Annotated in this window: 39 protein-coding genes; 7 read left to right on the forward strand and 32 right to left on the reverse strand. The window is 41.1% G+C overall.

The genetic code is table 11. The features are described from left to right. Positions 1-358: 358 nt before the first annotated feature. Positions 359-1846 carry a bifunctional 2-methylcitrate dehydratase/aconitate hydratase gene (locus ABYB02_RS01740; protein ID WP_372760443.1) on the forward strand — a complete coding sequence of 496 codons (1488 nt, stop codon included), beginning with the start codon at positions 359-361 and terminating at the stop codon, positions 1844-1846. A gap of 258 nt (positions 1847-2104) precedes the next feature. On the opposite strand, the gene ABYB02_RS01745 is transcribed toward ABYB02_RS01740, so the two are convergent. From ABYB02_RS01745 to ABYB02_RS01760, 4 genes are all read right to left on the reverse strand, one after another. Further along, complete coding sequence (locus ABYB02_RS01745) at positions 2105-3082, reverse strand: aldose epimerase family protein (RefSeq protein ID WP_372760445.1); 978 nt, start codon at positions 3080-3082, stop codon at positions 2105-2107. Positions 3083-3213: 131 nt separating this feature from the next. After that, on the reverse strand, positions 3214-4776 hold the full coding sequence (locus tag ABYB02_RS01750) for a sodium/sugar symporter (RefSeq protein ID WP_372760447.1): 1563 nt from the start codon (positions 4774-4776) through the stop codon (positions 3214-3216). Between the two features lie 36 nt (positions 4777-4812). Beyond that, positions 4813-5961, reverse strand: a complete 1149-nt coding sequence (gene galK / locus ABYB02_RS01755) for a galactokinase (RefSeq protein WP_372760449.1) — start codon at positions 5959-5961, stop codon at positions 4813-4815. Further along, on the reverse strand, positions 5961-7004 hold the full coding sequence (locus tag ABYB02_RS01760; protein WP_372760451.1) for a UDP-glucose--hexose-1-phosphate uridylyltransferase: 1044 nt from the start codon (positions 7002-7004) through the stop codon (positions 5961-5963). Before ABYB02_RS01760 ends, galK begins: the two co-directional genes overlap by 1 nt. 146 nt (positions 7005-7150) lie before the next feature. On the opposite strand from ABYB02_RS01760, the gene ABYB02_RS01765 reads away from it, so the two are divergent. Further along, positions 7151-8170 (forward strand): LacI family DNA-binding transcriptional regulator, encoded by a 1020-nt coding sequence (locus ABYB02_RS01765; protein WP_372760453.1) that lies wholly within the window; start codon positions 7151-7153, stop codon positions 8168-8170. A 104-nt stretch (positions 8171-8274) separates the two neighbouring features. Here ABYB02_RS01765 and prpF read toward each other — a convergent pair whose 3' ends face one another. The 5 genes from prpF to ABYB02_RS01790 all read right to left on the reverse strand — a co-directional run bounded on the left by prpF (position 8275) and on the right by ABYB02_RS01790 (position 14995). Next, a complete protein-coding gene (gene prpF / locus ABYB02_RS01770; RefSeq protein ID WP_372760455.1) occupies positions 8275-9441 on the reverse strand; it encodes a 2-methylaconitate cis-trans isomerase PrpF in 1167 nt (388 codons plus the stop codon). A gap of 13 nt (positions 9442-9454) precedes the next feature. After that, complete coding sequence (gene acnD, locus ABYB02_RS01775; RefSeq protein ID WP_372760457.1) at positions 9455-12064, reverse strand: Fe/S-dependent 2-methylisocitrate dehydratase AcnD; 2610 nt, start codon at positions 12062-12064, stop codon at positions 9455-9457. 133 nt (positions 12065-12197) lie between these two features. Beyond that, positions 12198-13322 (reverse strand): 2-methylcitrate synthase, encoded by a 1125-nt coding sequence (prpC, locus tag ABYB02_RS01780; RefSeq protein WP_372760459.1) that lies wholly within the window; start codon positions 13320-13322, stop codon positions 12198-12200. Positions 13323-13347: 25 nt separating this feature from the next. Then, positions 13348-14220 carry a methylisocitrate lyase gene (gene prpB, locus ABYB02_RS01785; protein WP_372760461.1) on the reverse strand — a complete coding sequence of 291 codons (873 nt, stop codon included), beginning with the start codon at positions 14218-14220 and terminating at the stop codon, positions 13348-13350. Positions 14221-14296: 76 nt separating this feature from the next. Further along, positions 14297-14995, reverse strand: coding sequence for a GntR family transcriptional regulator (locus ABYB02_RS01790; protein WP_372760463.1), 699 nt, complete (start codon positions 14993-14995; stop codon positions 14297-14299). 263 nt (positions 14996-15258) lie between these two features. Between ABYB02_RS01790 and rsmF the strand changes: the two genes are divergently transcribed. Beyond that, on the forward strand, positions 15259-16698 hold the full coding sequence (gene rsmF, locus ABYB02_RS01795) for a 16S rRNA (cytosine(1407)-C(5))-methyltransferase RsmF (protein ID WP_372760465.1): 1440 nt from the start codon (positions 15259-15261) through the stop codon (positions 16696-16698). Positions 16699-16872: 174 nt separating this feature from the next. Here the strand turns inward: rsmF and ABYB02_RS01800 are convergent, their stop codons facing one another. From ABYB02_RS01800 to ABYB02_RS01865, 14 genes are all read right to left on the reverse strand, one after another. Continuing rightward, positions 16873-17595: a VpsP family polysaccharide biosynthesis protein gene (locus tag ABYB02_RS01800; RefSeq protein ID WP_372760467.1), complete on the reverse strand. Its 723-nt coding sequence runs from the start codon at positions 17593-17595 to the stop codon at positions 16873-16875. Further along, positions 17588-18316, reverse strand: a complete 729-nt coding sequence (locus ABYB02_RS01805; protein WP_372760469.1) for a tyrosine-protein phosphatase — start codon at positions 18314-18316, stop codon at positions 17588-17590. The genes ABYB02_RS01800 and ABYB02_RS01805 overlap by 8 nt, the downstream gene beginning before the upstream one ends. A 3-nt stretch (positions 18317-18319) precedes the next feature. Next, entirely contained in the window at positions 18320-20542 is a 2223-nt protein-coding gene (locus ABYB02_RS01810; protein ID WP_372760471.1) for a GumC family protein, read from the reverse strand. A 19-nt stretch (positions 20543-20561) separates the two neighbouring features. Further along, positions 20562-21080, reverse strand: coding sequence for a polysaccharide biosynthesis/export family protein (locus ABYB02_RS01815; protein WP_372760473.1), 519 nt, complete (start codon positions 21078-21080; stop codon positions 20562-20564). After that, positions 21080-22294: an outer membrane beta-barrel protein gene (locus ABYB02_RS01820; RefSeq protein WP_372760475.1), complete on the reverse strand. Its 1215-nt coding sequence runs from the start codon at positions 22292-22294 to the stop codon at positions 21080-21082. The genes ABYB02_RS01815 and ABYB02_RS01820 overlap by 1 nt, the downstream gene beginning before the upstream one ends. Then, on the reverse strand, positions 22278-23669 hold the full coding sequence (locus ABYB02_RS01825; RefSeq protein WP_372760477.1) for an undecaprenyl-phosphate glucose phosphotransferase: 1392 nt from the start codon (positions 23667-23669) through the stop codon (positions 22278-22280). The genes ABYB02_RS01820 and ABYB02_RS01825 overlap by 17 nt, the downstream gene beginning before the upstream one ends. 756 nt (positions 23670-24425) lie before the next feature. Next, on the reverse strand, positions 24426-25382 hold the full coding sequence (locus tag ABYB02_RS01830; RefSeq protein WP_372760479.1) for a phosphoribosyltransferase family protein: 957 nt from the start codon (positions 25380-25382) through the stop codon (positions 24426-24428). A gap of 252 nt (positions 25383-25634) precedes the next feature. After that, positions 25635-26354 carry a WecB/TagA/CpsF family glycosyltransferase gene (locus ABYB02_RS01835; RefSeq protein ID WP_372760481.1) on the reverse strand — a complete coding sequence of 240 codons (720 nt, stop codon included), beginning with the start codon at positions 26352-26354 and terminating at the stop codon, positions 25635-25637. Positions 26355-26363: 9 nt separating this feature from the next. Continuing rightward, positions 26364-27161: a glycosyltransferase family 2 protein gene (locus tag ABYB02_RS01840; RefSeq protein ID WP_372760483.1), complete on the reverse strand. Its 798-nt coding sequence runs from the start codon at positions 27159-27161 to the stop codon at positions 26364-26366. 33 nt (positions 27162-27194) lie between these two features. After that, positions 27195-28421: an EpsG family protein gene (locus ABYB02_RS01845; protein ID WP_372760485.1), complete on the reverse strand. Its 1227-nt coding sequence runs from the start codon at positions 28419-28421 to the stop codon at positions 27195-27197. A gap of 10 nt (positions 28422-28431) precedes the next feature. Beyond that, positions 28432-29343: a glycosyltransferase family 2 protein gene (locus ABYB02_RS01850; RefSeq protein WP_372760487.1), complete on the reverse strand. Its 912-nt coding sequence runs from the start codon at positions 29341-29343 to the stop codon at positions 28432-28434. A gap of 32 nt (positions 29344-29375) precedes the next feature. Then, complete coding sequence (locus ABYB02_RS01855; RefSeq protein WP_372760489.1) at positions 29376-30653, reverse strand: flippase; 1278 nt, start codon at positions 30651-30653, stop codon at positions 29376-29378. Positions 30654-30727: 74 nt separating this feature from the next. Beyond that, positions 30728-31756, reverse strand: a complete 1029-nt coding sequence (locus ABYB02_RS01860; RefSeq protein WP_372760491.1) for an acyltransferase — start codon at positions 31754-31756, stop codon at positions 30728-30730. A gap of 245 nt (positions 31757-32001) precedes the next feature. After that, the gene (locus ABYB02_RS01865) at positions 32002-32880 is read right to left on the reverse strand and encodes an ATP-grasp fold amidoligase family protein (protein ID WP_372760493.1); all 879 of its coding nucleotides are present in this window, start codon (positions 32878-32880) and stop codon (positions 32002-32004) included. 345 nt (positions 32881-33225) lie between these two features. On the opposite strand from ABYB02_RS01865, the gene ABYB02_RS01870 reads away from it, so the two are divergent. The 4 genes from ABYB02_RS01870 to ABYB02_RS01885 are packed head-to-tail and all read left to right on the forward strand — an operon-like array spanning position 33226 to position 37853. Beyond that, positions 33226-33924, forward strand: coding sequence for a transglutaminase-like cysteine peptidase (locus ABYB02_RS01870; RefSeq protein WP_372760495.1), 699 nt, complete (start codon positions 33226-33228; stop codon positions 33922-33924). 55 nt (positions 33925-33979) lie between these two features. Continuing rightward, the gene (locus ABYB02_RS01875; protein ID WP_372760497.1) at positions 33980-35923 is read left to right on the forward strand and encodes an EAL domain-containing protein; all 1944 of its coding nucleotides are present in this window, start codon (positions 33980-33982) and stop codon (positions 35921-35923) included. 13 nt (positions 35924-35936) lie between these two features. After that, positions 35937-36476, forward strand: a complete 540-nt coding sequence (locus ABYB02_RS01880; RefSeq protein WP_372760499.1) for a hypothetical protein — start codon at positions 35937-35939, stop codon at positions 36474-36476. Positions 36477-36530: 54 nt separating this feature from the next. After that, positions 36531-37853, forward strand: a complete 1323-nt coding sequence (locus ABYB02_RS01885; RefSeq protein WP_372760501.1) for an O-antigen ligase family protein — start codon at positions 36531-36533, stop codon at positions 37851-37853. Between the two features lie 429 nt (positions 37854-38282). Here the strand turns inward: ABYB02_RS01885 and ABYB02_RS01890 are convergent, their stop codons facing one another. The 9 genes from ABYB02_RS01890 to acpP all read right to left on the reverse strand — a co-directional run bounded on the left by ABYB02_RS01890 (position 38283) and on the right by acpP (position 46501). Next, entirely contained in the window at positions 38283-40142 is a 1860-nt protein-coding gene (locus tag ABYB02_RS01890; RefSeq protein ID WP_372760503.1) for a metallophosphatase, read from the reverse strand. Between the two features lie 4 nt (positions 40143-40146). Next, complete coding sequence (locus tag ABYB02_RS01895) at positions 40147-40926, reverse strand: TatD family hydrolase (protein ID WP_372760505.1); 780 nt, start codon at positions 40924-40926, stop codon at positions 40147-40149. A gap of 144 nt (positions 40927-41070) precedes the next feature. Further along, on the reverse strand, positions 41071-41397 hold the full coding sequence (locus ABYB02_RS01900) for a PilZ domain-containing protein (RefSeq protein WP_372760507.1): 327 nt from the start codon (positions 41395-41397) through the stop codon (positions 41071-41073). Positions 41398-41412: 15 nt separating this feature from the next. Then, complete coding sequence (locus ABYB02_RS01905) at positions 41413-42327, reverse strand: DNA polymerase III subunit (RefSeq protein WP_372760509.1); 915 nt, start codon at positions 42325-42327, stop codon at positions 41413-41415. A 1-nt stretch (position 42328) separates the two neighbouring features. Next, positions 42329-42955: a dTMP kinase gene (gene tmk, locus ABYB02_RS01910; protein ID WP_372760511.1), complete on the reverse strand. Its 627-nt coding sequence runs from the start codon at positions 42953-42955 to the stop codon at positions 42329-42331. Positions 42956-42960: 5 nt separating this feature from the next. After that, on the reverse strand, positions 42961-43947 hold the full coding sequence (gene mltG, locus ABYB02_RS01915) for an endolytic transglycosylase MltG (protein WP_372760513.1): 987 nt from the start codon (positions 43945-43947) through the stop codon (positions 42961-42963). Further along, a complete protein-coding gene (gene pabC, locus ABYB02_RS01920) occupies positions 43941-44765 on the reverse strand; it encodes an aminodeoxychorismate lyase (RefSeq protein WP_372760515.1) in 825 nt (274 codons plus the stop codon). The genes mltG and pabC overlap by 7 nt, the downstream gene beginning before the upstream one ends. A 58-nt stretch (positions 44766-44823) precedes the next feature. After that, positions 44824-46062 carry a beta-ketoacyl-ACP synthase II gene (fabF, locus tag ABYB02_RS01925; RefSeq protein ID WP_372760517.1) on the reverse strand — a complete coding sequence of 413 codons (1239 nt, stop codon included), beginning with the start codon at positions 46060-46062 and terminating at the stop codon, positions 44824-44826. A gap of 202 nt (positions 46063-46264) precedes the next feature. Next, a complete protein-coding gene (acpP, locus tag ABYB02_RS01930; RefSeq protein WP_006792304.1) occupies positions 46265-46501 on the reverse strand; it encodes an acyl carrier protein in 237 nt (78 codons plus the stop codon). Positions 46502-46524: the final 23 nt, after the last annotated feature.

Below are 46524 nucleotides of genomic sequence, written 5' to 3' on the forward strand. Positions count from 1 at the left end.
ATGCGTAAATAATCAGCATAACTTTTAACTGTTAAAAGTTATGCTGTTCTCACACTCACTCGTTACAAACCGCTAAAGCCCCCACAGCCTGATGCTAACGACTACCTACTTAGCTATAGCTACTGAGCTATAAAACCATCCAATTCTTGGCGCAATCGCTAATTTAACCCCATTCATTAATTACTTTTTTACTCCATGGTCGCTTAGCATCTTAATCACTCAATTGCAGCAGAATTGTTTACAAAACAAACAGCTTATTACTATTCGCAGCAACTGCCTCATGCTATGGTGAGCATAGATCCGCTGACGTTAGCTGTGTTTTTAATATTTCACCTCTAAAAACAAATAAGGATACACAATGAGTAATAATGTTGATGTTAATAATCGCCCTGATTATGATCAAGTCATACAAGATATCGCTGATTATGTATTAAATTTTAATGAATTCAGCGAGGAAGCACTCAACACCGCACGCAACTGTTTAATCGACACCTTAGGTTGTGGCCTGCTAGCACTGCGCTTTGCTGAGTGCACTAAGTTGCTCGGCCCTATCGTACCCGGCACTGTGGTACCTAATGGTGCGCGGGTACCGGGAACCGCGTTGGTGCTCGACCCGGTAAAAGCCGCTTGGGATATTGGCTGTACTATTCGCTGGCTTGATTATAATGACACCTGGTTAGCTGCTGAATGGGGGCACCCTTCTGATAATTTAGGCGCTATTTTAGCGGTTGCAGATCACCTTTCTCAGCTTAGAGAAGCTAACGCAGAGCAGCCGTTAACCATGCGAGAAGTGTTAGAAGCGATGATCATGGCGCATGAAATTCAAGGGGTGATTGCACTAGAAAACGCTTTTAACCGAGTCGGCTTATGTCATGTATTATTAGTGCGCGTTGCGTCAACTGCGGTGGTTACCAAAATGATGGGCGGCAACAAACAACAGATCATGGCTGCAATCTCTCAAGCTTGGGTCGATGGCTCGGCGCTGCGCACCTATCGACACGCACCCAATGCAGGCTCGCGTAAATCATGGGCCGCAGGCGATGCAACCTCGCGTGCTGTTTACTTAGCTCACCTATCTATGCGCGGGGAAATGGGTATTCCTAGCGTATTAACAGCACCGCAATGGGGGTTTTATGCGGTGTCTTTTGCTAAAACTAACCAACACCAAGTTGTTAAACCCGAAGCTGAACGGCGCTTTTCTTTTTCACAAAGCTATGGCTGTTATGTGATGGAAAATATTTTGTTTAAAATTTCATTTCCTGCCGAGTTTCATGCTCAAACAGCAGCGGAAGCTGCGGTTATTTTACATCCACAAGTAAAACAGCGCTTAGCCGAAATTGATAAAATTGTGGTACGTACCCACGAGTCAGCTATTCGCATTATTTCCAAAACAGGGCCGCTGGCAAATGCGGCCGATCGCGACCATTGCTTGCAATATATGATAGCTGTGCCACTGATATTTGGTGAATTAACCGCAGAGCATTACGAAGACGAGTTTCATGCGGCCCACCCGATTATTGATCAGCTGCGTGACAAAATGGAAATCAGAGAAGAGCCCCGCTTTACTAAAGAGTATTTACAGCCAGACAAACGCGCTATAGCCAATGCCATCCAAGTTTTTTATAGCGATGGCAGTCGTAGTGAAGAGGTCATTGTAGAATATCCGCTAGGTCATCGCCGTCGCCGTAAAGAAGGTATCCCGTTATTAGAGCAAAAATTTACAGCCAATCTCGCATCGCGGTTTGATGATCAACGCTGCCAAACTATTTTCCAGCTATGTAAAAATCAACCGGCGCTTGAGGCCACCGCGGTTAATCGCTTTATGGAATTATTTGTTATCAACTAAGCGGCTGAGGTGTTTATAGTCGCTAGGATTACTGATGCCTGTAAAAAGCACCACCGACTACTCACCCCTCACTAATAACGCTGTACTAAGAAATCGCACAGCGTTATTAGGACCTGTTGACGGTTGCCCTTTGGTGATCAAAATTCGTTCACCCTAGGGGCAATTTAATCGCGGCGCGAGCTTTGTAAGCTAAGTAAAAACCGAGCAAAGCTTTCGTATCCTGCATCCAAGTAAGCAACAAAGAGTTCATTGCCCTAGTTAGATATTTTCAAAGTGATAGCTAATCACTTTATTATATTGCTCACCGGGCATAACAATCGAGTTGGCAAAATGCGGAATATTTACCGCATCAGTGTAGTTTTGCGCTTCTAAACACACACCTTGATAGGCGGTAAATGGGCCGTCTAAAAATGCACCTGTATACAATTGCAGCGCTGCTTGGTCGGTGCTCACTGACATTTTCACTTTATTTTGCAACGAGCTCAATACCGCAGCGGGGCCACTTTGCTGCTGCTCAAGCACATAACAATGGTCATACCCAAGGGGCGCTTTGAGTTGTGGGTGCTGCGCTGCATATTGGCGTTGACCAAGCTGATTTGGCGCAGTAAAACAAAGATCGCTGTTGGCCACCGCCACAATTTCGCCACTGGGTATGCCTTGAGCATTCCGTGCTAAATAATTTGCCGCATTTATTTGTAACTCAAGGGCTAAGCAGTTTTGCTCACCTAAATTAAAGTAGCAATGGTTGGTCATGTTGAGCGGAGTTGCTTTGTCTGTGCGAGCGCTATAGTTTATGGTTAAACGATTATCAGACGATAAATGATAACGCACTTGCATCACCACATTACCAGGAAAGCCCTGATCGCCATCGGCAGAATGCAGCGTTAACGTGACACTCGTTTTCGTGCTTTGGGCAAAATCTATCTGCCAAAAACGCTGGGCAAAATTATCAACGCCACCATGCAAACAGTTTTTCCCATCGTTGGCACTCAACCTATAGCGCTCACCGTTAAGCTCAAAACTGGCATCGCTGATACGATTAGCCACACGGCCACAGCTCGCTCCTAAATAAAAGGTATCGGCTAAGTAACTGTCGTTATGCTCATAGCCGACCGTCATTTCGGTAGGTATATCGTTAACAGGAAACAAAATAGATTTTACTCGCGCACCAAAGTTTAATATTTCGACGCGCATGCCCTGCTCATTGCTTAATAAATAACTGTGTAGTTGCTTCATTGCTTTTTCTTTTTGTGCTTAAAACGCGAAAAAAAATCAAAGCAACTTAAGCTGCTTTGATTTAAACGCATTTACTTAACAAACACAGGGTTTAGCAGCGCTAAAACCTGTGTTGTTTTTATTGGCTGGGATCACCACCAGGTGGTGTAAAGTGCGACTAAAATAATCACAATGCCTAATGCGGCAATATTAAAGTTGCCCGACGTGTTAAAGTTAATGTCGTTAAGGCTCACACTGCTGTCTTGATCGGTATCAGGTTTCACTAACGATACAATCACACACAATGCTAAACAAAGTAAGAACACTAAACCCACTCGGTCCATAAACGGTAAGGTCACCCAGTAAAGCTTTAACAGGATAGAGAATGCCGCCGAGCCAATCGCCGCCGCTAATGCGCCTGCTGAACTGGCTTTAGACCAAAACATACCCATCACAAAAATTACTACAATGCCTGGAGTGAAGAAGCCTGTGAATTCTTGAATATATTGGAACGCTTGATCGAACTTGCCTAATAATGGCTCAGCAACAATAAGTGCAATCACTAATGAGATCAGCGCCGCAAAGCGGCCAATAAATACATAATGGCCCTGCGATTTACCCGGTTTCAGCTTACTATAAATATCCATGGTAAAAATAGTCGAAATACTGTTGGTCATCGACGCCAGCGAAGACACAATCGCCGCCACTAATGCTGCAAAAATAAGGCCTTTAATACCGGTTGGCATCAGTGCCATCATTGAAGGGTAAGCTTGATCGGGAGTCGTTAATTGCGGGTATAACACCACCGCAGCAATCCCCGGTAATACCACAATGACTGGCATTAATAATTTTAAATAAGCCGCAAACGCAATGCCTTTTTGTGCTTCATTAATATTTTTCGCCGCTAATGCACGTTGGATAATATACTGGTTAAAGCCCCAATAGCTAAAGTTCATGATCCACATACCACCAATCAACACCGATAAACCCGGTAAACTCATGTAGTGTTCGCTATCCGAGCTTAAAATCATATCGAAGTGATTGGGTAATTGCTCGGTTAAAATACCAAAACCGGCTAATACACCGTCGCCATCAGCCACAGCATCAAGTGCTAAATAGCTTAAGAACAGGCCACCAAATACCAGTAGTACTACTTGTAAAATATCGGTGTAGGCAACCGCTTTTAAACCGCCGTATAAAGAGTATGCCACTGAAAATAAGGCTAAAAATATCATGCCATACATCCAATCAACCCCAGCTACCGTTTCTATTGCTAGGCCACCTAACCATAACACCGCGGTTAAGTTTACAAATATATACACTGCGAGCCAAAATAGCGCTAGCGTCGTTTTAACTTTACTATCAAAACGTTGCTCTAAATATTGGGGCATGGTAAATATTTCGTTCTTTAAAAATATTGGCAACATATACTTACCCACTATGATCAGGGTAATGGCTGCCATCCACTCATACGACGCTATTGCCAGTCCAATTGCATATCCCGAACCAGACATACCAATAATTTGCTCGGCAGAAATATTAGAGGCAATTAATGATGCACCAATCGCCCACCACGGCAGCGCTTTACTGGCAAGAAAGTAATCTTCGGTGTTTCTGCTTGCCCCCTTCTCATTGCGCGAAATCCACAAAGCGAGTATTAACAACCCCAGCACGTAGCAGGTAAATATCGCAATATCAAGTAGTTCTAATTTCATACACTTCAACCTTGTTCTATTATTAGTATGTTTTCTTTAACTGGTAATAAACGCACCATTCGCAGCAAGGCAAATATATACGTCGGCTTCAAGCCCCGTTTTTGCTTGATACTGGGCATTAATTGTAGCGCGTATTTGCGGCACTAATTGCTCTGGCGCTAGCGCCACCACACAACCGCCAAAGCCGCCCCCCGTCATACGCACACCACCTTGCTCACCTAATACTTGGCCAATGATTTCTACTAAAAAGTCAATTTCAGTAGTGGTGATTTCAAAATCATTTTTCATCGACAGATGCGACTGTGCCATTAATTGACTCATAGTTTGCATGTCGTTGTTATTAAGTGCTATTAACGCCTGCTCGGTACGGGTATTTTCGGTCACAATGTGCATGGCACGCTGATAAATAACCGGTGCGAGATTCGCTTGTTCTGCTGTTAGCTCAGCAAGGGTAACATCGCGTAAAGCGGGTTTATTAAAATGCTTTGCTGCGGCTTCACATTGCTCACGACGAGCATTGTACTCGCTGTCGACTAATCCTCGTTTAACATTGGAGTTAACAATAACCAATGCCATGCCAGCAGGAATTGCTGCATATTCATAGGTTAAGCTGCGACAATCGAGTAGCATAGCATGTTCAGCTTTACCCAGTGCAGAAATAAGTTGATCCATGATGCCACAATTACAACCTACAAAGTTATTTTCTGCTTGTTGGCCCATTAACGCCGCTTTAACCCCGTCTAAGGGAATATTATTTAATTGCGCAAAGGTTTTTAAAATAGCTATTTCAAAACTGGCAGATGAGCTTAAGCCGGTACCTTGTGGCACATTACCCGATACCACTAGATCGGCACCGGTAATATGTGGGTAGCTTTGCAACAGAGCTTGTAGCGTACCGCGAATATAGTTTACCCACATTTGCTGTTGGCTAAATTCAATATTATCTAGGCTAAAACTATTTTGTTCGTTATTACAATCAACCGCTAATACATTCACGGTACGATCATCTCGTGCTTTCGCGGCGATGTCGGTGCCAAAGTTAATCGCTGCCGGCAGCACAAACCCATCGTTATAATCGGTATGCTCACCGATTAAATTAACGCGCCCTGGGGCATGAAATAGCTGCTCTGGCGGGCAATTAAAATGCTGTTCAAATTGGCTGATAAGCATATTAGCTCTAGGCATTATTGTGCTTCCTTATAATGTACATTGGCTACATCACGTAATCTTTGTGCGGCTTGCTCTGGGGTTAAATCGCGTTGTGATTCGGCCATCATTTCATAGCCCACCATAAATTTACGTACCGTTGCTGAGCGTAGTAGCGGCGGAAAAAAGCTGGCGTGTAATTGCCATTCACTGTGCGCTTGGCCGTCATAAGGCGCACCATGCCAGCCCATTGAATAAGGGAACGAGCAATTAAATAAATTATCGTATTTAGTGGTAATTTGCTTGAGCGCGTCGGCTAACGACACACTTTGCTCTGGCGTTAAGTCAACCATACGGGTAATGGCAAAGCGCGGTAATAACAGTGTTTCAAACGGCCAACCGGCCCAATAAGGCACAACCACCAGCCAGTGCTCGTTTTTAACCACGACACGCTCGCCTGATTGCGCTTCACGCGTGGCATAATCCAGCAATAAGTTACTATTATATTGGTTGGCGTAGTTAGATAACGCGTGCTGTTTTTTAGTTACTAAAGTGGGTAATTGTTGTTGTGACCAAATTTGGCCATGCGGGTGCGGGTTTGAGCAGCCCATCATCGCGCCTTTATTTTCAAAAACTTGCACCCAGTTATAAGTTTCGCCTAACTCAAGGCATTGGCTTTGCCAGGTATTTACCACCGCCGTGATCTCGTCAATACTTAGCTGTGGCAAGGTTTTACTATGATCTGGTGAGAAGCAAATTACTCGGCTTTCGCCTTGCTCGGTAGCCATTTTAAACAGTGGATCATCGGTCTGAAATTCTGGAGTATCAACCTTTAACGCAGCAAAGTCATTACTAAACACATAGGTGCCCGTGTAATTGTCATTTACTTCGCCATTAATGCGCGTATTACCAGCACACAAAAAACAATTGGCATCATGACTTTCTCGCACTTCTTCGTCGAGGGTCTCTACTTGTCCTTGCCAAGGTCTTTTCGCGCGGTGCGGAGACACCAACACCCACTCATCAATTAGCGGATTATAGCGACGATGTGGATGCTCAGTTGGGTCAAAAATTGTATCCATAAATATCTCAATTGTGGCTTATAATAAAAACCGAAAAGGGTAAACGCTTACCCCGTTATTTGCAACATAAAAAATCAACATATACAGTACAAATTAAATAGTGTAAATTTTAATATAAACAGGATGTAGAAAACGATTCCCCATCAATGACAACAATAAAAGATGTAGCTCGGATTGCCGGTGTGTCTATTGCCTCGGTGTCACGCGTTATTAATAATGGCCCAAAAGTCAGTCAGGCCACGATAAAAAAAGTTAATCAAGTAATGCAAGAGATTGGCTACACGCCAAACGCCAATGCACGCGCCCTCGTCACTCGTAAAAGTATTACCATAGGGGTAGTGATCCCCGAACTTAGCGATCCCTTTTTTGCTTCACTTGCCAGCGGCGTGGATAAAGTAGCCCGTGATAACGCGATGCAATTACTCCTCAGCACCGCCGGTCAAAGTGCAGCATCTGAGCGTGCAGCGATTAATTTATTACTTGAGCGTCGCTGTCAAACTATTGTTATGCATAGCAAAAAGCTGCCAGACAGCGAATTAATCAGTTTATCCAAACAGGTGCCCGGGTTAGTGCTTATTAATAGGTACATAGCGGCAATAAAACACAAATGTATTTGGCTTGATAACACCGCTGGCGGCAAGATAGCAGCCCGTTATTTTCTCACACTGCAGCATCACAATATTGCCTGCATCAGCAGTAAATATCAAATTGAAGATCCTACGCTACGGCTCAACGGTTTTGCTACCACGCTTGCTGAGGCTGGTGCCCCTATTGACCCTCAATTAATTACCTACGCCTTGCCTGATCAACAAGGCGGAGAAGCCGCAGCACAACGTTTAATTGCCTCAGGGCTGCCTTTTAGTGCCATTTTTGTCTATAACGATGCCATGGCAATTGGGGCAATTTCGACACTAGAGGATAATGGCTATAGCGTCCCCGGCGATGTGTCGGTGATTGGTTTTGATGACGTGCTTATTGCGCGTTATTCGCGTCCTAGATTAACCACGTTACACTACCCGATTGAAGAGATGGCACAGCAAGCCGCGCAATTAGCGATAAATTGTGTCAACGATGAGGCAATTACGGCACCACACAGCGATAGCCATTCATATTTACCACGCTTAGTAAAACGCGAATCAACCCGTAGCAATAGCCGCCACGTTTAACTATTGAATAGCTAAGTGACCGCCGCTTAAAAACGAAAAAAGTTGATGTTTTATAAAAAAACATCAACTTATAAGTGTGTTAGTGATTAACTACGTAACCCTTATTACTGCGGTACGCGTACCACACCTTCCATCAGCACGCGAGCGCTGCGGCTCATGCTAGCTTTAGTCACTTGCCACTCACCTTGAACTTTTGTTGCCTCTGCGCCTACTTTTAATGTGCCAGAGGGGTGACCAAAGTTTACTTCACTTATCGCCCCGCCCCCGGCGGCTAAATTAACCAAAGTGCCTTGAACCGCTGCAGCGGTGCCAATTGCCACGGCTGCGGTGCCCATCATGGCATGGTGTAATTTGCCCATAGACATAGCACGTACCAGTAAATCAATGTCGTTGGCATTAATTTGCTTACCACTTGAGGCGATGTAGTCTTGTGGTGCAGCAACAAACGCGACTTTAGGGGTATGTTGGCGTGCCTGCGCTTCATCAATCGTGTTGATCAGGCCCATTTTTACCGCCCCATAGGCACGAATAGTTTCTAGTTTTTCCAGCGCCGCTGCATCTGAGTTTATATCATCTTGCAGCTCAGTACCGTTGTAACCAATATCCGCGGCATTAACAAAAATAGTGGGAATGCCGGCATTGATCATGGTCGCTGCAAACGTGCCGACACCCGGCACCTCTAACGCATCAACCACGTTGCCAGTAGGAAATAACGCTCCATCGCCGTCAGCCGGGTCGATAAACTCAAGCTTTACTTCTGCCGCTGGAAAGGTGACGCCATCGAGCTCAAAGTCACCGGTTTCTTGTACTTCACCGTCGGTGATGGGCACATGCACCAAAATGCTTTTTTTAATGTTAGCCTGCCATACCCGTACAACAGCAATGCCATTGTTCGGTATACGGCTGTTATCAACCAAGCCATTACTGATGGCAAATGCGCCCACAGCCGCAGTTAAGTTACCGCAGTTGCCGCTAAAGTCGACAAACGCTTTGTCGATTGCCACTTGACCAAATAAATAGTCAACATCGTGATCGGCTTGGGTACTTTTAGCTAAAATAACCGTTTTACTGGTGCTGGAAGTTGCCCCGCCCATACCATCGGTTTGTTTACCGTAGGGATCTGGACTACCAATCACGCGCAGCAGTAAATTATCGCGCGCCTCACCTGCCACTTGGGCAGGCTTTGGCAAATCGGTAAGGTTAAAAAACACCCCTTTACTGGTACCGCCACGCATATAGGTAGCGGGTACTTTAATTTGCGGTTTAAACATGTATATCCCTTACTTATGCTGTTTGCGTAGCTTCTAAAAAGTCTTGTGCAAAGCGCTGTAATACACCGCCTGCGGCATAAATAGACAGCTCTTCTTGCGTATCGATACGACACTTAGTAGGCACCACTAACACTTCGCCATCTTTACGGGTAATGGTTAAGTTTACCGTTGCCCCTGGCGTGAGTTCGCCGTCCACATCGTAACTTTCGCTGCCATCAAGTTTAAGTGTTTTACGCGTAGTGCCCGCTGTAAACTCAAGGGGTAATACGCCCATACCAATCAGATTGGTACGGTGAATACGCTCAAAGCCCTCGGCAACAATCACTTCAACGCCTGCCAGTCTGACCCCTTTTGCCGCCCAGTCACGTGATGAGCCTTGGCCATAATCAGCGCCGGCAACAATAATAAGTGGCTGTTTACGCTGCATGTAGGTTTCAATTGCTTCCCACATACGGGTTTGCTGACCTTCAGGCTCGATCCGCGCGTAGGAACCTTGTTTAACCTCGCCGTTTTCATCTAACACCATTTCGTTTAATAGTTTAGGGTTAGCAAACGTGGCACGTTGCGCCGTTAAATGGTCGCCACGGTGCGTAGCGTAAGAGTTAAAGTCTTCTTCAGGCACGTTCATTTTAGCTAAGTATTCACCGGCGGCGCTACTGGCCATAATCGCGTTAGAAGGCGATAAATGATCTGTGGTAATGTTGTCGCCAAGTACTGCTAAGGCACGCATGCCTTTCATAGTACGTTCGCCCGCGAGTGCGCCTTCCCAATACGGTGGGCGACGAATGTAAGTGCTTTCTGGACGCCAGTCGTAAAGTGGATCGTTATCTTCACCGTAGTCTACGGTTAAGTTAAACATCGGCTCGTATACTTTTCTAAACTGCTCCGGCTTAACACTTTCTTTCACTACAGCATCAATTTCTTCATCGCTTGGCCATAAGTCTTTAAGGGTCACATCGTTACCGTGTTGATCTTGTCCAAGTACGTCTTTTTCGATGTCAAAACGAATGGTACCGGCAATCGCGTAGGCAACCACTAAAGGGGGCGACGCTAAGAACGCTTGTTTTGCATAAGGATGAATACGGCCATCAAAGTTACGGTTACCCGAAAGCACTGCCGTGGCGTACAGGTCGCGGTCAATAACTTCTTGTTGAATTACCGGGTCGAGCGCCCCACTCATACCATTACAGGTAGTACAGGCAAAGCCCACAATGCCAAAGCCAAGTTGCTCAAGCTCTGGTAATAATTTGGCTTCTTCAAGGTAAGATTGTACGGCTTTTGAACCCGGTGCGAGCGACGTTTTAACCCAAGGTTTACGCATTAACCCTTTTGCATTGGCGTTACGTGCCAATAGCCCTGCCGCAATCACGTTGCGCGGGTTACTGGTGTTGGTACAGCTGGTAATAGCTGCAATAATACATGCACCATCTGGCATTAAGCCGGCTTCGTTTTCAACCACACCCGAAATACCTTGTTTGGCTAAATCGCTGGTTGACACACGGCGGTGTGGGTTTGATGGACCGGCGATGTTACGGCCCACACTTGAAAGATCAAACTTCAGTACTCGGTCGTATTGCGCTGTTTTTAAACTATCGCTCCATAACCCGGTGGTTTTCGCGTAATTTTCTACCAGTGTAATTTGCTCTTCTTCACGACCCGTTAAACGTAAGTAGTCAATGGTCATTTGGTCGATGTAAAACATGGCCGCAGTTGCGCCAAATTCTGGCGTCATATTGGAAATAGTGGCACGGTCACCTAATGTGAGTGCATCAGCCCCTTCGCCATAAAACTCAAGGTAGCTTGATACCACACGCTGCTGGCGTAAAAATTCGGTAATAGCCAATACAATATCGGTTGCCGTAATGCCCGGTTGACGTTTACCACTAAGTTCAACACCGACAATATCTGGCAAGCGCATGTACGAAGCACGCCCTAGCATCACGCTCTCGGCTTCAAGGCCGCCTACCCCCACCGCAATAACACCGAGTGCATCCACATGCGGAGTGTGGCTATCAGTACCAACTAAGGTATCTGGAAACGCAATGCCATCACGGTTTTGAATAACCGGTGACATCTTTTCTAAGTTAATTTGATGCATGATGCCGTTGCCAGGTGGGATCACATCTATATTTTTAAATGCCGTTTTCGTCCAGTTTATAAAGTGGAAGCGGTCATCGTTACGTCTGTCTTCAATGGCACGGTTTTTTTCAAACGCGTCCGGATCAAAGCCCGCGTGCTCTACCGATAATGAGTGGTCAACAATCAACTGGGTGGGTACTACTGGGTTTACTTTGGCAGGATCGCCGCCTTTCGCCGCAATCGCATCACGCAGACCGGCTAAGTCAACTAACGCGGTTTGGCCTAAAATATCGTGACACACCACACGTGCAGGGTACCAAGGAAAATCCAGGTCTTGTTTGCGTTCAATCAGTTGATTAAGTGCGTCATTTAGCATGCTAGGCTCGCAGCGACGTACTAGGTTTTCAGCCAGCACCCGTGACGTATACGGTAAAGTGGCATACGCGCCCGGTTTAATGGCATCAACTGCCGCTTGCGCATCAAAGTAGTCAACATTTGAATTGGGGAGCGGTTTTCGAAATTTAGTATTATTTATAATGGTCATAAAATATTCGCTAATTGGGTGACAGTGGTGGTGCAACTCACTACTTTAAGGAAGGAATGAAAACGTAAGAAGCCTTAAATGAGTGTGCAACAAATAAAAAAGGTGAGCACGTTATGTGCCCACCAAATAAGTCTTAACGGGATTCGATTGGTGTGTAGCTACGCGCTTCTGGTCCAGTGTAATCTGCACTTGGACGAATAATACGGTTATTGGCACGTTGCTCTTTAACGTGTGCAGTCCAACCTGTTACGCGGCTCATCACAAAGATAGGCGTAAATAATTTAGTCGGAATGTCCATAAAGTGATATGCCGACGCGTGGAAGAAATCAGCGTTACAGAAGAGTTTTTTCTCGCGCCACATCACTTCTTCACAACGAACAGACACTGGATATAGCACTTCATCGCCCACTTCGGCTGCTAGTTTTTCAGACCACTTTTTAATAATGACGTTACGTGGATCGGATTCGCGATAGATAGCATGGCCAAAGCCCATGATTTTATCTTTACGCTCTAGCATGCCCATAATTTCTTGCTCTGCTTGATCGGCGCTAGTGAAGTTTTCAATCATATCCATCGCGGCTTCGTTAGCACCACCGTGTAATGGGCCACGTAAGGTACCAATGGCACCGGTAACACATGAATGGATATCAGAAAGCGTTGATGCACAAACACGGCCAGTAAAGGTTGAAGCATTAAATTCATGCTCTGCGTACAAAATTAGTGACACATTCATAACTTGAGCAAACAATTCGCTAGGGGCTTTGTCGTGAAGCATAGTTAAAAAATGTGCGCCCACAGAATCATCGTCTGTTTGCGTTTCAATGCGTACACCATCATGTGAATAACGATACCAATAACAAATAATGCTTGGGAAAACGGCAACCATACGGTCGATGGCATCATTGGCTTGGCTAAAATCGTGTTCCATTTCGAGATTACCCAACATAGAGCAACCGGTACGCATTACGTCCATTGGGTGTGCGTCTTTAGGAATGTTTTCTAGTACAGTTTTTAGCGCTTGGGGTAAACCACGTAAGCTTTTCAAACGGGCTTTGTATTCTGCCAGTTCACCTGCGGTAGGTAATTCACCACGCGATAGCAAAAACGACACTTCTTCAAACTGTGCTTTTTCAGCCAGTTCACTAATATCATAACCACAATAGGTTAAACCTGAGCCCGACTGCCCGACTGTACATAATGCTGTTTCGCCTGCAACTTGTCCACGTAGGCCGGCACCTGCTAATGCTTTATTACTCATAAGTTTGCTCCTTTAATTATTGTTATTATTTATTTGCTGAAAAAAGGTTGTCTAGGGTGTTTTCGTACGTGTGGTAGTCTAAAAAGTCATACAGCTCGGCACGGGTTTGCATGTTTTCGATTTGGCTTTGTTGCGACCCTTCGTTCAAAATTGCAGAGTACACGTTATACGCCGCTTTGTTCATCGCTCTAAATGCACTCAGTGGGTATAGCACCATTTCAACACCCACTTCACTTAATTGCTCTTTGGTATAAATAGGCGTTTGACCAAACTCAGTGATGTTAGCCAAAATTGGTACGTTAATCGCTTTGCTAAATGCTTGATAATCAGCAAGGTCGTGTACAGCTTCGGCGAAAATAGCATCCGCACCAGCTTCAACACACGCTGCAGCACGGTCAATGGCCGCATTTAAGCCTTCTTTTTGAAACGCATCGGTACGTGCCATAATGTAAAAGTCGCTGTCCGTTTTGGCATCAACCGCTGCTTTAATACGGTCAACCATTTCGCTTTGGCTAACAATTTCTTTATTAGGACGGTGACCACAACGCTTTTGCGCTACTTGGTCTTCAATATGGAAACCTGCCGCACCCGCTTTGGTCATTTCTTTTACTGTGCGGGCAATGTTAAACGCTCCGCCCCAGCCGGTGTCTGCATCGACTAATAATGGTAAATCGCTGGCACCGGTAATACGGCGAATATCTTCCAGTACGTTATCAAGGCTGGTCATGCCTAAATCTGGCATACCGTATGATGCATTAGCCACACCGGCACCCGATAAATAAATTGCCTGATGGCCCATTTTTTCAGCCATCATTGCTGTATACGCGTTAATTGTGCCGACAACTTGTAACGGGCGGTTGTTGGCAATCGCTTGTTTAAACTTTGATCCTGCTGACATTAGTTTCTCCTAACTTTGAACGGTAGCTGCTCTGGGGCAGTTTTGTTATTTATAAATACTAAATATGACAGATTAACTAGCTGGCTTTATGTTGCGCGGCAAGTAAATCAAATTTAGTTTGAATATTGGCTTGTGAAGCGCTGATATGGCGCTTCATCAACATTTCGGCTAATTCTCCATCGTGGTTTTCAATGGCATTAATAATCGCTAAGTGCTCGTCGAATGCTTTTGACACGCGAGGGCCTACCATGCCCATTTGCACACGGTACATGCGTATAAGTTGATACAAGTCGTGGCAAAGTAAGTGAATTAAATGAGCGTTTTTGCTGCCTTTAATAATGCGATAGTGAAAATCTAGATCACCCGCCTCTTGATAATACGACTCTCCTTCTTTGACCCGCTGAGTTTTTAAATGTTGATTCAGTAATTGTTTTAAGCCTTGCACTTCTGCAGGCTCCATATTGTCGGCAGCAAGGCGACATGCTAAGCCTTCAAGCGCACTGCGCACTTGATACACTTCTATTAAGCGCTCTGCTGTTAACGATACAACTCGACAACCTATGTTCGCTTTACGCTCAACTAAGTAACAACTTTCTAAACGATTAAGCGCTTCACGCAGCGTTGCACGGCTTACGCCATAACGTTTTGCCAGCTCTGGCTCTGATATTTTACTGCCCTGCGCTATGCTACCTTCTACAATTTCTTTACGCATATTTACAAACACTTGGTCTGATGCGGTGGTAACAGGCGTTTCGTTTAACAGGCTTTGCGTCATAGGTTACTTTAAGATTGTCGACAATTTATAAAGCTACTATGGACTTCCTATTCTGATGTGTCAACCCTAAAACAGTATAAACAGGCTAATAAACACACCAATTGTCGACACCATTAGGCTAAAGTAGTATAACAACCCCTTTTACAAGTGAATTACCCCACCAAGTGTCGACACCAACAAAAGCGAATTATTTCCCCGTTTAGCACTGAAACAGCGGGTAAGAAATGCTATTATCTGGCTTTAATTTAACGACTGGCCAGACTGTGGACGCAAACACTTTTATCCCCGAGCATTTCATTGACGATGTAAAAACCTATCTCCCCGCGCAACTCAATATCGCTGATTTTATTAATGCGTGCCGACGCCCACTGAGAAAGTCTATTCGAGTGAATACCTTAAAAATGTCAGTGGCACAGTTTAAACAGCATGCTGAGCACAAAGGCTGGCAGCTTACCCCTATCCCATGGTGTGATGAAGGTTTTTGGTTAGAGCGCCCAGCCGCAGAAGAGCAGGCCCTCGCATTGGGAAATACCGACCTTCACCTAAGCGGTGCCATGTATGTGCAAGAAGCGAGTTCAATGTTACCGCCAGTGGCACTTAAGCCAAGTGTTAAGCACAGCGATACGGTGCTTGATATGGCATCGGCGCCGGGCTCTAAAACCTCGCAACTGGCAGCTATAATGAATAATCAGGGGGTGTTGGTAGCCAATGAGTTATCTTCGTCTCGTTTAAAGGTGCTCAGTGCCACCTTAAAACGTATGGGCGTAGGTAATTGTGCGTTATCGCATTTTGATGGCGTCATTTTTGGAAACTATATGTTTGAGTGCTTTGATAGCATTTTGCTCGACGCCCCTTGCTCGGGTGAAGGCACCGTGCGCAAAGATGCCGATGCATTAAAAAACTGGTCAATCGAATCAAACATAGCCATTGCTCAGGTACAAAAGGCGCTCATTAAAAGTGCATTTTACGCCTTAAAACCAGGCGGGACTTTGGTGTATTCAACCTGTACCTTAACTCCACTTGAAAACCAACACGTGTGCGACGCATTAATTAATGAATTTGGCGACTATATAACAGCAGAGCCATTAGATAAGTTATTTGCTGGGGCAGAAAAAGCCACCACCCGCGAAGGCTATTTACATGTGTGGCCACAAACATTCGACAGCGAAGGGTTTTTTATTGCTAAATTTAAAAAGCACGCCAGTTGCGACAACCCCAATCTACAGATAAAAAAAGGCGCGTTTCCATTTCAGCCGTTTGACAGCAAAAAAGCCAGTGCCTTTATGCAGATGCTAAAAAAACACTTTAACTTAACCGCCCTTCCCGGAAAGTTAATGCAACGCGATAAAGAGCTGTGGCTCTTTCCTGAAGCGTTTGACGGTATTCAAAATAAAATAAAATACGCCCGTTTAGGTATACAACTTGGCGTTATTCATAATAATGGCGTGCGTTTAGCCCACGAATTTGCCACTGTTTTTGGCCAACAGTGCAGTACCAATGTGTTTGCGTTAACGAATGAACAAGCGAATGACTACTTTCAGGGAAAAGATATCCGCTTAGATGAGGTAAGCAAAGCCAGTGGTGAAGTTATTCTTACGTTATGTGGCTGCCCTATTGGTTTAGGTAAGTGGCAAAAAAACAAAATTAAAAATTCACTGCCGCGCGATTTAGTGCAAAACACCGCGTTAATAAACTGGTTATAAAAGCAGTATTCACTGTGTAATTTTTTGCAATAAAAAATGGGCGATTTTAAGAGTTTTGCCTATACTTAAAACACTTTCTTCTTCTCCCTAAGAATTTAGAAAGAGTCTTCAGTTAGCGCATGGCTCAACTCCGAGCCACTCTAAAGCCCAGCGTTTTATAACGCTGGGCGTTTTTTAGCGTGGTGTTTTACAGTGTTTTTTAAAATGATAACTTGCTCTTACCGGTGCAAACCCCTCACTAAATTGTAATGTTAAACACAGTATCTCTAACCTGTTGATTTTCTTAGCAAGCGCAAAAACAGCATTGAATCTATAGCCATGTTTGACTGCTAGCTGCAACGCATTAACATATAACGCTTTATAGTTAGCTGGGAGTTGCGGCCAATGCATTAACGCTATGTGTATAATACCTAAGTGTACATCGAGCTGATGCGGGCCTACTTTTTTTGCCTGTTGAATATACCCATAAACTTGTTCACTCGGCCCTTGTTGGTAACTCACAAGCTGGGCAAGTGTTATCCAAGTGGGTGCCCACGTTTGCCTAAGTGCTACTGATGTTAACAGCGCCTGCTCTGCTTGCTGGTAAAGTAACTGTTTTTTATCGCTACCCTGTGCTGTTATTCCATCAACATTACTGGCAATTAATATTTTTACGTTGGCGTAGATATGCCAATAATGTGGGTGTGTTGGTTCAAGCTTGGTGGCTAACGTTATGGCTGCTTCGGCTCGTGTTAATTGTGCCGCATCAACCGGTGAAGATAATTGTTGCAGGGTATTACGGGCGTTAAAGTACCATGCATTAGCACGTATACTGTGAATGCTTTGATAAGCCAAAATGACCGCCACGATAGCTAACACCATGATCTGTGCAAGCCGAGCCACAGATAAGTTAATCACAAAATAATGACCTAGTTAAGCGCCAAGGGTTAGTGATAAATAACTGTTGCGCTTTTTCTTCCCCAACTAAGTGTGTGACTAACTGCTTTGCTTTACTGAGTATGGGCGGCCTGCGCTTTACTGAATGGGCATCAGTGGCGACATAACTGACTAAGTCAGCTTTTAACATATTTTCGCTGATAACTTTTGCTTTATCCCCCCAACCACCTTCTATGCTTGATGCGGTTAATTGAAATTCACAACCTAATTGCTTTAAGCGCTCGATATAATATGGATTCGCTTGAATATCACGATTACGCTCAGGGTGAGGAATAATCACTTTAATATTTTGCTTCGCCAGCCATTTAATAAATTTATCGTACCCCGATGGCACATGTGAATGGGGTAACTCAAGCAGTAAGTAATGGGCGCCATTGCTGCTGCCGATAAAAGGTAACTCATTTGCGATTACAAGTGCCATCAACTCTATATCGAGGCGCACTTCAGCGGCGACGGCTAGCTTTATAGCTATATCGGTATCTTTGATATGAACTTTTAAAGCAGCTAAATCGCGGTGCAACTGCCAAGCTGAATTATTAAAGCGCCGCAAATGAATATGCGGTGTCGTTACCATGTGGGTGATACCATCGCTTTGTGCCAGCTTTAGTAGAGCGACAGACTCAGCCAAGTCTTTAGCTCCATCATCTATACCCGGTAAAATATGCGAGTGAATATCAATCATACATTAACCCTTTTCTTCAGGGGGTAATTTTTCTACTGGCTGTGAGTAGTCATAATAATCGTAATAGCCATAGCTGTGCTCATCGGCAGATTTACTCATATTTACTTGATTTAGCACCACTCCCGCCACATGTGCTTTCACTTCAAATAAACGTTCTAATCCAGCTTTAATAGGTTTTACCCGTGTCATATCTGCTTTAACTATATAAACAACTGAGTCAACGCTTTGGGCTATCACTAACGCATCACTCACAGCCTGAGTGGGGGGGGTATCAATCACAATATGCTCGTATTTGGTTTTTAACACTTTGAGTAACTCTTCAAAGCGGTTATTTGACAACAACTCCAGTGGATTAGCTGGAATTTGGCCACTGGGCATAATAGCCACCCCAGAGCGTTCGTCTAGATGCACACACTCAGAAAACTGCTCTGTGCCGGTAATTAAATTACTCAGCCCGGGGTGGAATACCGGAATATCAAAACGTTTTGCTAAACTTGGCTTGCGTAGATCACCGTCAATAAGTAATACCTTGCCCATTTGAGCCAATGACATAGCTAAATTAGCGGAGGTGGTGGTTTTCCCCTCGCCAGGCACACTCGAAGTAACCGCGATAATTTGATGCTCTCGTGCTAATTGAGTAAGTAACAAACTCGTTCTGAAGGTACGCACCGATTCAGCAAAACGCCGGTATTCATCATCTAAATACGCATGTATATGAAAATTATTTTTTCTTGACGTTTTAACATGGGGTAATAACCCTAACATTCGTTGCGCTAATTTGCTTTCAACATCATTTTTCGTTTTCACGGTGTCATTTAAAATATCAAATATTAAACTCATGCTCACAGCAAAGGCTAAACTACTAATAAATGTAATGATAACGATAAGTTTTTTATTAGGTTTAGTCGGTTTCTTCGGTGCATAAGCACGATCAGTAAAGCGTGCCGCCGCCGATGTAAAATCACTGGTAACTTCGGTTTCTTTAGAGCGTGATAAAAAGGTGTTAAAAATATTACGATTCGTCTCAACTTCACGTTTTAGCTGGTTATATTTAGTTTCCTTGCGAGTAATATGTTGATATTCGTCTCGGGTCTTTTTTAAATCGCTTTCTAACGTCTTAATTGTACGCGTGATCCTATTTAGCTCTTTCTCTATGCCAGTGACCAGCCCTTTTATTTGTTTATTTAAATTCGCCTTCACTGTAACCAGCTCAGCCTTGGCTGAAATCATTTTAGGATGTTTGTAACCGTATACCTCTGCGAGTTCGCTGACTTTGCGCTCAACCAGTATTACTTCGCGCTTCACATCTTGAATCACTTTATGCGAGGTTATCTCTGGCATACTACCTAAAAACTCTATATTATTATTGCCATATTCCTTAATCACCCTATTAATACTCATTAAATTATTTCTTGCAGCTCGAGTTTCCACTAATTGCTGAGACATTTGCTCTAGTTCTTGGGTCACTAACCCTGCAATCCCTTCAATATCAAAAAGCTGCTGCTCTTCTCTGTATGCTTGCAAACGTACTTCAGAGTCATCTAATTGAATCCTTAACTGTGAGAGTCGCGTATTTAACCAACTTGTTGCTTGCTGGGTAATGCCCATTTTTGCACGCATTTGGTTTTCTATATAAACCTCTCCTATAGTATTGGCCACTAATGCTGCAAGCTTTGGATCACTGGACTCAAAACTAATTTTTACTAATTGTGTTTTTCGAATAGGGCTCACAACCAAGGCTTTGTTAAATATAGCGAGCATATCCTGCATTTTTTCTTCTTGTTGCTCTTGGTGGGAAAGTAATTTAGTTTCTGTTTGATTTAAGAAAGGTAGGTACTCTTTAATGAGTATATTCAACTCGTTAAAAATTGAAGGTTTAGGAGTAAAGTCTATATGTGATTGCAAATCCAATTTTGCAATCACTTCGCGCGCAATACTGTCTGATTTCATTACTTCGAATTGCGTTAAGTAATATTCCTTCTGATCAGAGTCTAAGCCGTAAATTTCTTCAAAACTCACAGCCTTCGCTTGCTTCGCTTCAATTAATAACGTGGCGCTTGCTTTATACTGAGGTGTTAATGTTAAGGTTATCATCATCGCTAATAGCGTAATAACAATCGCAAAACTTAAAATTTTCCATTTTGCTTGTTTAATGACATGCAAATTGACACCTAGTTCAATAGCATCATTATTATTAGTAATTAACTTTCCTGAATTTTCGTTCATGCATCACTGCCTTTAACAGCTAAAACAAGCGTTGTTCGATTTTAATAGTATCACCCGCTGCTATTTGACTATTTAAACTACCTCTAATTCGCTGCTCTTTGGCTTGCTCTTTAAAAATATATATTTTATCTACTGATGCGCGCTCGGTTAACCCACCAGCAAGTGCTATCGCTTGATTAACTGTCATTGCCGGTTGATAAGGATAAGCACCAGGATTATTCACCTCCCCATGTATATAAAAAGGACGATATTGTACAACTTGTGCATAGACACTAGGGGTCAGCAAGTAATCTGGCTGTAAGCCATTGCTTATAATTTCTTCAACTTGTGATATATTTAAACCCACAAGTTTGACCTTGCCTAAAAATGGGTAATTAATTTCTCCACTATTACCCAATAGCGCAGTGACATCTAAGTCGGGTTGACCAAATACTTTAATCTCTATTTTATCGCCAGCCCCTAAAATATAGTTATTTGCATTTTGTGCAAAGCTATTTACTGTTAATAAAAGCAGCACAAGAAAAATGGTCAATTTCATCAATTAGCCTTTAAAGCAAAGGTAAAATTAACCCCTATAATCAAACGATCATATTCAATTCGACTTTGATTAGAGTTTTTATCAATAAAATCAACATAACTAGAGACCATGCCAAAGCTAGTTACTAAATAACTTAAAGCCACGCGAGCCGTCTTTGTTTTATCCTGCCTATTAGTATTATCGGTATAGTGTTCGTCGGCATAATTAAGGCTTGCCAAAGAGCTTAAATCGTTGCGCCAATTGTGCTCCCAACTAATGTTATAAATACTCTCTTTAATATAATCGCCAGCAACTAAAGGATCTCTGGCTGATCGACTCGTTAAAACTTTAATGGATGAATAAGTTAATGGCTGCCAAAGTACTGCCGCTTCCCAACTAACCCCATTAAAATCTTCGCGTAATTGGGAAATAAAATCTTTGTCTTGATAACCAATTTTAAAAGTACCAGACGTGACAGCCGTGGCATCCCACTCTATTCCTAATAAAATTTTTCTGTCGTCTGAATCGCGCGAAACACCGTTTGCTTGCAAAGTATCATAACGATACTGTTCTTCTTTAAGCTCTAAAAAAGTACGCGTGGCGGCATGAGTATTATAAAAACCGGTAATACCCAACAGGGTTTTATCATAGTCACGGTATTGTGATACGGCTCTAAAGTTTTGATACTTTTTACTGTAAAAGCCTGCTGCAAAAGCTAATTGTGCTTTCGAATGCCGCGAGCCATATTTATATTTAGCTGATATATCTTGCTGATTATATTCCACAAGTTCATCAACTATATTGCCTAATCCTTCGGTTAAACCACTACCACGGGGCTCGTATAACCAATCCATATCTGCAGACAAATCAATACTATGCTGGCGAGTAAACTCCTTATGAAGCGCGGCCCCAACATTAACTTGTGTATAATTATCAGTGGTATCTTTATTATGAAATGACGTTTGCGTGCCAAAATTGAGTTTGTAATTATCTGGGCCATCATCAATCACGGCTAAAATATTTGGCGCTATGCTCCATATTAGCCGCGACTGTTCATTGTCTGGCGTTTTAAACATATTATTGTTTGTGCTTAAGCCGGTTTGTAAAGTTGGTGTAATTTCCGCACCATCTTTACTCATAAAACTGCCCGGTTTTAGCATAGCGGATGCGTATGAGCTAACGCCTAAACTTGCTGTAAACAGGCATGATGTAATCAAATTAATAGGCGTTTTCATGCTTAAATCCTTTAAAGATTGTTAGGAATATTATTTTTATATCAAACATTAATGACCAGTTCTTAATATAGTGTAGGTCATATTCCACACGTTTCGCCATTTTTATTACAGTGTCGGTTTCACCTCGCCAGCCATTCACCTGCGCCCAGCCTGTAATGCCTGGCTTTGCTTTATGGCGGAACATATAAAACTGAACTTTTTTTCTATACTCTTCATTATGTGCAACGGCATGCGGTCTTGGCCCTACAATCGACATGTAACCTTCGAGCACATTTAAAAACTGTGGTAGTTCATCAAAACTTGTGCGGCGTAAGAAGCGACCAACCCTTGTGACCCTTGCATCATTTTTAGTCGCTTGGCTAACATCATTATTTTTAGTATCTGTCATTGAGCGAAATTTCCACACTTTTATTTTGCGTCCGTCTAGCCCGTAGCGATCTTGTTTAAAGATCACCGGCCCAGGTGATGTTAACTTAACAGCAATCGCGATTAGTAAAAGTAAAGGAGAAATCAATAACAATATAATTAATGAAAAAAGGATATCTTCACACCGCTTAATAAGCTCGTGTGAACCAAGACAAGGCGATTCAACCATGCTCAAGGTATCAATCTCACCAATATGTTCAATTCGACCCTGTATCAATGCAGACAGTAAAAAATCGGGGATTATATGCACATCGACTGTAGTATCGCCTAGCTGTAATAATAAATCGGCAATACGCTTATCGGCTTTCAACGGTAAGGCGATGTAAAGTGCTACAATTTTACCTTCCCGAGCTAGATCAATCGCTGTTTCGATATTTCCTGCAACACTCTGTGTCGCAAATACACGTTCAGGTTTACGATCGTCATAAAAGCCTACAAAGTTAAACCCTAGTTCCTCATTTTTAGCTATTTCATTATATAAATATGCCGCGCTTTCTGTTGCCCCTATAATTGCCACATTTTTTAAGCACAGCCCTAATTTACAACGATTTTTTTTAAATAAATAAACTAACAACCGCCAGAAATATAGCAATATTAAACACAGTGAAAACCATAAAGTAAAAGCAGTGTTTGACAAAGGCGCAGAGACACTGAGCAAAACTATAATCAAGTAACTACAAACAAAAGCGACACACATAGCCGCCCACACATGTAGCACCATTCTTTTAAACTTCCCTGCCCGCCAGACTTTATAAATGGCAAAGCTATCAGCGCAATATAAATAAACTAACGATATTCCGAATAACACTGCAAAATTAATTGCAGAGTAGGCAAGATCATAAAAAAAGGCTGTGAAGTGAAACGCGACAAATAAAGTCGCTATATCGAAAAGTCGGTAAAAGCACGCATCCGATGTACCAGATAATTTAAAAGTCTTCATAGCGTTCATATAATTAACCCCTATGCCAGACCATATGAATGAAGAAAATTATTACTATATTTTGCTATTAATATTAAGTTAACAATGCAAACCGCACAATTAACATACACTTGTGTTTACTATTAAAGATCACAGCGGGGGTAGTTTTGGAACGAAAAATAAGCACTAGTAAACAACTTTAAAGTAGCTAAACATTGACTTATTAACATTTAATAAGCCACACGATTAACTACTACCAAGTCACATTAAGTTCGGCTGGGGTTAAAACGAGATGAGCAGTACTAGCTACTGTTTTGGAACTATCTACTTATTAATGAATAAAATTTTACTACAGCCTAGCGGAACTGACATGAACTATCTTCCTTGCTAGTTTGCGCAGCGCAACTTCTTGGCTGAACACCAGTAAGCTAATAATGCTCGTGTTCATACTGACAAGCTCACCTCTATACAGTGCCGCGTGTGGCTGAATAAATTTAATACAGAATAAATTTTTCTTTTTAAAATCTAAACAAAAACAAACGCACTAACAGAAATTATAAACTTATAAAATACCAAAATATAAAGTGCCCCCCCTATTTATAAAAAATAGCAGCTAAGTAAGCATCGAAATAACCATGAAGCATGCCATTGAATGCTTTACAAGCTAAACATAAATTAATAAACAGAGATGAAGGCATTGACTGCAAGGACATACAGCGCTAAGGAACGATTATTTACACTCGCTGTGACAACGTAAAGACGTAACCCATTACTGTAGTAAAGCGATTAAAACAGCTTTCTCAGTTGGGTTTTAATAGTGTGCGGAATAATGGCAGCTAAACGCTCTTTAAAGCTTGTTTGTACACTGTGTTTGAAGTCATATAACTTATTGTTAATTAGCAGGTTATCAGAAACACAAAAGACTGGCTTGTGAGTTATATTGTTAATCTCGATACTTTGCTGATACTCACTTTCAATAAACAATTCCGCTTTACATTTATTAAAGAACGCGGCTTTATACTGAGCATACACAGCATAATTGTGAACAGTTTCTTTATCATTACGCTCACACATAATTAAATGTTGATACTCAATATTCTGCTCTTTAAGCCATAACTCTGTTTCTTTACGATACCTTTCCAAGCGGCTGGTCACGAGAGCAAAAACTTTTCTAGACGGAATAAACAATGCTGGGGCATTCAAAATAAACTCTCTATATTGTTCAGCATCGTTGGTTTGCCCAACTGTTGGCTGAACACATAACACCCCATCAATACACATACACGTTGCACTTAAAATTGGATGGTGAAAAATGTTCCATTCAAATACACGAGGCGATGGCACGTATTCTAAGAAGAAGTCGATATCAGTGCGGTTTTTTATAGATGAGTAAATAGCACAGGTCGTTATTTTACTATGTAAATGTGTAGGGATGAGCTGCATATCCGATTTAATAGAGCTCCCCGTTGCAATACTATCATCCACTAACAATATTTTTTTGGCGTGTTGTGGATACTTTAAATGCTCATTTTTACTTTTACGAGTTCGTCCAGTCTTTAGCTCTGAATTATTAATTAATGATATTAAGTCTGTACAATGAATATTCAAATACAAGGCCATAATACTCGCAGGAGTTAAGCCACTTCTGGGTAAACCAACTATTAAATCAAAGTCTAACCTTTGAACCTTAAATAAGTGTTTTTTTATATCTTGGCTTAAATGGCAATAGCTTTTATAGTTCACTTTAATCACCTTTCCTTTATTAGCTTTCCTCGAACAGACTTGCTGCGCTATTACCTAAATAAGAGTTATAAAGGGTAGTACAAATTAGCGTAAAATATAGCTGATGCTTAATATAGTGCCGATAATAGGTTTTATATAAAGAACCATTTAAGTGTCGCCCACTTGCCCTTCTGCTGCATAGAATACCATGTGATTGTGGCCCACACATGGTTACTATCCCCACCATGAAACAAGCTAGCATCATCCTACCTGTTACTTGGTATTAGTATAATATACACGCCAAAAAAACACTGGGATGCCTAATATATAGCGCGAAAATAGTCTTCTCGGTTCCCAAACCAATCGATAAAACCACTCTAAGCCTAACTTTCTTACTATTTGCGGCGCACGTCTAACCCTACCGGCCTGAAAGTCTAATATGGCACCACCACATATAATCAGCAGTTTATTTTTAGTTTGCTGTTTCAGTTGCGCCGCAACTTGTTCCTGTTTTGGCATGCCCATTACCAGCACCACGACATTTAAAGCTTTTGATTGGTAACGATGGTTATGTATAAGGTAGTCATCTATGGCTCTAAAACCATCTAAACTGTAAAAAACTTGACTATTAAACAGCCTCTTTGCTCCAGCATCTAACCAAGGTTGCTCAGTGCCATAAGCAAACCAAGTAATGTGTTTTTGGCTTTGTTGTAAGTGGCTAATTAGCCGTGGGATGAAGTCTGTGCCATTTAGGTTTAGTTGAGGAAGTAAATTATTATGCAAGCAGGCAAGTTCAATTCCTTTACCGTCTCTAAACAAATAATCCAGATCAAAAAAGTCTGCTCTTATTGCATTACTTGTATGCATCAAGTTATATGCATGCTGATTTAAAAAGCCAACAGAAATGGTTTTATCGGTATTAATAATATCGTCAAGGACATTAATTAATGACAGCTCATCAACTAATGTCAATGACTCTATAATAGGATCCACCCTACACTCCTACTTAACTTGTTTAAAATCAGCGAGCCTAATTTTCCCTTGTCCAAAAAATACTAGCCCAATCATAAGTTTACGTAAAAAATGATAGTATAATGCCAAACTCTTCCACTTATGGTTGCCTAGTACTGCAAAAGATCCCTGAAAATACTTACACCTAAACTCTGGTAACGGATCCCGATGACCAATTGTCGCCTCCGCGATAAAGAATACCTTCTTGCTGATAAGGGACGCTTTTATTGCAAAATCTAAATCTTCCCCGCCATTATTTTTACTGCCAATGCCGAAACTTTCATCAAACAAACCCACTTTGTTAAATATTTCCGCGTTATAAAAAGTGGTATTTGATGAGGCAAAACGAATTAAGTTAGCACAGCTGTGCTTATTTTGATTGATAGCTTGCTGTGAGGGCTGTGAGGAAAATTGTGTATAAAGTAGCTCAAACTTATGTTCATTATACAAAGTTAAAAAGCGGGTCCAAAACCCGTGTGGATACCAGCAGTCATCGTCAGGGCATGACACAAAGTCAAATGTGGCTAACCCGTAGCAATTTTCTGCATGCGCTATGAGTTTATTTCGTGCTTGAGATAAGGAGATAAGCTTATTTTGTCGCAAAATTATTAACTCATAATTTTTAACACGAGCCGGTAAATCATCCTCATTACATTCCTTTGCATTTTGCAGTAACAGACAGTGGGTAAATTGAGTATGCGTCACAGTATTGATTGATAATATCAGCCTATGTAAATTTTTAATATTTTCATCATTGCAAATGCATGTTGTTAATAATAAAACTTTCATTGTAGCTCCTCATAATGACTCCACATCATAAAATTAAATCTTGATAAAAAAGTAATTGTGAAATAAACCGTTAAAGTCAAAATCAGAAATATAAATCCGGAACCATAAAAACAGCGTAAATAGTACGAATGAGGTGGTAAAAAACAACAGCTTAAGTTTGATAAATCGCAGTAAAAAAGAAAAAATATAGACCAAGCCTATCCACCTAAAATAATCAAAATAAGCATAATACCTTAGCTGTAAAAAGTTAGTTAGATGCATAAAAGTGGTTAATACTATGATAGCTAAATAATAAAACCACAGTTTATCGAAGACCGTGTTATGCCTATATTTGTAGGCAAATATCGCAACAAGCACAATAGTTACATCTGCAAGTTTAAAAACAATGCCTGAGCCTCGGTCATCTAGCTCTTCATAGTTTGTAAACGTTGCGTAGTAAACCAATAAGTACACAATTGAAAGTATACTTGCGCTAACTAATACAGAGAATATTTTATAACTATTCGTGCGCTGTGGGTGTTTGGTAACGTAATAAACAACAAAATACAGCACGCTGATTACTGCTGCTGCGTTATGCGTTAATGAAGCAATAATCGCAAAAAATACAGCCCAGCGCAGCTTATCAAAATAAATAAAATATAATGTGATGAGTAAAAATGAGCCAGAGCAATAATGCCGGATCATATTAAACATATTCGTAAATTTCATGGAGTAGAACACAAAAAAAACCAGTACTAATGCAATTAATAATTCACTAAATTTAGCTGACTCCAGTATTTTAAAAATAATTATGCATGCCGGTAAGTAGATAAATAACGTAACTGTGTATGTATAAAAAATATAATTCCCATTTGTTAATTTTGAAAAAAAATATGAAAATCCATGATAAATTGGTTCGCTGGCTTTTGGCTGTACCAACAAACCATCATTTATAAAAATGACATACCCATCATCAAAAATACTTAGAAAACCATGTGGGTAATTGTTAAATGCAAACCACTGAGTAGAATACCAGCCTAAATCATTCCCAATGCCTAAAAAATCACCAAATGACCATACCTCTTTATATAAGTTCATATTGCAAAAAAGCAGTATCAAACTAATAAAAAACACATACAACCACTCTGCCCGTTTAGTTGTCAGGTAGCTAAATATTGCAAATACCCCCATAAAAAAAGGCGCGAACAAAGCTATCAGCAACACAAATACAAGTATGAATATTTTTTTATTGAATAGTTCAGCGGTGTTAGTATGCAACATAAAGTGCCTGCTACTTTGAGTAATACTGGTAATTGATAAAAAACTTAGCCAGTAATTTAAGTGATTCATAACATTGTTGACGAGTTCTTGTTCGCCAGATAACTTTTTCTATTAAAAACCTAAATACAGCTAAATTCCTACCATGCTCAAGCACGTTGTTATGATGTTTAATGCAGTCCCATCGATAATGTAACGCGTTTCTCTCAGCGGCTGACAATGTAACCTGCGCGGTTAATGCTTTTTCTAATTTACACCTTAGTTGTACTCCAGCTATTGGCCGAATACCCGAGGTAATACTTGCCCCTTGATTGATCCTATGTACAAAAACACGTTGCGGAAATACGCACACCCGCTGATTTTTTAGAAAGGCCTTTAACAACAGCGTATGATCTTGTAAGTAAGGTGTATCACAAAACCCGCCAATAGCCTCTAAAGCACTTTTTTTAATCATTATCATCGAAGTATAGCAACTCCCAGATAATAAAAAGTGCTTAGCGTGCTGCCCCACAAACAGATCTTCATTTGTTAAAACATAGGTGCCATTTTCTTCTACTTGCATATGGCTACAACATATTTCAAAGTGCACCTGTTGTTTAAAGTAATTCAGTTTTTCAATTAACTTACCTGGAATGAAAACATCGTCGTCATCTAAAAAAGTAATATACTTCCCCTGTGCCTGGCGTATCCCTATATTTCTAGCGACTCCCCCCCCAACATTTTTTAACAGCGGTAAATAAGTTATTTTTTTACTATTGATCAGCTCTGCTAAAATAGATTCCGTTTTTAATTGTTGGGCTGACCCTTGGCCATTGTCATCAACAACAATAACCTCACTCTGAGAGTGAATAAATGCACTTTGAATAGCGTGTTTTATTTTAGTAGCTCTGCCATATGTTGGAATAATGATACTTAACTCTATCATTTAGCTTCACCCTGTTACTCTTTATGAAAACCTCAGCATAACCAAGTTTTCAATTTAGTTATGCTGTATACATCCGCCGACATCCACACATTCCACAGCACCAAGCTCACACTGACAGATAACGCAGCACCTATCGCTTTATAACTAGGGACTAAAATAAATAACAGAAAAATATTTATACATAATGTGATGCATAATGCTTTTAATGAACGCTTTTCATTTCCTGTCATATTGAGGACTAAGCTAACTGAACCAAAACAAATATTAATTATTTGACCAATACATAAAATGATGAGAATGGGGTACGAAGCAAGGTACTGTTCGCCAAAAAGCAAGCCTATAAACCAATCACCGAAAAAAATTAACACAATGGCAATTGGTATAGAAAAACAAGCACTTAACTTTACACTTTTTGTTAGCAATGCCTGTGTGGATGGTATATCACCACTTTTGTATAACCTGGCTACTCTGGGCCCAATAATATTATTCACAGCAGCAAACCCTAAGGTGACTAAGGTCACCCCTTGTAAAGCAACTTTAAAAGCTGCAACAGACTCTTTTTCATCAAAATAACCTAAAAACACATGCGCAAGTTGAGCATTCATAGTGCTAATAAATACCATTAACGTAAAAGGCAGTAATGCAATGTGCCATTTTCTTAAACGGTAAATTGGGTTAACCTGTTCTAAATTTTTTGCTCGTTCTTTAAAGATCAGTCCCATCCCTAACAATAGCGTTAAAGCCGAGGTGACTATTTGCACTTTAATAAGTAGTAAACTAGTGAATACTGTTTTTGATACAATAAAATATAAGTAAATTAAAATAGCTAATAAAGGCATTAGAATAAACTCTGGGAATAACCCTAAAATAGGCTTTCTAAAGCCATTTAAAATAGCCCCTTGTTTAGAAGAAAAACTTTTTATAGGGATCAAAAACAGTGCAAACCAAAGTAAGCTTGCCGTTTGACTCGTGATAAACCCTAACTGTAAAATAACCATAGTGGTCAACATTACAATAGCAGAAGTAATGATAATAAATGCCGTAGACCATCGCAGTAAGCCCTTTAATTCATGCCATTCATGCGCTAATTCCGCCTGGGCTATTTCGCGAATAAGTAGTTGTGGTAAGCCAGCAATGACTGGGATTGTAAGTATGGCAATAATTGATAGCACATACGTATATAAGCCATACTGTTCCGGCCCTAAATAACGCGCAAGAATTACACCGGCTACCACCGACAAGGCTTTGCTAGCAACTTGCAAACCGGCTGTACCGAGAAACTTATTTAAAATTGCTGGCGATTGCTCCAAAGCCTTTCCTATATAAGTTTGTTTTATAAAAGCACAGTATGTTTAACACCCTGCAACATTACATCAGGCTGTTATCAAGCGGACTTTTCTACATACTTAACCCTGCTTTTTTGTCCTAAAAAAATTCTTGAAGTATAGTTATTTTTAGATAACACAGCCTCTATAAACATAGGTCCAAAAACGCCAAATAGCATACCAAACAGCAAATTAAGCAACAGCGATTCCACGCCTAAGTACGCAAGAAGCATTCTAGCTATAGCTAAAAAGTAAACATGATAGAGATAAATTGAGAATGAATATTTACCAATAAATACCAGCGGCAGCACTTTTATTTTAGAAAAATAAAATAGTGAACAACCAATAAACCCAGTCAGCACCCCCATGACACTATTACGCGCAAAGTTAGCGCCAGACTCCAACAAGAAAAACTTATACAGCATTAATGCACTAAAAATAACGAGTAATAATATAACTAACTTTTTATTTAACGGTGCTTCACTGTTATTTTGTGAACCCAAAACACAGCCAAGTGAAAAAAATGGTAATAAGAAGAAAAACCCCGAAAGAGAAAAAAATACAAGAGTCGTTGGCATAAATACACACACAGCAATACCAACAAAAGTCGCTAATAAATATCTATTTTTCGTTGTTATGGAGATATAAGCACACAAGCCATGAAAAACAAAAACTAAGAACATCGCCTGTAAAAACCAAAAATGAAATCGACTCTGCCAGATCACACTGAAGTAATAACTCAAATTGGTTACCTCTACGTGTTGATTAACACCTGAAACATGAGCATGAATCAATAAATACATCGGTCCAACAACAAATAGTGGTACTAACAGCCTAAAATACTTACCTTTTAACATTGCAACAAACTGCTCAGCGCTTACCCCACGAAAAGAAAAGATAACCCCGCCTAAAAAAGCAAATAATGGCATTCTCACGTTTTCTAGCATTAAATTAAAAAAATAGAAATCGTTATTTAGAGGAAGCTTTAATCCAGACACATTAGGCTCTCCTATTAAGTGGTTCAATACTAATAATAAGCAGGCCCATCCTCTTAATGTCTCAAGGCTAAGAATTTTTTTTACCTTCATAACTACCTCTGTGCATTAAAATTTTCGTCAATGAAGCTGAATTACATAACGGTTTCTACCTCTCGTATTCCCGCTTTTAGTCATCTTAATTAAAACAGGCTGATACAGCAGCGAATTCATAAGTGGCAAAAAACGTATAGCTGAAAACAGTGAACGCCTAGGATTATCGCCATGTATTTAAGCGATTTATTAACACATTAACGGCTCATAATTTAACAGCGTGTGTATAGTGGTATGGTAATAACTTAGGTAGAGCTAAGAGTTGTTTTTTTTATTTTTAATCTCATTTTTTTTGCTAATGAATAATCAAAAATTTCTGGTAAGTATTTAATGTACCCATTACCAGGGGTAAATGTGAGTTCACCAAAATATATTTTGTCTTGTAGGTATAAATCCACTCTTACAAAAGAAAATGGCTGGCTTAGTGCTTCTACCAAGGCAATCGCTTCATCCAATTTTGCAGGCTTAGGTTCAAATTTCCCTGTGTCATAGCCGTCGCGTTGAATCGCTAATGGCTGCCAAAACTGCGAGTAATAATTATGCACTTTTTGATTATGGGCATTATGTGAAATCACTTGAATAAACTCAATAGAACCGTCTATGCAATAAAATTTATAATCTTTTAATGCCTTTATAGATTCTATATATTCTTCACAAAGCACTAACTGCTCAACATTTTTATATTGTTTCTCTTTGCTTATTGCATAAAAATCCGATTCTAACCATTGCGTAATTATGTGGCGTATATCAGCAGTGTTGTGCTCATCTTTATTGTGAATTACAAGATTATAGCCACTACCATTATTGAGCTTTAACACAAACTTGTGTGGCATTTTCGCTAAGTCAAACTCTTCGGCTACCCTACACACTTTATGTAATTCAGGTAAGTAACCATCACCACATTGCTGGGTCACAAACGCTCTAACTTTATATTTATCGACAAAAATAGAGAATTCTGCAAGCTCATTACTTAGTTTCCATGAAAAAATTCTATCGCTCACGCTGTTGATATGCTGTTTTGAATAAAATCGGCGATGCAGTTTAAAGTATTCATAGCGTATGTAAAGCGAGTCAGGGATCACAATCTTTAATTTATTTTTCAGTTTTGTTAAAAATAAACTCATTTGGTCACTCTCTGATCAGTAGATTTAAAGTTTGCGATAATCGTACGTAACTCTGTCTATATGCCTATGTATACCGCTTAATAAGTAAACATAGTTGCTGCATATAAATATAAGCAATTGATAAAAAATAATTGATACCAAAACTTCAATTATAATCTCACCTTCTCGGTCTCTCCCTTAAATACAGGCATTAACTGCACAAGTCGTATTACAGCTACTGTAAACACCGACTGTGATGCTCAGCAGTTTATTTTTATAGCAACATTTTTGCATACCTGTTATTGCTAGTTTGTCTTTTAACACTAATACTCAAAGCAGATGCATCTAAAAATTTAAGGAGTTTCTTTGCGCTTTGGATGCTACGTGTTAATTTTCTTTTCATTTTATGTTTGTTCGCATGAGGTACTCGTTTACTTAAAGAACAATAAAATCATTGAGCGCGCCAAACAGCAATATGGTGATGATAGCGAAAAACTTATTAAACTGTGGTTAAAATTTATTAATAAGGCAAGTCAAGAAAATGAATGGCGACAATTACATTTAGTTAATAATTTTTTTAATCAGCATATAAAATACCGCACTGATCTTCAGCTCTGGAAAAAAACTGATTACTGGGCTACGCCAATAGAAACACTTGCCGTGGGGATGGGTGATTGCGAAGATTACGTAATAGCTAAATACCTGACTCTAATTGCTTTAGGCGTTAACGAGCAAAAAATCAGATTTATGTATGTGCGGCAGACAACCGTTAATGAACCACATATGGTGCTTATTTATTTTAACCAACCAAATGAAACCCCATTCGTTTTAGATAACTTTAATAAGCAGCTATTAGCAGCAACTGAACGTAAAGATTTAACGCCAATATACAGTTTTAATGGCCACGGCCTATGGCTGGCTAAGTCAAAAGGGCTGGGGAATAAAGTAAAAAATAGTCCAGGCGTATCTGCGTGGAGCTTGATGTTAAAGCGAATAGAGCAAGGTCAGCTCACTCCCATCAACAATAACTTCAAAGGTATTGCCAACGATGTATCACGTTTTTAACAAAGGGCTCAGCCTCAAAACACAAATTTATGGTCTCATCATTGCAATTTGTATTTTGTCATTTGTTGTTCGCATAGTGAGTGATATAGACACCACTCGTGATTATTTACAAAAGCAATTAGCCAGCCATGCCCAAGACACAGCAACGAGTTTAGGGCTTTCAATCTCACCTTACTTAAAAGAAGATTCTTTAGTGTTAAGTAAAACCATGGCAACAGCCATTTTTGACTCTGGATATTACCGCCAGATCCGTTTTATTGACCACAACAACTCTGTGCTATTTTCTTTAGAAAATCCAAGCTATGTTGAATCGGTGCCGCAATGGTTCGTTAATTATATTAAATTAACCGCTCCAACCATGTATTCTGAAATCAATAGTGGATGGATCATTGCCGGGACGCTCGAAGTAACCAGCCATTTAGGTGAAGCCTATACAACATTATGGCGGCATGCAAAAGAAAGCTTTTACAGCTCATTTTTAGTACTCATTATTTCACTGGCGATTGCATACTTAATTTTACAAGCCGTGTTTAAACCCTTAAAAGCTGTTGAACGCCAAGCTCTTTTAGTAACTCGAAAACGTTTTACAGTGAACAACACTCTTCCCGTAACTCGTGAGTTAAGAGTGGTCACACAAGCCATTAATAACATGGTTGCTAATTTAAAAACCTCATTCAACACCCTAACTAAACAAACGCAAGCCTTATCTAATACAGTATATAGTGACTCGCTGACCGGCTTGGGGAATCGAAAGTTATTTGAAAACTATTTCAATACAGTGATCCATAGTGTCTCGCCAGTGCGGCCTTTTACCGGCATTATGATCACCCTGCCCTCTTTACAGCACATAAATCAATCACAAGGCTATCAAATTGGGGATGATTATGTCATCGAAGCAGTACAAATTACCAAACACGCTTTGACACAGCTCAGCAACTATAAGTTATGTAGATTAAACGGTAGCACGCTTATCATACTTGCTCCTTATGAGAGCAACTTTTTACAGCTGTTTCAAAACGATCTTAGCAACACGTTTAAACAACATGAGAGCTCTCTGCATATTAATGGCTATGCCAATATAGCACTGGTCAGCATTAACAAAGAAACAGCATTGAGTGGGTTACTTTCTGCATTAGATACTCGTTGTACCATAAACAAGATGAGCAGTAGCTCGGAGCAAAATAACCAAAGCCATTTTAGTGTACAAAAATGGCGAGAAATCATAAACTTAATCATTAACTCTGGTGATATAAGTTATTCACTGCAACCAATAAAACAAGCTAACTCTCAACAAGTAGCGAGTTATTTTGAAGTGTTTGGCTATTTTATCAATGAAGGTAAACTGATCAATAATAGTCACCTATTTGCAATGGCAGAAAGGTTAGAATTAACTATTGAGCTCGACAAAAAGCTAATTGCTAATTTTATAGCTATAAAAGCACAATACCCTAAAGAGCGATTTGCATTAAACATAAGTAAAGCCTCTTTATACTCTAGTACATTTATTAACTGGTTAAATTCATTAACAAAAGCACACCCCATATTAAAAAGTAACCTCGTCTTTGAGTTCCACGAACTCAGCCTCCTCGCAGATGTGAAGCTGGCTTCTAGGCATATAGATATTATTAAAAAAATGGGGATTGGTATCTGTATAGAGCATTTCGGAACTAGTTTAACTTCGTTTAAGTACTTACAAGATCTCGATATTGAATATGTAAAAATTGATGGCGGTTATGTACAAGATTTACTAAATAGCGCGCAAAGCCAATTTTACATTCAAGCGGTCATTAATATTTGCCATGGTGTGGGTATAAAAGTGTTTGCGTCTATTGTTGAAACCGCCGACACATTAACGCTGCTTGAAGAGTTAGGCTGCGATGCTGTGCAAGGCAATTTAATTTGCCCTCCCTACAAAATAAATATTATTGATAAAAACACAACTAAAAAATTTACTTTTCACCCAAATGTATTAAAATTTTGTAATAAGGCTATTTTTTAAACAAGGTGTACTCATGAAGTCAATTATCTATTGCGCACTACTGATAAGTTTGTGTGTATGTTATACACCGCGCGCTTATGCCCAAACAAATACTGCAGCTGAAATACAAACTAGCGAAGTTGATAACTTAATTTCAATTTTAAGCAATACCTCTGCTGACACATCACCCGAGCAGTTACAAAAGGATTTGATTGCAGCCATTAAGCTCATTTGTAAAAACCAGTTAAAAGATCAGGCTGATAAAACCATCCTTTTAAGAAAGTGCTCTGCCGATCAGCTCGAGTTGATGCTAGCTGCTGTTAGCAGTGCTTTTGGCGCAGACAGTCCTCAAGTGATTAGTTTTTTAGCGGCGTTAGCTGCCTATGGCGTTGACCCAGACGCCATTACAATTGCGGCAATATTAGCGGGTATTGATCCCTCTCTCGCCTCGCAAGCTACCGCAGCGGGCCCTAATTCCCCCTCACCAGCACCGATTACTTTTCCTTCACTCCCCACCCCTCCTGGTAGCGGTGGCTCTGGTGGTGATGGTGGTATTTCGGAAATAGGTAACTAATTATTAATCAATATGTAAAACGCAGCGCTGGCTGCGTTTTTATTAGAGTATATTTTGCATCGGTTTATATTTTGTTTGCTGTGTAGCATATTATTTTTACTCCCCCTGCCCTTAGGGAGTTACCGCCCATGGGCAATTTTAACTATGGGCGTATTTATAAGCTTCACTTTTTTTATACATCTTATTAATTGCGTTATGCATACCAAGCACAGTCTTTTTCCTGCGCGTTGTTATTGGCCTCTATTGGTTGTACTAGCGAGTGTAATCTTTGTGTGTACATTACAGTTGTACGGGGACAGTGCCGATCCTTTTCAAACGAAACAAATGCTAGTTAAAACAAGTTTTATGTTTATGTTGTGCTGGTTAATTTTTACCTATTGTAATAACGCCCAGCGTATTAAAAGACTAATATATACCATTGTCTGTGCAGGCGTTTTGCAAGCATTGTATGCCAGTTATTTAAACTTTTCACCGGACATACTCAGTCCTTTATTTAACTATCAACACACTGAGCGTGCTATAGGAACTTTTACCTATGCTAACTTTTTAGCCAATTATTTAGCGCTTTGCTTGTGTTTAGGCATTGGTGTGTTGATCAGTGAATTGGAACGCGGGGTTAATAGTAACAAACACTCGATAACCCAAACATTACGCGATTGGGCAGAAGTGTTATTGAGCTCTAAAATTATTTTACGTGCATCACTCATTATTATTATTGTGGCGCTTATTTTAACTCGCAGTCGCATGGGCAATTCGGCATTTTTTATTGCGCTCATTCTAGTGAGCTTACTCGCCCTGTTTGTTTATAAGCAAAAGCCCAACGCATTCAAACTGCTTATAGTCAGCTTTTTTATCATCGATTTAATAATTATTGGTGCCATTTTCGATGTTGAAAAAGTAAAGCAACGCATTAGTGAAACTAGTTTGCAATTTGAAACGCGCGATGAAGTAGTGCGCGACTCAATTCCGCTCATTTTAGCTAAACCATTACTGGGCTCAGGTGGCGGCACTTTTTATACTGTGTTTCCAGCATATCAATCTGAACTCTACTCTGGCTATTACGACAATGCCCATAACGATTATGTGCAATTCGCGGTTGAGCTGGGTATACCGACTACTGCGCTGTTAGGCTTACTGGTACTGTATTGTTTGTGGTTATGTATCGACACCATGCGCAAGCGTAAAACGGCGCTTTATCAAGGAGTGGCTTTTGGTTGCGCCACCACTATCATTACTATGCTGCTGCATTCTTTAGTTGACTATTCATTGCAAGCTGGCGCTAACTCTATGCTGTTTATCGCTATTTTATGTTTAGCCATATTAACGAATAAATTACCAGCAGCAAAGCGGAATAAAAAACGACGCAGTGATGGGTAAAGAGCAGATATTAGCCATCAGTTGTCAGTGCAGCGCGAAGCGCCTCTGTGGTTAAAATGATTTTGTAGGCGCGGCTTATCTTACCCCCCGTGTGCATGACAATAAGATCTTAGTAACTTATTTACCACAGAAGATACGAGAAAACAGAGAAAGTGATTAAATACAAATGTTATGAGTATTAGTAAAGGTATTAGGTTTTTTCTTTGTATTCTCAGTGCAGCGCACAGCGCCTCAATATTCTATGTGCTTTAAGAGTCATTTTTACGTTGCAGGTTTAACTGATTTATTCACAAAGAGGGCTAAGAGACGCTGCGGTTTAAGCGCTAAAAGCTTTACACATTTGAAGCTTCGCGTCACACGCGAGCAGGCTCTGCGTCTACAAATTATCTGTAACGGCCTGATCTCTGAAACCTAATACCAGCTGTTAATTTATTGCTCTGTTAAGTCAAATTCGCTGATATGGCCGTCGCCATGAATGAGCTGGTAGCGGGCTAAATCACCTTGCGCTAAGGTGATTAAACTAATGGCTGAGTCACTTACTAGATACTTTTGCCCTTTGCCTAGGGTTTGGTGTTTATCAACTTCCATATGCCAACGTTTAGTAAAAAAGTTAAGCGGGCTTTTCGGGCCGTATAAAATAGAGTCAAGTTTATCAAGTAGATTGATCAGCTTGCGCGGGAATTCATTTTTAATGCCACTGGCGGTTAGTTGCCATATTCTATTGGCGTGGTCGCCAAAGCGTTTTTGCACCGAAAAGCAAAACGAATAATGCACATCGCCCGATAAAATGAGCGTTTCGTGTGGCGTATCTTCACGCCTAAAAGTATCGAGTAACTTTTTCGCTGAGCCTTCATGCGCCATCCAGTTTTCTACATCCACGGTGAGTGGCTGGCCACACATATTGAATAACGCTTGAATAGCTTCTATCGACTTCACGCCAAATACCGGCGCCGGCGATACTATAATGACCTTATCGTGACTCAACAAGCTTTGCTCAAGCTCAGTAAGTCGCTCCCAGTCAAGTAACCCTGAAGGCTCGTTAAAATTTCGCTCGTTGCGCCAGCGATGTGTTCGTGTATCCAGTACCACTACCTTGGGTGTGCTTGTCAGCTCATAATGCCATTGGCTAAATGCGTTTAATGGTTTGTCAAACGCGCTAAATTGCCATGTATTATTCTCTGCTAAGCAACCTTTAAACGCAGCTAATAAACATCCGCTGTTAATTAATGCATCATTACCCAATCCTTGAAATAACCAGTAGCCAATTAGGCCATTATTTACTATGCGCTTACTTGCTGGATGTTGCTCAATCGCCTGCTCCCATGCAGCGGTGAGATTCCAATCGTCGGTGACATCGTGGTCGTCAAACATCATTAAAGTAGACACGTTGGCAAATAAACGCGCGACGTCAGCTAAGCCACGTGAAAAGCCAAGCAGAGCCTGTTTTTCAGTAATAAATAGCTGGCGATGTTTAGCGTTTGTGCCGCCATAGCTGGCGTTTTCTATGTCAACACACTGCCAAGCAATATCACTAAAATTGAGTAAGTATAAGGCAATATATTCTTCAAAATGAATCAGATGATTATACGCTTTAATGCTGGAAAAATGCGGCTGATCTTTTTTCAGCCAATAACCTATCCCTAATTTAGCGCGATTTTGCCACGGTGTTTTAGGTAAAAAAACATGACGATTATACAGCTGCTCATCAAGTTCAGTGGGTAAATTAAGTGCTAATGGCTGTTCTTTATAAATACCCAGTTTAGTGATCAGCTGGTGAATAAGCAGTAACATCGGCCCCGCTACGTCATCAGCGTAAACCTGATCACCCGAAAGTAATAGCAGTTGTGCGCCTTGGCTATTATTTTTACGTTGCTCATTTTGCCAGTGACTTGCCGCCACTAAGCTGTCTTTTGCTGGGTGATGCGCATTACGGCACGAGCCATGTAAAATATCCGTGAGTTGATTAGGAATTGCAAAGGCTGGGGCTGATTGGTTATCGAAACACCATGGTGATAAATCCACTTCGTTGTCATCAATAAACAATGCATAACTCAGTAAACTGTCGAGCGGGAAAGCGCCACTAATGGGTTTAACTGTTAAAAGTTGTAAGTATAAGTGTTTACCCAGTGCAATACTTTGCTGCTCACTATAACACGCATAATTTAGTAGCTCGAGACGGCAGTTTGCAGCTTTAGAGGTCGCAAACTGAATGCAAATAGTGCCTTGCTCAGCACGGCGCACCACAGGTCCCATTAATAACATAGGCAGTGGCGCCGTGCTCATAAGCATGCTGTTAGCCTTTTGCTGCTAATTTAAATAACGAATAAAAATTATCTGTAGTGGCTTTTGCCAATTCGTTAAAGCTAATGCCCTTTAATTCACTAATATAATACGCAACATCTTCAACATAGGCTGGCTGATTGGTTTTGCCACGATACGGCACGGGTGCTAAGTAGGGTGAATCGGTTTCTATTAATAAACGGTCGAGTGGAATTTGCTTTACTACGTCTTTCAACTCAACGGCATTTTTAAAAGTAACGATACCCGAAATTGAAATATAAAAGCCCATATCTATGGCCTTTTTAGCCATATCCCAATCTTCGGTAAAACAATGCAGCACGCCACCGCAGTTTTCAGCGTTATGCTGTTTCATTAAATTAATAGTGTCGGCGCGAGCATCACGAGTATGAATAATAAGTGGTTTTTGTAATTGGTTAGCCACCTCTATATGGCCAACAAAACTTGCTTGCTGTACGGCATGCGTGTCTTTGGCATAATAGTAATCTAGGCCGGTCTCACCTATCGCCACGACTTTGTCATGGGAAGCTAAATCAATTAATTGTTGCTTATTAAGCGCATCTTTTTGATCCAGTGGGTGCACGCCACAGGACGCCGACACATCATCGTAATGCTTGATTTTATCGAGCATACTTGGGAATTGATCCAGCGTAACGCTGACACATAAAAAATGCTCCACTTTTTTTGCGCGGGCATTATCTAGTACTTGGTCGAGGTTTAAATCTAGTTTATCAAAATCAAGACGATCTAAATGGCAATGAGAATCTACAATCACTATGGGACCTGTATCTATTTGGAGTGGAAGTTTGTTCTAACTAAGGTAACCTAATTGAGTCACTAATTCCCCTAGTCAGAAGCCAAAATAAGCGGCTATTATCGCGAGTGGCGCTATAATCACTCGCTGTAACCCTGCCTATTACTACATGGTATACGTTGGATTACCGGAGTTTAACATAGTGCCTAGCAGTTTTTCGATCTTAGCGTTTAAATTGGTTTTATCATCTAAAAAACTAATACCAATCCCCGGCGGGTTGGTGCTTTGTGCACCTTGCGGCGTGATCCACGATACTTTACCGGTTACCACATCATCTTCTAACGCATCGGGTAGCGTTACCCTAAGCGCTAATGAATGCCCAACCTCATAACGCATATTAGTACGTACAAATAAGCCGCCTTTTTTTAAATAAGGCATGTAACAGCAATATAATTCATCTAAATCATCTATATCTACTAATAGCTCTTGCATGAGCAATCCTTTTAATTATTTGCGCAATGTGTATGCGAGTCGCGACACTGCAAGCGGTAAATTAAGCCCGAGTATTTGCGTGTTATTTTGTAAAAAATCATGCAATGCTTGCTGCGCTGCTTGATAAGCGTCAAAACTCATGCCCTGCAACAGTTGTTGCTTTAATTGCTCGCTTAAAAATAACGTAAATATACGAATTAGCTCGGGTTGTTTATTAATTATTGTCACTAACTCGGTGAAATTATGGCTTTGTTTAAACTCAGTTGCAAATTTATAAAGTGAATCTATATTTTGCAATTGATTTTGCGCTTGCCACTGTTGAACTTGTAATGGTTGACTGTAAAACAACGGCAACCAAGCATAATCCTCTATCGCCAACGCTTCAAGCCATTGCTTAGCAACATCAAGCTGCGTGACTTTCACATCGGTTTTAGCACAACGGCTTAAAATAGTGGCTGGTAATTGTGACACTTGACTGCTGGTCAAAATTAAAAAACGGCTATTACTCGGCTCTTCTAAGGTTTTTAATAAGGCATTTGCCGCAGCTGTTGTCATTTTGTCGCAGTTTTCGATTATTACCACTTTATTGCCATTTTGCGCTGCAGAGTGATGCATAAAATCACTAATAGCACGAATATCATCAACCCCAATACTTTGCCCATCTACCTGAGTAACCCGCTTATCGGGATGCGTCCCTGCCAGCGTTAAGGCGCAGCTTTTACAGTAGCCACACGGCATAAGAGTACTATTAGCCGTTGCTAGCAGGTGTTGAGTCATATTGTGGCACAATAAGCTATTCGCCAGTTGCTCTGCTAGCGCAAACTTACCTACACCTATAGGGCCACAAAACAATTGGGCATGATGAAAACGCTGAGCACGAAAGCTTTGTGCCAAACGTTGCTCGGTATCGTGCAGCCAAGGCAGTGCCATATTATGTTAACCCTGCAAAAAAGGTCTGTAGCACTTGGCGTATATCGCGATGCACATGATCAATATGTTGATTAGCATCGACTGTTTTTATCGAGCTGTCCTCACTTGCCAGCTCTAAGTAACGCATTCTAGTGCGCTGAAAGAACTCTATTGCCTCTTGTTCTATGCGGTCAAGTTCACCACGCCCTTTCGCGCGTTCCAAACCAATCACAGGGTCAATATCTAAGTAAATAGTTAAGTCAGGTTTCAACCCTTTTAATACCATTGAAGACAACGAGGCCAAGGTGTTAGCGCTAATACCGCGTCCGCCACCTTGATACGCCTGCGAGGATAAATCGTGGCGATCGGCAAGCACCCATAGGCCTTTTTCAAGTGCAGGGGTTATTACATTATGCATCAACTGCGAGCGTGCAGCATACATAATGAGCAACTCTGTTTCAAATGCTATTTCTTCTTCGTGCTCAGCTTTCACTAATGTGCGTAACGATTCAGCCAGCGGTGTGCCACCGGGTTCACGCACGTTAATAAAATCAATTTTTTTGTTTTGTAAAAACGATTGGCACAGCGCAATGGCAGTTGACTTTCCTGCCCCTTCAAGTCCTTCGATTACAATAAATTTTGGGTTCATAAAAATTAGTTCTTGTTATTTAATATATACGTTTTAACGGCCGCATTGTGTTGCTGTAATGTGGTTGAAAATTGGTGGCTACCATCCCCTTTTGACACAAAGTAAACATACGCTGTTTTTGGTGGATTCACCGCCGCCAAAATAGCCGCTTTTGAGGGCATAGCTATGGGGGTGGGTGGCAAGCCATTAATACGATAAGTATTATACGGCGTGTGCTCACGTAAATCTTTACGTTTAATATCGCCATCAAAGCGCTCACCCAAGCCATAAATCACCGTCGGATCGGTTTGTAGGCGCATATTACTGTTAAGTCTGTTAACAAATGCCGAAGCAATTAACGGGCGCTCACAGGCAAGGCCGGTTTCTTTTTCAATAATTGACGCCATGATCAGTGCTTCATAGGATGTTTTGTAAGGTAAGTCGTCGGCACGTTGTTGCCAAGCCGCTGCAAGTATTTGCTGCATTTTTTTTGCGGCTCGCTGTAGCACGCTACTGGCCGTATCGTTATGGTGATAATGATAGGTTTCGGGAAACAACCACCCTTCTAAATGAGTGTCTTGCCCTATTATTTGTTGACCTAATTGCGTCGTATCCAAATCATATTTTAAGTTATCTGCCTCTCTAAGTGCACTTAGCACTTCACGTAACGCTTGTCCTTCAATAATGGTAAAGCTAAAGCTGATTTGTTGCCCACTGTTGATTTTTTTTATGTTGTTGAGCACCGTGTCGTTTGTCAGCTCATACAGCCCTGCTTTTAATTCGGTAAGGCTTGGGTCTAATTTAGCAACCAGCTGATAACGCCAGCAGCTGTCAAGCCAGCTATTTGCTTGCCATTGCTGGCATAACTGGTTAAAACCCATGCCTTTTTTAACTTCGAATTGCGTATTACTGGCAACATTAAGTGGGCTATGAATGGTGGTGTGTAACTGCTGATAGCCAATGGCGGTGGTAATAATTGCAAGCACTAATACCGAAAACATTACTTTTAACACTTAGCCTCCTTGGCTAATAATTCTTTTAATATTAACTGGCTGTCTACTACATTAAATGTATGCTCTGCAATACGGCTAACGGGGACCGCACCCATTAAGCTATTACATATAAATACCGCATCCGCTTGCAGCAGATCATCAACACTAAGGTGTTTAAATTCAACGGCTAATTTATCACATAACGATTGCAGATAAACCCCCTTAATACCGCACTGCGTTAAGAGTGGAGAAAATATACGTCCTTGTGAAATGACAAACACATTGGCAGCTGACGCTTCGATGACGTGATTGTTATAATCGAGCACCAGCACATCATCACAATCTTGCCCTTGCATTGAATTCTTGATCAGCACTTGCTCTAGTCGATTCAGCGTTTTTAGCCCCGCCAATAATGGCTGTGCCGCTAACTTGATAGGGCTAATATTCACCCTAACGCCATCATTTGCAAACTGCGCATAATGTGTTGGGTAGTCAGACACAGTTAATAAAATGGTTAAATGACATTCGCTAGGCAACGCATACCCTCGCCCACCTACGCCGCGCGTTACCAGCACTTTAAGTACGCCAAGCTGTTGCAGCGCCACAGCCTCGCTTATTTGCTGTTCGAGCGCTTGAAAATTAATTTCTGGAAAACCCAACCGCGCAGCAGATTCAATTAAGCGGGCTTTGTGTAATGGCCAGTGTTCAACCTGCCCAGCGCCTATTTTAGCGGTGGTAAAAAAACCATCACCATAATTTAAGCCACGATCGGCGTAGCTGATCTGACTATTTTTATCGGTGATTAAAATTGTCTGCATGGATAGTGTTTTATTTTGCATATAAAAAAAGCCCAGTTAAACAACTGAGCTCTTATCGTTAGTTCGTTGTTAAAAAAGATTATACCTTTTTAAACAGTAACGAGCCATTAGTACCACCAAAACCGAACGAGTTACATAACGCATACTCTAGCTTTGCATCACGTGCTGTGTGTGGCACGTAATCTAAATCGCAGCCTTCGTCTGGATTATCTAAGTTAATCGTAGGTGTTACTTTTTGTTCGGTTAACGATAAAATAGAAATAATTGATTCAACCGAGCCCGCAGCGCCAAGTAAATGACCCATCATTGACTTAGATGAGCTTACCATTACGTCGCTTGCGGCAGCACCAAAGATGCTTTTAACTGCAGCGGTTTCTGCTTTATCGCCCGCGTGTGTTGATGTGCCATGGGCGTTAATGTAACCCACTTGTTCAGCATTAACTTGGCCATCTTTTAACGCATTTTCCATCGCTAAGGCTGCCCCTGCACCATCTTCTGGTGGTGACGTCATGTGAAACGCATCGCCACTCATACCAAAGCCTACCAGCTCGGCATATATTTTAGCGCCCCGTGCTTTAGCGTGCTCGTACTCTTCTACTACCACCACACCGGCACCGTCTGAAAGCACAAAGCCATCACGGTCTTTGTCCCACGGGCGTGAAGCCGCTTGTGGGTCGTCGTTACGAGTCGATAATGCACGAGCGGCATTAAAGCCCCCCATACCAATCGGTGTACAGGCTTTTTCAGCCCCACCCGCAACCATAGCATCAGCATCGCCATACGCTATCATACGCGCAGCGTGGCCAATATTATGCAGTCCTGTGGTACACGCGGTCACAATTGAAATATTAGGGCCACGTAAGCCATTCATGATTGATAAATGACCCGAGATCATATTAATTATGGTTGAAGGCACATAAAACGGCGATAATTTACGCGGACCACTGTTGAGTAATTTAATGTGGTTTTCTTCAATTAACGTTAAACCACCAATGCCAGAACCCACCGCCACACCAATACGTGTTGCATTTTCTTCTGTCACTTCAAGGCCAGAGTCTTTAAACGCCTGAACCCCTGCTGCAATCCCATATTGGATAAATAAATCCATTTTTTTAGCATCTTTTGCTGGCATATATGCCGATGCATCAAAATCATTAATAAGACCCGCGAAATGCGTACCATACTTTGAGGTGTCAAAGTGAGTGATGGTTTGAATACCGCTTTTGCCTGCTAATAAGCCCTGCCAGGTTGATTGCACATCATTCCCTAGCGGCGTCAACATGCCTAAGCCAGTTACGACAACACGACGTTTAGCCACGGTTTGCCTCCAATAAGGTGTTTGTAAGAGGGTGACATACCCAAGCTACCTCAAAGTGCTAGTCTCAATAAATTTAGCAGCGCATAATACCAACGATAATTCGCTTAGCTGGCAGTGGTGCCTTGCTTTTGAATCATGAACTTTGAAGTGGTTTGGATATAGAGTTTAAGGGCAACGAACGCTGCCCTTAAATTGCGACTAATTACTCAGCGTGAGCTGTTACGTAATCGATTGCAGATTGTACTGTAGTGATTTTTTCAGCTTCTTCATCAGGGATCTCAGTATCAAACTCTTCTTCAAGAGCCATTACTAATTCAACTGTATCAAGAGAGTCTGCACCTAAGTCATCTACGAAAGAAGATTCATTTTTAACTTCTTCTTCTTTAACACCTAGTTGTTCAATGATAATTTTCTTTACGCGTTCTTGGATATCGCTCATTCTTCTTTCCTTTATTAAAAACG

It is taken from the genome of Pseudoalteromonas sp. (genome assembly GCF_041613455.1).
GTDB lineage: Bacteria > Pseudomonadota > Gammaproteobacteria > Enterobacterales > Alteromonadaceae > Pseudoalteromonas.

What these genes read in the sequence shown, in the direction of transcription:
- ABYB02_RS01740 (WP_372760443.1), top strand. Translation starts at nt 359, where the DNA reads ATGAGTAATAATGTTGATGTTAATAATCGCCCTGATTATGATCAAGTC.
- ABYB02_RS01745 (WP_372760445.1), bottom strand. Translation starts at nt 3,082, where the DNA reads ATGAAGCAACTACACAGTTATTTATTAAGCAATGAGCAGGGCATGCGC.
- ABYB02_RS01750 (WP_372760447.1), bottom strand. Translation starts at nt 4,776, where the DNA reads ATGAAATTAGAACTACTTGATATTGCGATATTTACCTGCTACGTGCTG.
- galK (WP_372760449.1), bottom strand. Translation starts at nt 5,961, where the DNA reads ATGCCTAGAGCTAATATGCTTATCAGCCAATTTGAACAGCATTTTAAT.
- ABYB02_RS01760 (WP_372760451.1), bottom strand. Translation starts at nt 7,004, where the DNA reads ATGGATACAATTTTTGACCCAACTGAGCATCCACATCGTCGCTATAAT.
- ABYB02_RS01765 (WP_372760453.1), top strand. Translation starts at nt 7,151, where the DNA reads ATGACAACAATAAAAGATGTAGCTCGGATTGCCGGTGTGTCTATTGCC.
- prpF (WP_372760455.1), bottom strand. Translation starts at nt 9,441, where the DNA reads ATGTTTAAACCGCAAATTAAAGTACCCGCTACCTATATGCGTGGCGGT.
- acnD (WP_372760457.1), bottom strand. Translation starts at nt 12,064, where the DNA reads ATGACCATTATAAATAATACTAAATTTCGAAAACCGCTCCCCAATTCA.
- prpC (WP_372760459.1), bottom strand. Translation starts at nt 13,322, where the DNA reads ATGAGTAATAAAGCATTAGCAGGTGCCGGCCTACGTGGACAAGTTGCA.
- prpB (WP_372760461.1), bottom strand. Translation starts at nt 14,220, where the DNA reads ATGTCAGCAGGATCAAAGTTTAAACAAGCGATTGCCAACAACCGCCCG.
- ABYB02_RS01790 (WP_372760463.1), bottom strand. Translation starts at nt 14,995, where the DNA reads ATGACGCAAAGCCTGTTAAACGAAACGCCTGTTACCACCGCATCAGAC.
- ABYB02_RS01805 (WP_372760469.1), bottom strand. Translation starts at nt 18,316, where the DNA reads ATGATTGATATTCACTCGCATATTTTACCGGGTATAGATGATGGAGCT.
- ABYB02_RS01810 (WP_372760471.1), bottom strand. Translation starts at nt 20,542, where the DNA reads ATGAACGAAAATTCAGGAAAGTTAATTACTAATAATAATGATGCTATT.
- ABYB02_RS01815 (WP_372760473.1), bottom strand. Translation starts at nt 21,080, where the DNA reads ATGAAATTGACCATTTTTCTTGTGCTGCTTTTATTAACAGTAAATAGC.
- ABYB02_RS01820 (WP_372760475.1), bottom strand. Translation starts at nt 22,294, where the DNA reads ATGAAAACGCCTATTAATTTGATTACATCATGCCTGTTTACAGCAAGT.
- ABYB02_RS01825 (WP_372760477.1), bottom strand. Translation starts at nt 23,669, where the DNA reads ATGAACGCTATGAAGACTTTTAAATTATCTGGTACATCGGATGCGTGC.
- ABYB02_RS01840 (WP_372760483.1), bottom strand. Translation starts at nt 27,161, where the DNA reads ATGAAAGTTTTATTATTAACAACATGCATTTGCAATGATGAAAATATT.
- ABYB02_RS01845 (WP_372760485.1), bottom strand. Translation starts at nt 28,421, where the DNA reads ATGTTGCATACTAACACCGCTGAACTATTCAATAAAAAAATATTCATA.
- ABYB02_RS01850 (WP_372760487.1), bottom strand. Translation starts at nt 29,343, where the DNA reads ATGATAGAGTTAAGTATCATTATTCCAACATATGGCAGAGCTACTAAA.
- ABYB02_RS01860 (WP_372760491.1), bottom strand. Translation starts at nt 31,756, where the DNA reads ATGAAGGTAAAAAAAATTCTTAGCCTTGAGACATTAAGAGGATGGGCC.
- ABYB02_RS01865 (WP_372760493.1), bottom strand. Translation starts at nt 32,880, where the DNA reads ATGAGTTTATTTTTAACAAAACTGAAAAATAAATTAAAGATTGTGATC.
- ABYB02_RS01880 (WP_372760499.1), top strand. Translation starts at nt 35,937, where the DNA reads ATGAAGTCAATTATCTATTGCGCACTACTGATAAGTTTGTGTGTATGT.
- ABYB02_RS01890 (WP_372760503.1), bottom strand. Translation starts at nt 40,142, where the DNA reads ATGCTTATGAGCACGGCGCCACTGCCTATGTTATTAATGGGACCTGTG.
- ABYB02_RS01900 (WP_372760507.1), bottom strand. Translation starts at nt 41,397, where the DNA reads ATGCAAGAGCTATTAGTAGATATAGATGATTTAGATGAATTATATTGC.
- ABYB02_RS01905 (WP_372760509.1), bottom strand. Translation starts at nt 42,327, where the DNA reads ATGGCACTGCCTTGGCTGCACGATACCGAGCAACGTTTGGCACAAAGC.
- tmk (WP_372760511.1), bottom strand. Translation starts at nt 42,955, where the DNA reads ATGAACCCAAAATTTATTGTAATCGAAGGACTTGAAGGGGCAGGAAAG.
- pabC (WP_372760515.1), bottom strand. Translation starts at nt 44,765, where the DNA reads ATGCAAAATAAAACACTATCCATGCAGACAATTTTAATCACCGATAAA.
- acpP (WP_006792304.1), bottom strand. Translation starts at nt 46,501, where the DNA reads ATGAGCGATATCCAAGAACGCGTAAAGAAAATTATCATTGAACAACTA.